Consider the following 57,361-nt stretch of genomic DNA (forward strand, 5'->3'; position numbering starts at 1 on the left):
GGGCGCCTACACGCGCCGCAACCGCGCGGAGATCGACGAGGATCTCGACCGGGCGTTCGGGCTGTTCCCGCGGCTGAAGGAGCGCGAGAAGCAGTCCGGCGGCACCCTGTCGGGCGGCGAGCAGCAGATGCTGGCGGTGGGCCGGGCGTTGATGAGCCGGCCGAAGCTGCTGCTGCTCGACGAGCCGTCGATGGGCCTCGCGCCGATGCTGATCCAGCAGATCTTCGACATCATCGTCGAGATCAACCAGCAGGGCACGACGATCCTGCTGGTGGAGCAGAACGCCCAGCAGGCTCTTTCCCGGGCACACCGGGCGTACGTTCTGGAGACCGGACGGATCGTGAAGGAAGGCACCGGAGCCGAGCTGCTGCACGACCCGGCGGTCAAGGACGCCTACCTGGGCGTTGCATAACTGATTTTTCTCTCGCTTCAGAGGAGACCCTAATGTTCCGCACCTCTCCTGGCCGTCGGGCGATCCTCGGGCTGGCCCTCGCGGCGGCGCTGACGACCTCGATGGCCGCCTGCGGTTCGGAGTCCGGCGACGACAACGGCGCGGGCTCGGCCCCGGCCGCCAGCGCCTCGGCGGACACGAGCCTGGCCGACAAGGTTCCGGCCGACATCAAGTCGGCGGGCAAACTCATCATCGGGACGGACTCGACGTACGCGCCGAGCGAGTTCCTGGACGCCGACGGCAAGACCGTCATCGGTTTCGACGTGGACCTGTTCAACGCGGTCGCCCAGAAGCTGGGCCTGACCACGGAGTGGCAGTCGGCCACGTTCGACAGCATCATCCCGGGCGTCAAGACCAAGAAGTACAACGTGGGCGTCTCGTCGTTCACGATCAACGCGGACCGTCTGAAGGAGGCCACGATGGTCTCCTACTTCCAGGCGGGCACCCAGTGGGCGGCCAAGGCCGGGGCCACGGTCAACGCCGACGACGTCTGCGGCAAGAAGATCGCGGTGCAGACCGCGACCGTGCAGGTCGACGACCTCACCGCCCGGTCGAAGAAGTGCACCGACGGCGGCAAGGCGAAGATCACCATCGACCAGTACCAGGCCCAGTCGGACGCCACCAACGCCGTGGTGACCGGCAAGGACTTGGCGATGCTCGCCGACTCCCCGGTCTGCGCGTACGCGGTGAAGCAGACCAACGGCCAGCTGGCCCTGGTCGGCGACATCTACGACTCGGCCCCGTACGGCTACGTGCTGCCCCTCGACCAGAAGGACACGATGGGCGTGGCGATCCAGGGCGCGCTGAAGTCGCTGATCGACGACGGCTCCTACAAGACGATCCTGGCCAAGTGGGGCGTTGACGCGGGCGGCATCACCGACCCCGCGGTGAACCCCGCGGTCTGATCCGTCGATGACCGACCTGAAACAGTCCGAGCGGGCACGGCCTGAACCCATCAAGGCCGTGCCCGTGCGGCACCCCGGGCGATGGATCACGATCGCCGTGCTCATCGTGCTCATCGCGATGTTCGTGCACGTGCTCGTCACCAACGACCAGTTCCGGTGGCGCTTCATCTTCCTCGAGTACGCGCCGGGCAAGCGCGGCGTCATGTTCACCGAGCCCGTGCTCGAGGGCCTGCGCGGCACCATCCTGCTGACCATCAGCTCGATGGCGATCGGCATCGTGCTCGGCGTGGTCATCGCGATCATGCGGCTGTCCGACAACCCGATCCTGCGCTGGATCGCGTTCGTCTACACCTGGTTCTTCCGGGCGATCCCGCGGCTCGTGCTCGCGGTGTTGTTCGGCAACCTGAACATCCTGTGGGACCGGATCGGGTTCGGCCTGCCGTTCGACCGGCAGATCGGGCATCTGTTCGGCATCGACAACCTGAACACGCAGTTCTACAGCGTCAAGGCCAGCGACCTGCTGGCTGGGTTCGTGGCCGGCATGCTCGCCCTGGGCCTGTCCGAGGGCGCGTACATGGCCGAGATCGTCCGGGCCGGCATCCAGTCGATCGACCCCGGCCAGGCGGAGGCGGCGACCGCGCTCGGCCTGTCCCGCGGGCAGGTGCTGCGGCGGGTGGTGCTGCCGCAGGCGATGCGGGTGATCGTGCCGCCGACCGGCAACGAGGTCATCGCGATGGTCAAGGACACGTCGCTCGTCGCGTACGTGCCGGTGACCTTCGAATTGTTCTTCCAGCTCAATGCGATCAAGGCGCGAACGTTCGTGGTGCTGCCCGTCCTGGTGGCCGCCGTAATCTGGTACCTGATCCTGTGCACGGTCCTGATGGTCGCCCAGTTCTTCGTGGAGCGGCATTTCGGCCGGGGCTACGGGACCACCGGGCAGGCCCGGCAGAGGTTGCGCGACATCGGCGTAGAGCAGGGAGGCCGGATTCCGGCCGAGGGAGGATCCACATGACCGACGCGACGGCCGAGATGGTGCGCGCCGACAACGTGCACAAGTCGTTCGGCTCGCTCGAGGTGCTCAAGGGCATCGACCTGGTGGTGAAGTCGGGCGAGGTGTGCTGTGTCCTGGGCCCGTCCGGCTCCGGCAAGTCGACGTTCCTGCGCTGCGTCAACCACCTCGAGAAGATCAACGCCGGGAAGATCTTCGTGGACGGCGACCTGGTCGGCTACCACGAGCGCGGCGGCAAGCTGCACGAGATGAAGGACAGCGAGGTCGCCAGGCAGCGCCAGTCGATCGGCATGGTGTTCCAGCGGTTCAACCTCTTCCCCCACATGACGGTCCTGCAGAACGTCATGGAGGCGCCCTGCCGGGTGAAGAAGGAAAACAAATCGGCCGTACGCGACCGCGCGGCGGCCCTGCTCGACCGGGTCGGGCTCGGCGACAAGATCGACAGCTACCCCAGTCAGCTCTCCGGCGGCCAGCAGCAGCGGGTCGCGATCGCCCGGGCGCTGGCGATGCGGCCCAAGCTGATGCTCTTCGACGAGCCGACCAGCGCGCTCGACCCGGAACTGGTCGGCGAGGTCCTCGACGTCATGAAGGACCTGGCCCGCGACGGTATGACCATGGTCGTGGTGACCCACGAGATCGGCTTCGCCCGCGAGGTCGGCGACACCGTCGTGTTCATGGACGGCGGCGTCGTGGTCGAGGCGGGCCCGCCGGCCGAGGTCATCGCGAACCCGCAACAGGAACGAACCAAGGCATTCCTCAGCAAAGTGTTGTAAAGGCGACCGGGGCGGTCGGCGTTTCTGTCGTACCTCGGGTCTAGAGTTCCTGGACGTGAGCGACGACGCCCTGACCCCCCGTTTGCTGCTGCTCGACGGCCACTCACTGGCGTACCGGGCCTACTTCGCGCTGCCGGTGGAAAACTTCAGCACCGTGACCGGCCAGGCGACGAACGCGGTCTTCGGCTTCACGTCCATGCTGATCAATATGCTGCGCGACGAGAAACCGACGCACATCGTGGTCGCGTTCGACGTCTCCCGCAAGTCGTTCCGCACCGAGAAGTACGCGGAGTACAAGGCCGGCCGCTCGGAGACCCCGCAGCCGTTCCAGGGCCAGGTCAGCCTCATCAAGGAAGTGCTCGAGGCGCTGCGCATCCCCGTGGTGGAGAAACCCGGGTACGAAGCGGACGACGTCATCGCCACGCTCGCCACCCAGGCCCGCGAGGCCGGCATGGAGGTGATCATCTCCAGCGGCGACCGGGACGCGTTCCAGCTGGCCGGCGAGCACACCACGATCCTCTACCCGGTGCGCGGCGTCTCCGAGGTGTGGCGGATGACCCCCGACGCCATCGAGGCCAAGTACTTCGTGCGCCCCGAGCGCTACCGCGACAAGGCGGCCCTGGTCGGCGAGACCAGCGACAACCTGACCGGCGTCCCCGGCGTCGGCGACAAGACCGCCGCCAAGTGGCTCAACGAGTACGGCGGCATCGACGGCGTCATCGCCAACGCCGACAAGATCAAGGGCAAGGCCGGCGACAACCTGCGCGCCCACCTCGCCGAGGTGATGCGCAACTACGACCTGAACGCGCTGGTCACCGACCTCGAGCTGCCCCTCGGCCCGCAGGACGTGCTCTGGCACGGGTGGGACCGTGAGGCCGTCCACCAGGTCTTCGACGCGCTCGAGTTCCGGGTGCTGCGCGAGCGGCTCTACTCCTACCTCGAGGCCGTCGAGCCCGAGGCCGAGTCCGGCTTCGACCTCTCCGGCGAGGTGCTGCGCTCCGGCCAGATCGCCGGCTGGCTGTCCCGGCACGCCGCCGAGGCGCCCGTCGGCGTCGCGGTCACCGGCACCTTCGGCCGCGGCACCGGCACGCTCACCGGCATCGCGGTCGCGACCGGCGCCGGGCCGGCCGCCTGGTTCGACCCGGCCGCGCTCGACCAGGCCGACGAGACCGCCGTCGCGATCTGGCTCGCCAACCCCGACCGGCCCAAGGTCGTGCACGACGCCAAGCCCGCGTCGCTGGCCATGCGCGCCCACGGCTGGCGCCTCGACGGCGTCCGCGTCGACACCGCCCTCGCGGCGTACCTCGCCAAGCCCGACCAGCGCGCCTACGACCTGACCGACCTCGCCCTGCGCTACCTCAAGCGCGAGCTGCGCGTCGAGGAACCGGAAAATGGCCAGCTCACGCTGGACGGTCTCCTCGGTGACGAGGGCGCCGCCGAGGAGGGCCTGATGCTGCGGGCCCGCGCCACGCTCGACCTGGCCGACGTGCTCACCGAGGAGCTGTCCCGCGACGGAGGCGCGTCCCAGGCCCTGCTCACCGAGGTCGAGCAGCCGCTGTCGCGGGTGCTGGCCGAGATGGAGCACCTCGGCATCGCCGCCGACACGGAGTACCTCTCCGAGCTCGAGGCGCACTTCGCGGCCGAGGTCAAGGCCGCCCAGCAGGCCGCGCACGAGATCGTCGGCCGCGAGTTCAACCTCGGCTCGCCCAAGCAGCTGCAGGAGATCCTGTTCACCGAGCGGGGCCTGCCCAAGACCAAGAAGATCAAGTCCGGGTACACCACCGACGCCGACGCGCTGCAGAGCCTGTTCGCGCAGACCGGCGACCCTCTGCTGGCCCATCTGCTGCGCCACCGCGACGTGGCCAAGCTCAAGTCCACGGTCGACGGTCTGCTCAAGTCCGTCTCCGACGACGGCCGCATCCACACGACGTTCAACCAGACCGTCGCCGCGACCGGCCGCCTGTCGTCGACCGACCCCAACCTGCAGAACATCCCGATCCGCACGGAGGAAGGCCGGCGCATCCGCCGCGCGTTCGTCGTCGGCGAGGGCTTCGAGCAGTTGATGACCGCCGACTACAGCCAGATCGAGATGCGCATCATGGCGCACCTGTCACGCGACGAGGCGCTGATCGCGGCGTTCAACTCGGCGTTCGACTTCCACGCCGCCACCGCTTCCTCGGTCTTCCACGTCCCGGTCGAGGAGGTGATCCCCGACCAACGGCGCAAGATCAAAGCCATGAACTACGGCCTGGCGTACGGGTTGAGCGCCTTCGGCCTCTCCAATCAGCTCAGCGTCCCGGTCGACGAGGCCCGCGCGCTGATGGACGAGTACTTCGAGCGCTTCGGCGGCGTCCGGCAGTACCTGGACTCGGTGGTGCGGCAGGCGGGCAAGGACGGCTACACGGCCACCATCCGCGGCCGCCGCCGGTACCTGCCCGATCTGAACAGCGACAACCGGCAGCGCCGCGAGATGGCCGAGCGGATGGCTCTCAACGCGCCGATCCAGGGCTCCGCCGCCGACATCATCAAGGTCGCCATGCTCCGGGTCGACGCCGCCATCAGGGATTCCGGCCTGCGCTCGCGCATGCTCCTGCAGGTGCACGACGAGCTCGTCTTCGACGTGGCCCCCGGCGAGCGCGAGCCCCTGGAGGAACTGGTCCGCCGCGAGATGGGCGGCGCGCACCCGCTCTCCGTGCCGCTCGAGGTCTCCGTCGGCTCCGGCCGGGACTGGGCCGGCGCCGACCACTGACCCGCTCGTCCCGGTGAGCCCGGCCTGGGTCTTCAAGCGGCTGGTGGCAGGTGCGGTGACGACCTACAGGTTGTAGATGTAGGGTCTGCGCTGCTGTTCGGAGAGTGGAGGTGTCGTGGTCGGCGAAAGGTGCCGGTTCGGGAACACGACTGACCGGCGTGTGCGATGTGTTGTGCTGCGGCCCGATGCGAGGCGGGGCCGATGCTGAGGAAATCGACCGGGGAGCCCGCCGCCGCGGCGCTCGACGGCGCGCCGCTCGCCCATGGTCCGATGGACCCTGCGCAGGCGGGCAGGTTCGCCCCCATGTTCAAGGCACTCGGCGACCCGGTGCGGCTGCGGCTGCTCTCGATGATCGCCTCGGCGGGCGGCGGTGAGGTCTGCGTCTGCGACCTGACCGGCGCCTTCCACCTGACCGGGCCGACGATCTCGCACCATCTGCGGGTGCTGCGCGAGGCCGGGCTGGTCGACAGCGACCGGCGCGGCACGTGGGTCTACTACCGGCTGATCCCGGCCGGCCTGACCGTCCTGGCCGCCCTCCTCGACGCCGGAACCTTCATCACCGGCGGCTGACGACCGGGCCGCTGCTCTCCGCTGCCGGCGCCCTCCATCGGGCGGCCGGCAGCTTGGGGCGGCTGGGCCGCTTGCCGGCTGGGCCGCTTTGCCGGTCGGGCCGCTTTGCCGGTCGGGCCGCTTTGCCGGTCGGGCCGCTTTGCCGGTCGGGCCGCTTTGCCGGCCGGGCGGCGATCCCGGTCGCGCCGCGACCCCGGGCCGGCGGCGCAGTCGCGCTGTGACCCTGCCCCGGGCGCCGAGGTAGGTCAGTGGCGGGGTGCGTTGGTCGGCGGGGGAGCGGGCAGGTCCGAGACGAAGATCGCGGTGCCGGGGAACAGCCGTCCGCGCAGCGGGCTCCACTGGCCCCAGATCTGCTCGTTGCCGGCGGGCCACTCCGGCTCGATCAGGTCGCGCAGCACGAAACCGGCCGCGACCAGCTCGCGGATGCGGTCGCCGAGCGTGCGGTGCTGCTCGACGTAGGTGGGACGGCCCTGCTCGTCGGTCTCCACGTACGGCCGGCGGTCGAAGTAGGAGTTCCGGGCGATCAGGCCACTCTCATCCGGTTCGTCCCAGAAAATCCACCGCATCGGGTGAGTGATGGAGAACACCCAGGCGCCGCCGGGGCGCAGGACGCGGGCCACTTCCAGCATCGCGGCGCCCGAGTCGGCCACGAAAGGGATCGCCCCGAAGGCGGTGCAGACAATGTCGAATACGCTGTCCGCGAACGGCAGGGACAGCGCGTCGGCTTGCACGAGCGGCACGCGTACGCCCGAACGCTCGGCCCCGGCCAGCGCCTGGCGCAACATGCCCGCCGAGAGATCCATGGCGACCACCTCGGCGCCCTGCCCGTCGAGCCAGCGGGCGCCGGCGGCGGCACCGGCGCCCAGCTCCAGCACCCGCTTGCCGCGCACGTCGCCGAGCAGCCGGGCGTCGGCCTCGCGCAGGCCCTCGGGACCCCACACGAAGTCGGCGTCGCCCAGGAAAGAGCCGTGTTCTGCCTGGTAGTCGTCGGCGTCAAGATCCCACCAGGCGCGGCTGGCGTGGCGGCTCTCGTCGTCGGTCACGAGCCGGCGCAGCACCGCTGTCTCGGTCTCCGGGACAGGCGTCCCGGGACTCGGAATTTCGATCACGAAACCCACGGTACGGCAACGCTCGTCACGGTCCTGATTCGGCACATTACGGGCATGCTGCGGGGTTTACCCCGAACATTGTGCCGCCGTCGTCAGGAGGGCTTGCAACCTGTGGTAATGCGCACGGTAAGCTAGTCGATGCGCTCGCGGATCGTGTGCCTCGGCAGGGAGCAGGCTCCGTGGCCGTCGGTCTCGGCATGATCGACTGCGTTGATCCTGACTCATCGTTGGTGATCGTCTCGCTCGGTCGTACCGTGCCCGGTGGCAGCTCCGTGGAGCGCGCGCGAGACACCACAAAACCCATCCGTTCGGAGCAACTGTCCACATGACGAGCAGCATCGAGGCCACCTCGAGCGCCAACAAGGTCACCGTCGACGATCTCGGGTCCGAGGAAGCATTCCTCGCCGCCATCGACGAGACCATCAAGTACTTCAACGACGGCGACATTGTCGAAGGCACCGTCGTCAAGGTCGATCGGGACGAGGTCCTGCTCGACATCGGCTACAAGACCGAGGGTGTCATCCCCTCGCGCGAGTTGTCGATCAAGCATGACGTGGACCCCGCGGAAGTGGTGTCGGTCGGTGACCACATCGAGGCTCTTGTTCTCACCAAGGAGGACAAAGAAGGCCGCCTGATCCTGTCCAAGAAGCGCGCTCAGTACGAGCGGGCCTGGGGCACGATCGAGAAGATCAAGGAAGACGACGGCGTCGTCCGTGGCTCCGTTATCGAGGTCGTCAAGGGTGGCCTCATCCTCGACATCGGTCTCCGCGGCTTCCTGCCGGCCTCCCTCGTCGAGATGCGCCGCGTGCGCGACCTGCAGCCGTACGTCGGCCGGGAGCTCGAGGCGAAGATCATCGAGCTGGACAAGAACCGCAACAACGTGGTCCTGTCCCGCCGCGCGTGGCTGGAGCAGACGCAGTCCGAGGTGCGCACCGAGTTCCTCAACAAGCTGCAGAAGGGCCAGGTCCGCAAGGGCGTCGTCTCTTCGATCGTCAACTTCGGCGCGTTCGTCGACCTCGGCGGGGTCGACGGCCTGGTGCACGTCTCCGAGCTCTCCTGGAAGCACATCGACCACCCGTCCGAGGTCGTCGAGGTCGGCCAGGAGGTCGAGGTCGAGGTGCTCGACGTCGATCTGGACCGCGAGCGCGTCTCGCTGTCGCTGAAGGCGACCCAGGAAGACCCGTGGCGCCAGTTCGCGCGCACCCACGCGATCAACCAGATCGTCCCGGGCAAGGTCACCAAGCTGGTCCCGTTCGGCGCGTTCGTCCGCGTCGACGACGGCATCGAGGGCCTGGTGCACATCTCCGAGCTGGCCGAGCGGCACGTGGAGCTGCCCGAGCAGGTCGTCCAGGTGGGCTCCGACGTCCTGGTCAAGGTCATCGACATCGACCTGGAGCGCCGGCGCATCTCGCTGTCGCTCAAGCAGGCCAACGAGGGCTTCGTCGAGGGCGAGGAGCACTTCGACCCGACCCTCTACGGCATGGCCGCGACCTACGACGCCGAGGGCAACTACATCTACCCGGAGGGCTTCGACCCGGAGACCGGCGAGTGGCTCGAGGGCTTCGAGAAGCAGCGCGAGACGTGGGAGAAGCAGTACGCCGACGCCCGCGAGCGCTGGGAGGCCCACACCAAGCAGGTGCAGGCGTCCCGCGACGCCGACGCCGAGGCCGCGCTCAACCCGGCTCCGGCCGCGGCGGCCGGCGTTCCGTCCGCGTCCACCTCGTCGAGCTCGCCGGCCCCGGCGCGCGCCGCCGAGGAGCCGGCCGGCACCCTGGCCACCGATGAGGCTCTCGCCGCCCTGCGCGAGAAGCTCGCCGGCGGCAAGAACTGAGGTAACCGCGAGCACCACCGAAAGGCCGTCCCGACTCCGGTCGGGGCGGCCTTTCGCCGTTGTGTCACACCCATGACGCAATCCGTGCATCACGGGTGATACTTAGCCCCGTGTTGAGGGTCGGGTTGACGGGTGGCATCGGGGCGGGCAAGAGCGCGGTCGCGCGGCGGCTCGCACACCACGGCGCGGTGATCATCGACGCGGACGTGCTGGCCCGCGAGGTGGTGGCGATCGGCACTCCCGGGCTCGCCGAGATCGTCGAGACGTTCGGCGCGGGCGTGCTCACCCCCGACGGCGACCTCGATCGGCCGGCCCTGGGCGCCAAGGTCTTCGGCGACGAGACGGCCCGCCGCCGCCTCGAGAAGATCATTCATCCACGCGTACGGGCGAGAACCGCCGAACTGACGCAGGCCGCCCCGCCCGGTTCGGTGGTCGTGAACGACGTGCCGCTGCTCGTGGAGGGTGGCCTGACCTCCGCGTACCACCTCGTCTTGGTCGTGGAAACCAAGCGTGACCTGCGGATTCGCCGTCTCGAAGAGACGCGCGGGATGTCCGCCGGCGAGGCGGCCGCGCGGATGAGCGCGCAGGCCGACGATGCCCGGCGCCGCGCAGCCTGCGACGTCGTGATCGAGAACAACGGAACTGTCGACCAGCTGAACGGCCAGGTCGACCTGCTCTTCCGGGAGCGGCTGCGGCCGTTCGAGGAGCACCTGCGGCACGGCACGAGCGCGCCGGTCGGCCACGAGCTGCACATCGCCGAACCCGACCCGACGTGGCCCGAGCAGGCCGCGCGGCTGATCGGCCGGATCCGGCACGCGATCGGCGCGGAGGCGAAGGTGGAGCACATCGGCTCGACCGCCGTGCCCGGGCTGCCGGCCAAGGACGTGATCGACCTGATGGTGGCCGTGCACACGCTGGACGAGGCCGACGCGCTCGCCCCGCGGCTGGCCGAGGCCGGCTTCCCGCGGCGGGAGGGGGAGTGGGCCGACAACGCGCGCGGCATCCCCGGCGAGACCTGGCCCAAGCGGCTGCACGGCAACGCCGACCCGGGCCGCCCGGTCAACCTGCACGTCCGGGTGACCGGCTCGCCCGGCTGGCGCTTCGCGCTGCTCATGCGCGACCACCTGCGCGCCGTGCCGGCCGCCCGCGACGAGTACGCGGCGGCGAAGGCGGCGTGGGCCGTCGAGCACGCGGACCGTTTCGCCTACGGCGAAGCCAAGGAGCCCTGGTTCGACGCGGAGGCCCTCGCGGCGGACGACTGGGCCGAAGCGACCGGCTGGCAACCCGGCGCATAACGCCGGCGGCCGACCGGACTGGCAGCGCCGCGGGCAGGCCGGGTGGCCGCGTGCGGGCTTGGCGAGCGCGTGCGTGGGCGGATCGCCGCTTGCGGGCGGGCTTCGCGGCCACGTGCCCGGGCGGGCGCGCAACGCTTCTGGCGGCGGCGCGCGGGCAGACGTGGGCAGACGAGAAGGGCGCTCGCGGCGGCCGGTCTGCGCTCAGCGCGACCACCATGGGTGCGCACGCCCGGAGAACCGGGGCGCATCGACCACGGGCCGGTCGGACGGACCGTGTGGTGATCCGTCAGCGAGCCGGGCGGCCGCCGCGAGCGGCCTACCCGAACAGGCTAGGCGAGCCCCGCAAGGCCGTACAACACGGCGAATGTGCACCCTCAGCACAGCCAGCCGCGGAGCGGTTCGCCGAGAGCGTCACGCGACGGGGAGAACTTGTCATACCCCCGACGTACCGTGGTCCCCATGGCGCTCGACATCCCACTTCTCGACGGCCGATTCGAGGTCGTCAGTGAGTTTCAGCCCGCCGGCGACCAGCCGGCGGCCATCGACGAGCTGGAGCGGCGCGTCCGGCGCGGCGACCGGCACACGGTGCTGCTCGGCGCCACCGGCACCGGCAAGAGCGCGACGACCGCGTGGCTGATCGAGCGGATGCAGCGGCCGGCGCTCGTCATGGCGCCCAACAAGACGCTCTGCGCGCAGCTGGCCAAGGAGTTCCGTGAGCTCCTGCCCAACAACGCGGTCGAATACTTCGTCAGTTACTACGACTACTACCAGCCCGAGGCGTACATCGCTCAGACCGACACCTACATCGAGAAGGACTCCTCGGTGAACGAGGAGGTCGAGCGACTGCGCCACTCGACCACGATGTCGCTGCTGACCCGGCGCGACGTCATCGTGGTCGCCACCGTGAGCGCCATCTACGGCCTCGGCACTCCCGAGGAGTACATCGACCGGGCCGTCAAGCTCAAGGTCGGCCAGGAGACCGACCGTGACAAGCTGCTGCGCCGCCTGGTCGACATTCAGTACTCGCGCAACGACATGGCCTTCCAGCGGGGCACCTTCCGGGTGCGGGGCGACACGCTGGAGATCATCCCGGCGTACGAGGAGCTGGCCATCCGCGTCGAGCTGTTCGGCGACGAGGTGGAGAAGCTGTTCTACCTGCACCCGCTCACCGGCGAGGTGATCCGTGAGGTGGACGAGCTGATCATCTTCCCGGCCACGCACTACGTCGCCGGCCCGGAGCGGATGGAGCGGGCGATCCGCGGCATCGAGGCCGAGCTCGCGGATCGGCTGGCCGAGCTCGAGCGGCAGGGCAAGCTGCTAGAGGCGCAGCGGCTGCGCATGCGCACGACGTATGACGTGGAGATGATGCGGCAGGTCGGCTTCTGCAATGGCATCGAGAACTACTCGATGCACATGGACGGCCGCACCTACGGCGAGCCCTCGTTCACCCTGCTCGACTACTTCCCCGACGACTTCATCACGGTCATCGACGAGTCGCACCAGACGATCCCGCAGATCGGCGGCATGTACGAGGGGGACGCGTCCCGCAAGCGCATCCTCATCGAGCACGGCTTCCGGCTGCCCAGTGCCGCCGACAACCGGCCGCTGCGGTGGGACGAGTTCCTCGAGCGGGTCGGCCAGATGGTGTTCCTGTCGGCCACCCCCGGTCCGTGGGAGATGCAGCAGGCGCAGGGCGAGTTCGTCGAGCAGGTGATCCGGCCGACCGGCCTGGTCGACCCGCAGGTGGTGGTCAAGCCGACCAAGGGCCAGATCGACGACCTGATGCACGAGATCCGGCTGCGCACCGACCGCAACGAGCGAGTCCTGGTGACGACCCTGACCAAGAAGATGGCCGAGGACCTGACCGACTATCTCCTGGAGAACGGCATCCGGGTGCGCTACCTGCACTCCGAGGTGGACACGCTGCGCCGGGTCGAGCTGCTGAAAGAGCTGCGCAAGGGCGACTACGACGTGCTCGTCGGCATCAACCTGCTGCGCGAGGGCCTCGACCTGCCCGAGGTGTCGCTGGTGGCGATCCTCGACGCCGACAAGGAGGGCTTCCTGCGCAGCGGGCGGTCGCTGATCCAGACCATCGGCCGGGCCGCGCGTAACGTCTCCGGCGAGGTCCACATGTACGCCGACAAGGTCACCCCGTCGATGCGGGACGCGATCGACGAGACCGACCGGCGGCGCGCCAAGCAGATCGCGCACAACGAGGCCAACGGCATCACCCCGACGGCGCTCCGCAAGAAGATTCACGACATCCTGGACGACATCTACCGCGAGGCGGAAGACACGGATGCCGCGGTCAGCAACCCGATGATCGGCGGTGGCGGCCGGCAGATCTCGCGCGGCAAGGCTCCGGTGCCCGAGACCCGATCCAAGGCGCGCGCCTCGACCGGCACCGCCCGCGAGGGCATGGCCCGCGCCGAGCTGGCCCAGCTCATCCAGGACCTCAACGACCAGATGCTGGCCGCCGCGCGCGAGCTGCAGTTCGAGCTGGCCGCCCGCATCCGCGACGAGATGAAAGAGCTGAAAAAGGAGCTCCGAGGCATGGACATGGCCGGCGTGAAGTAGCCCGCGCGGGGCTCGGCCGGGCGCGGGGCTCGGCTGGGCGCGCGGGTTCGGCTGGGTGCGGGGTTCGGCTGGGCGCATGGCTCGGCTGGGCGCGCGGCTCGGCTGGGCGCGCGGCTCGGCTGGGCGCGGGGTTCGGTTGTCCGCATGGCTCGGCTGGGCGCGTGGCTCGGCTGGGCGCGGGGTTCGGTTGTCCGCATGGCTCGGCTGGGCGCGTGGCTCGGCTGGGCGCGCGGGCTCGGCTGGGTGCGCGGGCTCGGCTGAGTGCGTGGCTCGGCTGGGCGCAGACTCGCCGGAGCCCGGCTGGACGCGCTGTCTGGCCTCCCCGACGAGCGGGTGCGGCTGCGCTGTTGTCCAGCGATTGGGCTTCGTTTCTCGGGCGGCGGGCGCGGGATCGAACTGAGCTAGCCTCCTAGGACGCCTGCGAGGGGTGACATGATCACCCGGGTGGGATGAACTCGGTGTGTCGGGGGCGGGCTACGCTGGTGAGCGGAACGTAGCTGGATGGGCGGTTTCGGCCGAGAGGCTGGACACGCTTTTCCGGGTGCCCTGCCATTGGGTCTCCTGATGAGACACAATGGCTGCCGTAGGAGGGGAGTATTCCCTCGCACCGGTCTCGTCAACACGGAACGCCCTGATAGGCGGTCCCGGGGCCGGTGGTCGCTTAGGCGGCGGAAGAGACCTCCGACAGCCGCACGTCGCTGTGCTCGCTCGACTTCGAGCGGACACGGCGATGAACCGTGTCTGCCGGAGGTCCCTGTTGATCGTGTCCCCGTGGGTGTGGATCGCCACCCTCATCGCCCTCGTCGCCGTTCTGGCCGTCGATCTTTTGATCATCGGCCGGCGACCGCACGAACCTTCGATGAAGGAGTCGGGCGGGTGGGTCGCGTTCTACGTGGGGCTGGCGGTTCTCTTCGGCGCCGGGGTCTGGATCGCGGCCGGTGGGCGGTACGCGGGTGAGTTCTACACCGGGTGGCTCACCGAATATTCATTGAGCGTCGACAATCTTTTCGTCTTCGTCATCATCATGGCCCGGTTCGCGGTGCCGCGGCAGTTCCAGCAGAAGGTGCTGCTCATCGGCATCGTGCTGGCGCTGGTGATGCGCGGCCTGTTCATCGCGGCGGGCGCCGCGCTGATCGCCCAGTTCTCGTGGGTGTTCTACATCTTCGGCGCGTTCCTGGTCTACACGGCGATCTCGCTGCTCAAGGAGGGCGAGAACGACGAGGATGACTTCAAGGAGAACATCCTGATCCGCTGGGCGAAGCGGGCTTTCCCGGTCTCGTCGTCGTTCGGCGACGGACGGATGATGGTCGCGTCGTCGGCCGGCAAGCGCCTGTTCACGCCGATGCTGATCGTGATGATCGCGATCGGGACGACGGATCTGCTGTTCGCGCTCGACTCGATCCCGGCGATTTTCGGCATCACGAAAGAGCCGTACCTGGTCTTCACCGCCAACGTCTTCGCGCTCATGGGCCTGCGCCAGCTCTACTTCCTGCTGGGCGGCCTGCTGGAGCGCCTGGTCTTCCTCAACTACGGCCTCGCCGCGGTTCTCGCGTTCATCGGCGTGAAGCTGTTCCTCGAGGCGCTGCACACCAACACTCTGCCGTTCATCAACGGCGGCGAGGGCGTGCACTGGGCGCCGGAGATTCCTATCTGGCTGAGCCTGCTGGTCATCATCGGCACGCTGGGCATCGCCACGGGCGCCAGCCTCGCCAAATCGAGCCGCGACCGGAAAAGGGAGTTACTGAACGCGAAGGCGTGAGCTGCGGAGCCCGGCCCGGCAGCTCAGCCCGGTGGTCGCGGCAAAGGCGCGACCACCGGGGAAGCTCGCGGTGGAACTCGGGTTCGCCATCGTGCTTGTGGGAACCCGCTGGGGCGTACGGGAAGAAATTGATTTATGCCTGGTGCTTGCGGCGGGCGGCGGCGCGACCGCGGGTCTGCTGGTCGAGGACGACCTTGCGGATGCGGACGGCGGCCGGGGTGACCTCGACGCACTCGTCCTCGCGGCAGAACTCGAGAGCCTGCTCGAGGGAGAGCTTGCGCGGCGGGATCAGCTTCTCCGTCTCGTCGGAGGTCGACTGCCGCATGTTGGTGAGCTTCTTCTCCTTGGTGATGTTGACGTCCATGTCGTCCTGGCGGGAGTTCTCGCCGACGATCATGCCTTCGTAGACCTCCGTGGTGGGCTCGACGAAGAGCTGGCCGCGCTCCTGGAGGTTGGTCATGGCGAACGCCGTGACGACGCCGGCCCGGTCGGCCACGAGCGAGCCGTTGCTGCGGGTGCGCAGCTCGCCGAACCAGGGCTCGTAGTCCTCGAAGAGGTGGTGCATGATGCCGGTGCCGCGGGTCTCGGTGAGGAACTCGGTGCGGAAGCCGATCAGGCCGCGCGCCGGGACCAGCCACTCCATGCGCAGCCAGCCGGTGCCGTGGTTGGTGAGCTGCTCCATGCGGCCCTTGCGGAGGGACAGCAGGGTGGTGATCGCGCCCATGAACTCGTCGGGCGCGTCGATCGTCAGGCGCTCGACCGGCTCGTGGATCTTGCCGTCGACGGTCTTGGTGACCACCTGGGGCTTGCCGACGGTGAGCTCGTAGGACTCGCGGCGCATCTGCTCGACCAGGATGGCCAGGGCGAGCTCGCCGCGGCCCTGCACCTCCCACGCGTCGGGGCGGTCGGTGGGGAGCACGCGCAGCGAGACGTTGCCGACCAGCTCGCGGTCGAGGCGGTCCTTGACCATGCGGGCCGTGACCTTGCCGCCCTTGACCCGGCCGACCATCGGCGACGTGTTCGTGCCCAGAACCATGGAGATGGCCGGCTCGTCGACGGTGATCAGGGGGAGGGGCTGCGGGTTCTCCGCGTCGGCCAGCGTCTCGCCGATCATGATCTCGGGGATGCCGGCGACGGCCATGATGTCGCCGGGGCCGGCGCTCTCGGCGGGCTTGCGCTCGAGGCCCTCGGTGATCAGCAGCTCGGAGATGCGGACGTTGCTGATGGTGCCGTCGGTGCGGCACCAGGCGACCGTCTGGCCCTTGCGGATCGTGCCCTCGTGCACCCGGCACAGCGCGAGCCGGCCGAGGAACGGCGACGCGTCGAGGTTGACCACGTGGGCCTGGAGCGGCGCGCCCTCGTGGTAGGTCGGCGCGGGGATGGTCTCGAGGATCGTGGTGAACAGCGGCTCGAGGTTGTCGCTGTCCTGCGGGACGGTGCCGTCGGCGGGCTGGGCGAGCGAGGCGATGCCGTCGCGCGCGCAAGCGTAGACGATCGGGAAGTCGATCTGCGCCTCGTCGGCGTCCAGGTCGAAGAAGAGGGCGTACGTGTCGTCGACGACCTCCTTGATCCGGGCGTCGGGGCGGTCCACCTTGTTGATCACCAGGATGATCGGGAGCCGGGCCTGCAGGGCCTTGCGCAGCACGAAGCGGGTCTGCGGCAGGGGTCCCTCGGACGCGTCGACCAGCAGGACGACGCCGTCGACCATGGTGAGGCCGCGCTCGACCTCGCCGCCGAAGTCGGCGTGGCCGGGGGTGTCGATGATGTTGATGGTTACCGGGTCGCCGTCGACCGGCTGGTAGCTGATGGCCGTGTTCTTGGCGAGAATGGTGATGCCCTTTTCCCGCTCCAGGTCCATGGAGTCCATCGCGCGGTCGGTCATCTCGCCGCGGGCATGGGACTGTCCGCCCTGCCGGAGCATGGCGTCGACCAGGGTGGTTTTGCCATGGTCGACGTGAGCGATGATGGCGACATTGCGGAGGTCGGTGCGGGTCTGCATGTCAACCATTGTCCCCGGTCTCGGTTGCCGCCACGGGTGCGGGGTCAATCGACGGATCTTACGCGTTTTGCCCGTTTCGTGGGGCAGCGCCACATAGCCGAGGCCTGTTAGCGTTCGCCTTCGACGATTCACGGGGAGGTTCTTCGTCGATGGCTCATCGGTGGAAAGTGCTCGCGGCGGTGGTCGCGCTGGTGGTCGCGGCCGGGTGTGGCCTGACCGGCAAGGACCGTGACGTGGCCGCGACCCAGCCGTCGGGCCCGGTCTGGGACACGGCGACGCCCTCCGACGAGCCGACGCTGAACGACCTGGCAGCGAGCGAGCCACCGACCTCCTCGCCGACGCCGTCGAAGAAGCCCAAGCCGACGAAACCGACTCCGACCGGGCCGGTCAACAACTTCCAGCACGCCGGCTGCTTCCATTACCAGGGCAAGGCGGTGTCGAAGACGTCGGCCAAGTCGGCGCTGAACGCGGCGGCCGCGAAACACTACTGGCCGACGAGCGCGCCGACCCTGACCGTGCCCTCCGATGTGGTGCGGGCGGTCGCGTGGAACGAGAGCGGCTGGCAGTCGAACGTCGTGAACTGCGACGGCGGATTCGGGCTGATGCAGTTGATGCCCGACACGGTCAGCATGATCAATACCAGGTTCGAGCAGTCGTACAACGTCAAGGACTACAAGCAGAACGCGATCCTGGGCGCGAATTACCTGGCCTGGCTGACCAAGTACATCGGCGACAACTACTTCAAAGGCAACTACAGCTTGAGTACGTCGAAGTGCTCGTCGACAAGCTCATGGTGCCTGCTCAACCTGGTGATCGCGGGCTATCACGCCGGGGTCGGCGCGGTGGAGTCGGCGGCCTCCAGCAAGACGGTGCCCAGCAGCGACTATGTGTACGTGGTGCGCTCGCTGATGAAGTCCTGCTTCTGCGACACCTACTGACGGGGGCGCCGGGGCGCCGCGCTACACTTGCCGGTGGAACCCGGGACCTCCGTTTTGACCCGTCCGGCGACGCGGTTGTAAGGTCCCGGGGTTGTCGTGTGTTGATTTAAGCTGGCGAGCTGCGATTCTCGGCTTGCAGCTCACCCAAAGGAGCCCTACGCAATGCCGCCCAAGAAAAAGACTCATGAGGTAACCCTCGCGCTTGAGGCGGGTAACGCCGCGATGGTCGACCTCGGCAAGATGCTTGGTCCGACCGGGGCCAACATGCGTGCCGTGAAGGTGGAGTACGACGAGGCGACGGCGAAGAACCGTGGCGAGATCATCCCGGTGATCGTGTCGGTCTACGAGGACCGCAGCCACACACTGGTCTACAAGACCCCGCCGACCAGCTTCCTGATCCGCAAGGCCCTGGGCATCCAGTCGGGCGCGTCGAACCCGTTGACGCAGACCGTCGGCACGCTCAACGCGCAGCAGATCAAGGAGATCGCCGAGCGGAAGCTCCCCGACCTCAACGCGAACGACCTCGACGCGGCGATCAAGGTCGTCGCCGGTACGGCCCGCTCGATGGGCGTCAAGGTCGCCTGATCTCCTTGCGAAAAGGGCCCCTCGGGGGGCCCTTTTTTCATGCCTATGCCTTCCCGACTATCTCGTCGATCAGGCCGTACTCGACGGCCTCCTGCGCGGTGAGCGAGCGGCCGGCGGACAGGTCGTCCTCGATGCGGCTGCGGGACTGGCCGGTCACCTCGACCAGGCGCAGCACCACCTCTTCCAGCTCGCGCAGGTGCTGCCCGGCGGCGCGGGTCACCTCGTCGGCCGTGCCGGTCACCCCGGCCGCGCGGGGCTCGGTGAGCTTGAACCGGGCGTGGCGGTAGGCGGCCCGCTTGTCGGCGGCGGCGAGCACCGCGACCACGGCCCCGCCGGCCTGGGCGGTGACCAGCGCGTGCACGGGCGCGGTCATCGCGTCGATCACGTCGATGACGGCCAGCGCGGCGTTCAGCTCGCCGCCGTCGCTGGACACGTGCAGCTGCACCGGGGCGGGGCCGGCCGCGTCGAGGGTGAGCAGGGCGGCGGCGACGCCGGTGGCGCCCTCGGTGGTGAGCGGGCCGCGCACCATGACGATGCGCTGGTCGAACAGGCGTTCCTCGAGCCAGCCGGGCAGGGCCGGGCCGGCGCCGGGGTGGCTGGGCGGCCAGGGCTCGGGGGAGTGGTGCGGGGGCTGGCCCCAGCGCATCGGGTCGTGTCGCAGGTCCACCGATACTCCCTCTTTCTTCCACTTTTTCTTTAGTAAGCCTAGCCACCGGGGTTGCCCGGGCGTCTCCTGCGTGTTTGCTTTGGGGGGAGTGACCAGGGCCACAGGAGGTAGGGCATGTCGGAGACGCTGCAGTTGGACCCGGCGAAGACCGCGGTCGTGCTGATCGAGTACCAGAACGAGTTCACCACCGAGGGCGGCGTGCTGCACGGCGCCGTGGCCCCGGTCATGGACAAGACCGGGATGCTGGACAAGACCGTGGCGCTGGTCGAGGCGGCGCGGGCCGCGGGCGTGACGATCATGCACGCGCCGATCACTTTCGCTCCCGGCTACGGAGAGCTCTCCCGGCATCCGTACGGGATCCTGAAGGGTGTGGTCGACGGGAACGCGTTCGTGAAGGGGACGTGGGGCGCGGCGATCGTCGACCGGCTGACCCCGGCCGACGGGGACATCGTGATCGAGGGCAAGCGGGGCCTGGACACGTTCGCGAGCACCAACCTCGACTTCATCCTGCGCAGCAAGGGCATCGAGACGGTGATCATCGGCGGCTTCCTGACCAACTGCTGTGTCGAGTCGACGATGCGCAGCGCGTACGAGAACGGCTACCGGGTGATCACGCTGACCGACTGCACGGCGGCGACCTCGCCCGAGGAGCACGACAACGCCATCGCGTACGACTTCCCGATGTTCTCGATCCCTGTCGAGTCGGCGCAGGTGGTCGCCGCTTTGTGAGCCTTTCGTTCCCCCGCCGTGGGCAGGTACTGGCCGCGGCGGGGTTTGCTCTACATTGCAGGAATGACGTATATCATCGCCGAGCCCTGCGTTGATGTGCTCGACCGCGCGTGTGTCGAGGAGTGTCCCGTCGACTGCATCTACGAGGGCAATCGGATGCTGTACATACACCCCGACGAGTGCGTCGACTGCGGTGCGTGCGAGCCGGTCTGCCCGGTGGAAGCGATCTTCTACGAGGACGACGTCCCCGAGCAGTGGAAGGACTACGCGAACGCGAACTACGAGTTCTTCGAGGACCTCGGTTCGCCCGGCGGCGCCGCCAAGATCGGCAAGATCGACAAGGACACCGCGTTCGTGGCGGCCCAGCCACCGGGCGGCGAGTAGGCTCGGCGTCCCATGACCGGGACGACCATCGAGCACACCGACACGCTGGTCCATTTCGGCGACGACTCGTTCGTGTACGCCGGGCACCACTACCACCCGACGGGCCACCCCGTGCACACGCACAGCTTCATCGAAGTGGCGATCGGGTACGCGGGCGACGGCGTGCACCGCAGCCTGGCCGGACGGCAGCCGATGCGGCCCGGCGACGTCGTACTGCTGCGCCCCGGCGTCTGGCACGGGTACGAGGACTGCCACGACCTGGATCTGTACAACTGCTGTTTCTCGGCCGGGCTGCTGCGCCAGGAGCTGGCCTGGACCCGCGACGACCCGCTGCTCGGCGAGTTGCTGTGGACCGGCCCGTACGCCACCGGCGGGCGCGGGATGCTGACCACCCGCCTGGCGCCCGACGACTTCGCCGAGTGCGTCGAGCACCTGGACGCGCTGAGCAAGCTGAGGCTGCTACCCCCGGAGTTGCATCGGGGCGACCTGATCGCCCGGCTCACCCTGGTGCTGGGCTGCCTGGCCCGTACCCTGCCCGGCGCCGGCCAGTCCCGTCCCGAGCCGGCCCACCCCGCCGTCGCCGAGGCGATCCGGTGGATGGAGGAGCGTCCCGCGCACCCGTGGACGCTGACCGAGCTGGCGACGGCGCTCCACCTGGCCCCCGGTTACCTGGTGCGGCTGTTCAAGTCGGTCACCGGCCTGCCGCCGATGGCGTACCTGACCCGGTACCGCGTGGAGCTGGCCGCCGAGCGACTGCTGCACACCGACGAGCAGGTGAACGCGATCGGCGAGTCGGTGGGCTGGGCCGACCCGAACTACTTCGCCCGCCGCTTCAAGGCCCACTTCGGCCTGAGCGCGTCGGCCTACCGCTCCCGCTTCGCCGCGAACTCGATGCGGCTGGGAGCCACGGGCCGGCCGACGATCTGACCGGTTTTTTAGAGCCAGTGGTTGTCGTGTTCCAGGTAGAACGCGACCCGCTCCTCCTCGCTCATCTCCGACAGATGCATGAGGCCCTCGAAATAGCCCTCCCGAGGCGCCCCCGGCGAGAAGTGCAGCAGCATCGAAGCAGGCTCCCCGGACTCGTTCTTGAACCCGTGAACCCCACCCGCCGGAACGTGCACCCAATCGCCGGGCTCGGTGTCGAGCCACTGCTTCCCGTCATAGATGCGCATACTTCCGGACAAAATGTAGAAAGACTCGGCGAGGCTGCGGTGGAAATGCGGGTCGGGCCCGGTCACGCCCGGTCCGCACTCCCAGCGGTAGATGCCGAAGAGACCACCCGTGGACGGGCCGGTCGACAGGTAGTGGACCTTCGTCCCGCTGCGGTAGATGAGCTCGGGTTCCGTGGCGGCCGGCCGGTACGTCGCGCTGATCTCGCCCGATTCCCCGTGGTAAAGCGGCGGCGGATACGTCATGCCCCCATCATGCGTGAAACGGGTGAATTGCGCTGTGCCGCGCCGGCGATCATGTTCAGCGGGCTGAGACCGGGGTAACCAAGGGGCTTCCGTACAGCCAGGAAGGAGGAGAGATGAGCAGCCTGAGGATCGATCCCGACCGCTACCCGCCGCTGGACCCGACCGCGCCCATTCCGGACGATCCGGGCGAACTCTCCCCGGAAGCGCCGGATCCACTGCCGCCGGCCCCGGTCGAGCCGGAGCCCGAACCCGCCCCGCCCGGCGGAGTGCCCGAACCCGCCTGACAAGCCCGTATAGCGTGGCCGCCGACGATCTCGAAGTCGGCGGCCATTTTTCTGTGCCGCATGCAACCTCGAGGGGGCCGTGAATCGTCAGGGGACCGTGAGAGCGAAGGAGGGCACGTGAAGACAGAGCGAGACGAGCAGTTCCACAGCTTCGTGCTCAGCCACCGCGCCGCCCTGGTGCGCACGGCGACACTGCTGACGGCCGGGGACGGACACCTGGCCGAGGATCTGGTGCAGTCCACCCTGACCAAGCTCTACGTCGCCTGGCCGTCGTTCCGGCGGGCCGACAACCCGGAGGGATACCTACGCCGCACGCTGGTGAACGCGCTGACCGACGAACGCCGTCGGTGGTGGCGCCGCCACGAGCGGACGGTCGCGGATCTCCCGGAGCGGCCGCACGCCGGCGACGGCGGAGGGGACGACCAGAACGACGGGTTACGGGCGGCGCTGCGGGAGCTGCCTCCGAAGATGCGGGCCGCTCTGGTGTTCCGCTACTTCTACGACCTTGACGTCGCCGACACCGCCGACGCCCTCGGGTGCACTGAGGGAACGGTGAAGAGCCAGACCGCCCGGGCCCTCGACCGGCTCCGGGACGTGCTGGGCGAGTACCCGATTCCCCTGACAGGAGTGACCCGATAATGGATCTGCACGACCGACTTTCCACCATCGCCGGCCCGGCCGGCGCCACCTCGGCCGAGCAGGCGGACGCCGACGTCGCGCGCGGGCGGCGGGCGCTGCGGAGGCGCCGGGCGTTCCGCTCGGCCGGCGCTTCGGCCTTCGCGGTCGCGGCGCTCGCGGCCGCCGTCACCTACGGCGCCCGGGGCGATTCGGCGCCCCCGGCCCCGCCCACGAACGCCGCGCCGGCGACGGCCGACACGAAGGCCGGCCCCGCCGGGGCCGCCACCCGGCTGGTCGCCTACCAGGGCGAGCAGCCGAAGGGCTTCACCATCGACAAGGTGCCGGCCGGCTGGGAGATCCAGGGCGTGAACCAGGCGGTGCTCACCATCGCCCCGACGAACGCCAAGGACAAGAACCCGGACAGCTTCGTCGACAAGATCGCGATCATGCTGCAGTCGAAGGACGACACCTCGACCCCGACGGGCACCGCCGTGAAGGTCGGCGACAAGCCCGGCGTGATCAACGTGGGCCTCGGCACCGACCACGGCAAGAACCTGTGGGTCAAGGAGCCGAACGGCATCTGGCTGCTGGTCCAGATCTGGGACGCCAGCGGCTGGTCCGACGCCGCCATGGTCGAGTTCGGCGACGGCATCCACGTCCTCCCGGGCGCCGTCCAGGGCCGCGGCTGACGGTTCAACGAAACGCCCTCACCAGCCATTTCGGCGGGTGAGGGCGTTTTCGTTCACGGCGCGATACGCCACAGCGCATCAAGTGGAACGGCCGCGCCACGTCCTGACCCATCCAGCAGCCGAACGGTCGTGCCGAGGGTGCAAGCTGCGCGGTAGGGTAAAGTCTAGACTGTCTAGACATGGAGGGTTTCGATGCGGTGGCAGATGCAAGAGGCCAAGCAACGCTTCAGTGAGGTGCTGCGGGCTGCCGAGGCCGGCGAGCCGCAGATCGTCACGAAGCACGGCACTGAGGTCGCGGTTGTCATCGACATCGCCGAGTATCGACGGCTCCGGGGCGAGCAGGTCGGGCTGATGGAGTACCTGCGCGTCGATCCCCTCGGTGACGTCGACCTGGATGCCGAGATCGACCGTCGGCGTGAGCAGCCCCGTGACATCGACCTTGCCGGCTGACCATGGCGTACCTGCTCGACACGAATGTCGTCTCAGAGCTACGCAAAGCCGCGCCGCACGCACGAGTCGCGCAATGGCACGCCGAGCACTCGCATGCCGACGTCTACCTCAGCACCTTGGTGATCGGTGAGATCAGGCGCGGTATCGACCGGCTGCGTCCGCGCGACGCCAAGCAGGCCGACATCCTGGAACGCTGGCTTTCCGGGCTGACGGCCTCGTATCGAGAACGCCTCCTGCCCGTGACGGTGCAGGTCGCCGAGGAGTGGGGCCGGATGAGCGCCACGACTCAACCGCCGCCCGTCATCGACGGTCTGATGGCGGCAACGGCAAGCGTTCACCGACTGACTTTGGTTACCCGCAACGTCGCTGACGTCGCCCGAACCGGCGTCCCCCTGGTCAACCCCTTCGAGTGAGACCGGACCAGTCTCGCACTCACCAGCCGCGGGTTCGCCACTCCTGGAGGTGGGGGCGCTCGGCGCCGAGGGTCGAGTCCTTGCCGTGGCCGGGGTAGAACCAGGTGTCGTCGGGGAGGCGGTCGAAGAGCTTGCGCTCGACGTCGTCGATCAGGGAGGCGAAGTTCTCCTTGTTGCCGTGCGTGTTACCCACTCCGCCCGGGAAGAGGCTGTCGCCGGTCCAGAGGTGGCCGTGGCCGTTCGGGTCGCGGTAGAGCAGGGCGATCGAGCCCGGTGTGTGGCCGACCAGGTGGATCACCTCGAGCGGGCAGTCGCCGACCGTGACCGTGTCGCCCTCGGCGAGCGTGGCGGTGACCACGGGGATCTCGGCGGCGTCGTCAGAGTGGGCCAGGGAGCGGGCGCCGGTCGCCGAGACCACGTCCTCGAGGGCCTGCCAATGGTCGCCGTGCCGGTGGGTCGTGACGACGGTGCTCAGGCCGGCCGGGCCGATCAGCGCGAGCAGCGTGTCGTCGTCGTTCGCGGCGTCGATCAGCAGCTGGTCGTCGCCGCAGCGCAGCAGGTAGGCGTTGTTGTCCATCGGGCCGACCGAGACCTTCGTGATGGTCAGGTGGTCGAGCGTGCGGACGGCGGGCGCGCTGCCGCGGCTGACGTCTCCGGTGTAGTCCATGGTCATTTCCACCTCGCTGGGGTCGGTAGCTCGCCGTCCGGCGAGACGGTCAGGTCGGAGCCGTCGCCACGGCCGGACAGCCAGGCGGCGAGGGACTTGGTGGGCCCGCCGACGACCGGCGGCTCGTCCGCCTCGCCGATGGTCAGCGGGTGGTCGATGCCGTGCGGGCGCAGGATCATCGGCGGGTAGTCGGTACTCGCCGTGGTGACGATCTCGCGGAGCAGACGCAGCGCGAACGCGTCCGACCAGTCGGCCGGCGTGTAGCCCCGGCCGAGGTCGACGTGGTGCACCTCGACCTCGCGCAGCCGGGCCCACGGAATGCCGGCGGCCGGCAGCTTGATGAAGTCGAGCTGGAAGGTCCAGGCCTGGGCCGGCATCGCGGCGCCCGCGTCGGCGAAGCGCTCGTGTGCCGCGCGGATGTCCTCGATCTGGTCGCGCAGCGGCCGGCCGGCGCCCGCGGTGATCGCCTCCTCGCGTGCCTCCGGCGACGCGTAGGCCGGTGTCTCCACCCCGGTGCGGGCCCAGGTCAGCAGATTTGTGTACGCGTCGGCGTTGCGCGCGACGTGGGTCAGCACATGCCCGACCGTCCAGCCGGGCAGCAGCGACGGCGCGGACACGACCGCCGGGTCGAGGTCGGCCGCGGTGCTCAAGAGGTTCTCGGTGGCGCGGTCGACGTCGGTCAACATCACGAGCGGATCCATCGTCACGCCGCTCACCCTAGCGGGCCAGAAATGACTTTCGCTGAGGTAGTCGCGACCGTACCGTCAGTGCAGACGCGCCGATCCGACCAGCGGAGGGGGTGGGGAACGTGCCGTTAGCAGTCATCGCGTCCCTTCACCTGGAGGGCGACGCCTGACCACCCCGGTCCGGCGCCCTCCCGTCCCGCAAAGGGTTCTCATGTCGTACGACCTGTCCCGGCTCGGCTGGGACGAATTCTTCGCATCCGCGTATGGCCATTTCGACCGTTCCGACGCCGCTCCCGCCCGGGTGCTGCGCGCCGACCGTGGCGTCTGCACCGTGCTCGGCGAGGCCGGCGTCACCCGGGCCAGCCTGTCCGGCAGCGTGCTGCTCTCCGCCGCGCACGACCCGGTCAAGCTGCCCTGCGCCGGCGACTGGGTGGTGACCCGCCGCTGGCCCGACCGCCGGATCACGCTCGAGGCGGTGCTGCCCCGCCGCACCGCGCTGATCCGGCGCACCTCCGACAAGGACTCGACCGGCCAGCTGCTGGCAGCCAACATGGACACCGTCGCCGTGGTCGAGCCGATCCACCCCGAGCCCGACGACGCCCGGGTGGAGCGCCTACTCGCCCTGGCCTGGGAGTCCGGGGCGCAGCCGCTGCTGATCCTGAGCAAGAGCGACACGTCGTCCGATCCGGAGGCGGTGGCCCGGCAGCTCGCCGAGCTCGCGCCGGGCATTCCGGTGGTTCCGGTGAGCGTGCGGGGCACGCAGGGCGTCGAGCAGATTCGCGCGTACGCCGAGGGCGGGCGCACGCTGGCGCTGTTGGGCAGATCCGGCGCGGGCAAGTCGACGCTGGTCAACGCCCTGGCCGGGGCGGCCGTGATGCCGGTGCAGGCGATCCGTGACGCGGACGGCAAGGGGCGGCACACCACCGCGTACCGCAATCTCGTGCCGTTGCCGGGCGGCGGCGCGGTGCTCGACACCCCGGGCATCCGCGGTGTCGGCCTGCTGGACACGGCGGAGGGGCTCGACCGGGCGTTCGCCGACATCGCCGAGCTCGCGGCGCACTGTCGCTTCGGTGACTGCCGGCACGGCGCCGAACCGGGCTGCGCGGTCGCCGCGGCCCTGGCCAACGGCTCGCTGTCGCCGCGCCGGCTGGCGAGCTGGCGCAAGCTGTGGCACGAGGTGGAGATCCAGACGGCCCGGCAGCAGGCCCGGCAGGCGGGGGCCGCCGGTCACCGTCGCCGGCGGGGATAGAGCCTTTAGTCCGGTCAAGGGCGGTGGCGGGGTGGTTGGACGGGCTGTCAGAATGCACCGATGCGCGCGGTGGACGAGGTGGTCGAGCAGCCGGCGACCCCCGAGGCCGAAACGCCGCCGGTCGCCGCTCGGTGGCGCCGTGCCGATCTCTGGGCGCCGCTGAGCTATCTGGCCATCGCGGTGGTCGTCATGATCCAGCTGTGGATCTCGCCGAGCGGGCGCGTGCTTTCCAGCAACAAGGACGACCACGGCTTCTTCCTGTACGTCTTCGCGCACGGCGAACGGGTGCTGTTCCACGGGGCGAACCCGCTGTTCGACGACCGGATGAACGTGCCGGACGGCGTGAACATGATGGCCAACACCACGGTGCTGGCGATCACGATCCCGCTCGCGCCGATCACCCACTTCTTCGGCCCCGGCCTCTCGATGGTGCTGGCGCTCACGCTGGGCCTGTTCGGCACCGCCACGGCCTGGTACTGGGTGCTCTCCCGGCACCTGGTGACGAGCCGGGTCGCGGCCTGGATCGGCGGCCTGTGGTGCGGTTTCGCGCCCTCGCTGGTCTCGCACGCGAACGCGCACGTCAACTTCGTGAGCCAGTACGTGACGCCGTTCATCGTCTGGCAGGTGCTGCGGCTGCGCGAGCCCGGGCGGGCCGTGCGCGGCGGGATCATCCTGGGACTGCTGGTCACGCTGCAGGTCTTCATCAACGAGGAGACGCTGCTGTTCACCGCGCTCGCCCTGGGCGCCTTCGTCGTCGCGTACGCGGCAATGGCACCCCGGAACGCGAAGCGTGACGCGCGGCACTTCCTGGCCGGCCTCGGCGTCGCGGGGGTGACCGCCGGCGTGCTGCTGGCCTACCCGCTGTACTTCCAGTTCACCGGCCCGGGCAGCTATCACGGGCAGCCGTTCCTGCCCGACAAGTACTCGACCGACCTGCTCTCGATCGGCGCGTTCGCCCGCCAGTCGCTGGCCGGCAACGCCGCCCTGACCCGGCACCTGAGCGTGAGCGGCACCGAGGACAACACGTTCTTCGGGCCGGTCGGCCTCGCGATGATCGTCGTGTCGGTGGTGGTGCTGTGGCGCAGCGTCGCGGCCCGCGCCGCCGCGATCGCCGGGCTGGTGCTGCTGGTCGTCTCGATGGGCCCGGCGCTGAAGGTGTTCGGCTGGAACTCCGGCATCCCGCTGCCGTTCGGCCTGGTCAGCAAGCTGCCGATCATCGACCTGGTGAGCGTGACCCGGTTCGGGATGGTGGCCGCGACGATCTCCGGGGTGCTGCTCGCGCTGGCCACCGACCGGATCGGTGGCTGGCCGGCCAGGCGGCGGCGGTGGTTCCAGGTCGGCCTGGTGCTCGCGCTGGTGCCGCTCGCGCCGAAACCGCTGCCGGTGATCGCCGCCGATCCGCTCCCGGCCTTCCTCACCGAGGGCACCTGGCGGCAGTACGTGGCGGCCGACCGCACCCTGGTGACGGTGCCGCTGCCCGAGGTCACCACCGGCCGGGGTGGGATGCGCTGGGCCGCGCTGACGACGCTCGAGTACAAGTCGCCGCGCGGCTACTTCATGGGTCCGGTCGACCCGCCCGAGGACGAGACCGGCTCCTGGAACGCGCCGCGCCGCTTCACCTCCGACCTGCTGTGGCGGGTCCGCGAGTACGGAGTGCCGGCCGCCCTGACCGACGCCGACCGCGCGAAGATCCGCAACGACCTGATCTTCTGGCGAGCCGGGGTCGTCGTGCTCATCCCGGACAGCCGCAACGGCGACGCCCTGCTCACCACGCTGAGGGACGCGCTCGGGGAACCACGGATGGTCGGCGGGGTGGAAGTATGGGACATGCGGTCGTTGCCGGTTCCCCCCGAGGAGTGATGGTGCCCGCGCGAAGTGCGGGAATGTGCAGCATGTGACAGGCGCTGCACCTGAGCGGCCCGGTTCCGGCGAAAACTTGTCGTACCCCTTGGCTAGAGTGGCCGCGGCTTTGCTCGTATCAAACATATGTACGGAGAGGCTGGCTGGTGGCCGACCGTTTGATCATTCGAGGCGCGCGCGAGCACAACCTGCGCGACGTCAACCTCGACCTGCCCCGCGACGCGATGATCGTCTTCACCGGGCTGTCCGGCTCGGGCAAGTCCAGCCTCGCGTTCGACACGATCTTCGCGGAAGGTCAGAGGCGCTACGTCGAGTCCCTCTCGTCGTACGCGCGGCAGTTCCTCGGGCAGATGGACAAGCCCGACGTCGACTTCATCGAGGGCCTGTCCCCGGCGGTGTCGATCGACCAGAAATCGACCTCGCGCAACCCGCGCTCGACGGTCGGCACCATCACCGAGGTCTACGACTACCTGCGCCTGCTATTCGCCCGCACCGGCATCCCGCATTGCCCGGTCTGCGGCGAGCGGATCAGCAAGCAGACGCCGCAGCAGATCGTCGACCGGGTCCTCGCCATGGACGAGGGCACCCGCTTCATGGTCCTGGCCCCGGTCATCCGCGGCCGCAAGGGTGAGTACGTCGATCTCTTCGCCGAGCTGCAGTCCAAGGGCTACGCGCGGGCCCGGGTCGACGGCGTGGTGCACCCGCTCACCGAGCCGCCGAAACTGAAGAAGCAGGAGAAGCACACCATCGAGGTGGTGGTCGACCGCCTCAGCGTCAAGTCCGCCAGCAAGCAGCGCCTGACCGACTCGGTCGAGGCGGCGCTGGGCCTGGCCGGCGGCATCGTGCTGCTCGACTTCGTCGACCTGCCGGAGGACGACCCCGGTCGCGAGCGCCGCTTCTCCGAGCACCTGGCCTGCCCCAACGACCACCCGCTGGCGATCGAGGACCTCGAGCCCCGGGTCTTCTCCTTCAACGCGCCGTACGGCGCCTGCCCCGAGTGCACCGGCCTCGGGACGAAGAAGGAGGTCGACCCCGACCTGATCATTCCCGACGTGGAGCGCTCGATCCGCGAGGGCGCGATCCAGCCCTGGTCCGGCGGCCAGACCATGGAGTACTTCCTGCGCCTGCTCGAAGCCCTGGCCGAGGCCGAGAAATTCTCGATCGACACCCCGTGGCGAGCGCTGCCGGCCCGCGCCCAGAAGACGATCCTGTACGGCGCGGAGGACCAGGTCCACGTCCGCTACCGGAACAAGTACGGCCGCGAGCGCTCCTACTACACCGGCTTCGAGGGCGTGGTGCAGTGGATCGAGCGCCGGCACAACGACACCGACAGCGACTGGTCCCGCGACAAGTACGAGGGCTACATGCGCGACGTGCCCTGCCCGGTCTGCGGCGGCACCCGGCTCAAGCCCGAGGTGTTGGCGGTGACCATCGCCGGCAAGAGCATCGCCGAGGTCTGCAACCTGTCGATCGGCGACTGCGCCGAACTGCTGTCGACGATCGAGCTCGACGACCGGCAGGCGATGATCGCCGAGCGGGTGCTCAAGGAGATCAACGCCCGGCTGCGGTTCCTGGTCGACGTCGGTCTGGAATACCTGTCGCTGGACCGCGGCGCCGGTACCCTCTCCGGCGGCGAGGCGCAGCGCATCCGGCTCGCCACCCAGATCGGCTCCGGCCTGGTCGGCGTGCTGTACGTGCTGGACGAGCCGTCGATCGGCCTGCACCAGCGTGACAACCACCGCTTGATCGAGACTCTGGTGCGGCTCAAGAAGCTGGGCAACACGCTGATCGTGGTCGAGCACGACGAGGACACGATCCGCACGGCCGACTGGATCGTCGACATCGGGCCGGGCGCCGGCGAGCACGGTGGGCACATCGTGCACAGCGGCTCGGTCGAGGGCCTGCTGGCCAACCAGAAATCGCCGACCGGGGCGTACCTGTCCGGCCGCAAGTCGATCCCGACCCCGCGGACCCGGCGGCCGCAGGTCGCCGGCCGCGAGCTGGTGGTGCAGGGCGCCCGCGAGCACAACCTGCGCAACCTGACGGTCGACTTCCCGCTCGGGCAGTTCATCGCGGTCACCGGGGTCAGCGGCTCCGGCAAGTCGACGCTGGTCAACGACATCCTCTACACGGTGCTGGCCAACCAGGTGAACGGCGCCCGGATGGTGCCCGGCCGGCACACCCGCATCACCGGCCTCGAGCACGTCGACAAGGTGGTCGGCGTCGACCAGTCGCCGATCGGGCGCACCCCGCGGTCCAACCCCGCGACCTACACGGGCGTGTTCGACAGCATCCGCAAGCTGTTCGCCGAGACCACCGAGGCCAAGGTCCGCGGGTACGGCCCGGGGCGGTTCTCGTTCAACGTCAAGGGCGGCCGCTGCGAGAACTGCGCAGGCGACGGCACGATCAAGATCGAGATGAACTTCCTTCCCGACGTGTACGTCCCGTGCGAGGTGTGCAAGGGCGCCCGGTACAACCGGGAGACCCTCGAGGTGCACTACAAGGGCAAGACCATCTCCGAGGTGCTGGAGATGCCGATCGAGGAGGCGTCCGGCTTCTTCGAGGCGATCCCGGCGATCTACCGCCACCTCAAGACGCTGGTCGACGTCGGCCTGGGCTACGTCCGTCTCGGCCAGCCCGCGCCGACCCTGTCCGGCGGCGAGGCGCAGCGCGTCAAGCTCGCCTCCGAGCTGCAGAAGAGGTCGACCGGCCGCACGGTCTACGTGCTCGACGAGCCGACCACCGGCCTGCACTTCGAGGACATCCGCAAGCTGCTGCTGGTGCTCAACGGCCTGGTCGACAAGGGCAACACGGTGATCACCATCGAGCACAACCTCGACGTGATCAAGACGGCCGACTGGATCATCGACATGGGTCCCGAGGGCGGCAGCAAGGGCGGGCTCGTGCTCGCCACCGGCCGGCCCGAAGAGATCGCCGAGGTGGCCGAGAGCCACACCGGGCAGTTCCTGCGGCACACGCTCGGTCTGACCGGCGAGCCCACCGGGGCGCCCAAGGCGACCGACCGCGCGGCCAAGGCGAACGGCACGACGGCATCGGGCAAAACCGCCGCTAAACCGCGCTCGACTCGGTCCCGGGCGAAAGCTACGGTCTGAGGGTCTCCACCAGCTAAGTCACAGGTAACTCATAGCAACGGCACTCGTCCGAGATCCTAGTCTCGGACGGGTGCCGCGCCGCGTGTTAACAACGGGCAAAGGCACCGGGCAAAGGTGCCCAAAGGCGGGGGAAAGGGCGCGTCAGGGGCGGACAATTTCGCGAAATCCCTGAACCGGCTCGCCCGAGACCCCGTACATAACTGCGACGCCGCGTGACCACCTTTCGCGGACCATGCACTGGAGGGCAACCGATGACAGACGTGCAGACGACGACCGAGACCGAGCACAACGCCGAGGAGCCGGGCCGTCCGGGCCCCGGCGGCTCGCCGCGCCGGCTCGTCCTGCTCGGTGCCGGTGCCGTCGGCGCCACGGCAGTCCTGGCCGCCTGCGGCACCAGCACCAACACGAACACCACCGGCACCGGCTTCACCAACAACCCCGCGCCGGCCGGTAGCGGGCCGGCGAACGCGAACCCCGGGGACACCGGCGGCGACACCGGCGGGTCGACCGGCGGCAGCGCCCTCGCCGCCGTGGCGGACGTGCCGCAGGGCGGCGGCATCATCACCGACAAGTACGTGATCACGCAGCCGACCGCGGGCACGTTCAAGGCGTTCACCAAGGTGTGCACGCACGCCGGCTGCGACGTGAGCAAGGTGGACGGCGGCGTGATCAGCTGCCCGTGCCACGGCAGCAAGTTCTCGATCGAGACCGGCGAGCCGACCACCGGGCCGGCCACCAAGCCGCTCACTCAGACCCAGGTCAAGGTGGACGGCGACAACATCGTCCAGGCCTGACGGAAAGACCGGGCCGGAGGTCCGACGCCGTGGCGGCGGCAACGGACCTCCGGTCGGGTAATCATGTCAGTCCCTCGCACTACTGTTGAGCCCGTGCCAGACCCGTCCACCTACCGCCCGGCGCCCGGGACCATTCCGGAGTCACCCGGCGTCTACCGCTTCCGCGACCAGGCCGGCCGCGTCATCTACGTCGGCAAGGCCAAGAACCTGCGGAATCGTCTGAACTCCTACTTTGCCGACACCTGGTCGCTGCACGCCCGCACGCAGCAAATGGTGACCACCGCGGCGAGTGTGGACTGGGTCACCGTCGGGACGGAGGTGGAAGCCCTCCAGCTGGAGTACTCCTGGATCAAGGAGTTCGACCCGCGCTTCAACGTGAAATATCGCGACGACAAGTCGTACCCGTTCCTCGCGGTCACCCTCAACGAGGAGTTCCCCCGCCTGCAGGTGATGCGCGGCGCCAAACGCAAGGGCGTGCGCTACTTCGGGCCGTACTCGCACGCGTGGGCCATCCGCGAGACGCTCGACCTGTTGCTGCGGGTCTTCCCGGCGCGCACCTGCTCGTCCGGCGTCTTCAAGCGGGCCGGCCAGATCGGCCGTCCCTGCCTGCTGGGGTACATCGGGAAGTGCTCCGCCCCCTGCGTCGGCCGGGTCAGCGCCGACGAGCACCGCGAGATCGTCGACGACTTCTGCGACTTCATGGCCGGGCGTACCGACACGTTCGTGAAACGGCTCGAGCGCGAGATGATGCAGGCCTCCGAGGAGCTCGAGTTCGAGCGGGCGGCCCGGCTGCGCGACGACATCGCCGCCCTGCGCCGCGCGATGGAAAAGCAGACCGTCGTGCTGGGCGACGGCACCGACGCCGACGTGGTGGCCTTCGCCGAGGACCCGCTCGAGGCCGCCGTCCAGGTCTTCCACGTACGCGACGGCCGGGTCCGCGGCCAGCGCGGCTGGGTGGTGGAAAAGGTGGAGGACCTGACCACCGGCGATCTGGTCCACCACTTCTGCACGCAGGTGTACGGCGACGTGCAGGGGGAGGGCGACGTGCCGCGCGAGCTGCTCGTGCCGGCCCTGCCCGACGACGCGGACGCGCTGGCCGACTGGCTCTCCGACCACCGCGGCAGCCGGGTGCACCTGCGGGTGCCGCAGCGCGGCGACAAGCGGGCGCTGCTCGAGACGGTGGCGCGCAACGCGGGCGAGTCGCTGCAGCGGCACAAGCTGCGCCGGGCCGGCGACCTGACCACCCGCAGCAAGGCGCTCGACGAGATCGCCGAGGCGCTCGGGATGGAGACGTCGCCGCTGCGCATCGAGTGCTTCGACGTGTCGCAGATCCAGGGCACCGACGTGGTGGCGTCCATGGTGGTCTTCGAGGACGGCCTGGCCCGGAAAAGCGAGTACCGCCGCTTCGCCGTGCGGGGCAACGCGGACGGCAGCGGCATGGACGACCTGTCGGCGATGAGCGAGGTCATGCGGCGGCGGTTCGCCCGCTACAAGGCCTCGGAGCAACCGCCGGAGCCGGAGGCCGCGGAGCCTTCGGAGCCCGCGGACGGGGATGCCGACGAGATCGCCACCAACGACCTCCCCGGCATCGACCCGCTGACCGGCCGGCCGCGCCGGTTCGCCTATCCGCCGCAGCTGGTGGTTGTGGACGGTGGCCAGCCACAGGTCAACGCGGTGGCGGCCGTGCTGTCCGACCTCGGCATCACCGACGTGGCGCTGTGCGGCCTGGCCAAGCGGCTCGAGGAGGTGTGGCTGCCCGGCGACGACTTCCCGGTGATCCTGCCGCGCACCTCCGAGGCGCTCTACCTTCTGCAGCGCGTCCGGGACGAGGCGCACCGGTTCGCCATCACCTATCACCGGCAGCGTCGTTCCAAGCGGATGACCGCGTCCGCCCTCGACAGCGTGCCCGGGCTCGGCGAGACCCGGCGCAAGGCGCTGCTGCGCCACTTCGGGTCGCTCAAGCGGCTGGCCGCGGCCACCGCCGAGGAGATCGCCGAGGTGCCCGGCATCGGCCGGCGCACCGCGGAGACGGTGCTGGCCGCGCTCAACCCGCCGAAACCCGGGGCCGAGGCGGGGCCCGCGGTCACTCTCAGCCCACCGGCGAGCGGAACCGAACAGAGTGAATAGCATGGTGTGTCCGCCCGATGAGGTGCGGGCGGAGCGACGCGGGAGGCGTGCGTGACGGAGTCGTTGCCCGAGTTCCCCAACGACGTGGCGGATGGCGACGTGGTGGATCCGGACGAGTTGGCCACCGATCTGGTGGTCGTGACCGGCCTTTCCGGCGGCGGCCGCAGCACCGTGGCCCGCGCCCTGGAGAACGTCGGCTTCTACGTGGTGGACAACCTGCCCCAGGCGCTCATGCTCGACATGGCCCAGCTCGCTTTCCAGGCCGGCGGCGCCGCCCGCCGCACGGCAATGGTGCTGGACGTGCGCAGCCGGGCCTTCTCCACCGACCTGGCCGGGGCGGTGCGCGCGCTCAAGGAGCGCGGGTTCTCGCCGCGGGTCGTGTTCGTCGACGCCGACGACGAGGTGCTGATCCGCCGGTTCGAGTCGGTGCGCCGGTCGCACCCGCTGCAGGGCGACGGCCGCCTCGCCGACGGCATCGCGGCCGAGCGCAAGCTGCTCGAGGAGGCGCGCGAGCAGGCCGACGTGATCATCGACACCAGCCACCTGAACGTGAACCAGCTGCGCCGCCGGGTCGAGGAGCTGTTCGGCGGCGAGGACGTGCGCCGGCTGCGGATCACGGTGCTGTCGTTCGGCTTCAAGTACGGCCTGCCGCCGGACGCCGACTACGTGCTCGACGCCCGGTTCCTGCCCAATCCGTTCTGGGTGCCCGAGTTGCGCGACCACACCGGCCTAGAGGAAGCGGTCAGCAAGTACGTGCTCGACCAGGAGGGCGCCGACCGCTTCGTCAGCACGTACGCGGGACTGGTCGCGTCGACCGCGCCGGGTTTCGAGCGGGAGGGCAAGCGCTACCTCACCGTGGCCGTCGGCTGCACCGGCGGCAAGCACCGCAGCGTCGCGATCGCCGAGGAGCTGACCGCCCAGCTGCGCGACATGCGGCTCGCGGCCCACGCCTCGCACCGCGACCTGGGGCGGGAGTGACGGCCATCCGCGTGGTCGCGTTCGGGGGCGGGCACGGCCTGGCCGCCTCCCTGCGCGGTCTGCGGCACGCCGCAGGCGACCTCGACCTGGACATCACGGCGATCGTCACGGTCGGCGACGACGGCGGCTCCAGCGGCCGGCTGCTGCTCGAGCGCGACGCTCTGCTGCCGGTGGGCGACCTGCGCAAGGCGCTCGCGGCGCTGGCCTGCGACGACCCGGTCGAGCAGCGCACCGCCGAGCTGCTGCAGTACCGCTTCGCCGGCGACGACCCGCTGGCCGGGCACGCGGTGGGCAACCTCCTGCTGCTCGGGCTCATGGAGATGCTCGGCGACCCGGTCGAGGCGCTCGACCACGTGGCCGCGATGGTCGGCGCGCAGGGCCGGGTGCTGCCGATGGCCCGGCACGCCGTGGGCATCGAGGCCGAGGTGCTCGGCGCCGACCCGTCGCGGCCCGGCGAGGTGGTGACCGTGCGCGGTCAGCACGCGGTCGCGGTGGCACTCGGGCACGTCGAGGCCGTCCGGATAGAGCCGGTCGACCCGCCCACCCCGCCGCAGGCGATCGACGCGATCCGGGACGCCGATTGGCTGATCTTCGGCCCGGGCAGCTGGTACACCAGCGTGCTGCCGCACCTGCTGGTGCCCGGCCTGGCCGAGGCGATCGTGGCGAGCCCGGCCCGCCGGCTGGTCACGCTCAACCTGGCCGCCGACAACGAGACCTCCGGCCTGTCGGTGGCCGACCATCTGGCCGCCCTGCGGTGGTACCTTCCCGGCCTCCGTGTCGATACGGTCCTGGCCGACGCGAAGTGGGTCGGCGAGCCGGAACCGGTGCACCGGGCCGCGGAATCGTTGGGCGCGCGACTGGTGTTGGCACCACTGGCCGTTGCGGACGGCAGCCCGAGGCATGATCCTGAGTCGTTGGGCGTTGCACTGGTGCCAGTATTGGGCGCCGCTCGTTAAGCAGCAGGGCGTAGTGCGGCACAGACAGATCAGATCCGGCGCATGAGGTGACAACACGATGGCTATGACGGCAGCGGTCAAGGACGAGCTGAGCCGGGTCGACGTGCCCAAGCCGTGCTGCCGCCGCGCGGAGATGGCGGCCCTGCTGAGGTTCGCCGGCGGCCTGCACATCGTCTCGGGCCGGGTGGTCGTGGAGGCCGAGCTCGACACCGGCGCCGTGGCCCGGCGCCTGCGCCGCGAGATCGCCGACGTGTACGGCTACCCCAGCGAGGTGCACGTGCTGGCGAGCGGCGGTCTGCGCAAGGGCAGCCACTACATCGTGCGGATCGTCAAGGACGGCGAGGCGCTGGCCCGCCAGACCGGGCTGCTGGACGTGCGCGGGCGCCCGGTGCGTGGCCTGCCGCCGCACGTCGTCTCGGCCAACGTCTGCTGCGCGGTGGCCGCCTGGCGGGGTGCCTTCATGGCGCACGGCTCGCTGACCGAGCCGGGCCGCTCCAGCGCGCTGGAGATCACCTGCCCGGGGCCGGAGGCCGCGCTCGCGTTGCGTGGCGCCGCCCGCCGGATCGGGATCACCGCGAAGGAGCGCGAGGTCCGCGGCGTCGACCGTGTGGTGATCAAGGACGGGGACGCGATCGCCGCGCTGCTGACCCGCATAGGAGCACACGCCTCGGTGCTGGCCTGGGAGGAGCGCCGGGTCCGCCGCGAGGTGCGGGCCACCGCGAACCGGCTGGCCAACTTCGACGACGCCAACCTGCGCCGCTCGGCGCGCGCCGCCGTGGCCGCGGCGGCCCGGGTGACCCGCGCGCTGGAGATCCTGGCCGACGAGGCGCCCAACCACCTGACCTCGGCCGGGCAGCTGCGGCTGGAGCACCGGCAGGCCTCCCTGGAGGAGCTGGGGGCGCTGGCCGATCCGCCGTTGACCAAGGACGCGATCGCCGGCCGTATAAGGCGTCTGCTGGCGCTGGCCGACAAGCGGGCCCGCGACCTGGGCATCCCCGACACCGAGGCGGCCGTCACGCCCGAGATGCTGGCCTGCTGACGTCTGTCCGGAAGTTTGTGCCGGACCACAACTACACGCGAGAGACGCGCTGCGGCCTTGCGTGGCAGCGAGGCCGCGGTGTCGACCGTGTGCTTGTGCTCCCCCGTACGATAAATGGTGTTTTGGTGAATTTCTGAGTCACCCACCCGCTGCTGGCAGGGACAAGGGGCTCGGATAGGGTCTGGTTGACGGCGACGGTGCCGGCAGCTCGGCCACACGCGCCGTGACGCCGCCAGTCAGGCGCGGCGCCACCTTTTTGAGCCCTTCATGGGGAGCGCGGCGGCCGGACGCATTCGCCGGCCGAAGCACAAGGTCGGCGTAAACCCTCCGCCGGTCGACGAAACCCGGCGGACCGAAACGAGGAGATCCACCTGTGACCATCCGGGTTGGCATCAACGGCTTCGGCCGTATCGGACGCAACTTCTTCCGGGCGGTGCTCGCCTCCGGCGCGGACATCGAGATCGTCGGCGTGAACGACCTGACCGACAACGCGACGCTGGCCCACCTGCTCAAGTACGACTCGATCCTGGGCCGCCTGCCGTACGAGGTCAAGGCGACCGCCGACGAGATCACCGTGGGTGGCAAGACGTTCAAGGCGTTCGCCGACCGCGACCCGGCCAACCTCGCGTGGGGTGACGTCGGCGCCGATGTGGTCATCGAGTCGACCGGCTTCTTCACCGACGCCACCAAGGCGAAGGTGCACGTCGACAACGGCGCCAAGAAGGTCATCATCTCGGCCCCGGCCAAGAACGAGGACATCACGATCGTGATGGGCGTCAACGACAACCTGTACGACGCCGCCAAGCACACCGTGATCTCGAACGCGTCCTGCACCACGAACTGCCTCGCGCCGATGGCCAAGGTCCTGAACGACACGATCGGCATCGAGCGTGGCCTCATGACCACGATCCACGCCTACACGCAGGACCAGAACCTGCAGGACGGCCCGCACAAGGACCTGCGCCGCGCCCGCGCCGCCGCCCTCAACGTGGTGCCGACCTCGACCGGCGCCGCCAAGGCGGTCAGCCTGGTGCTGCCGGAGCTCAAGGGCAAGCTGGACGGCTTCGCGATGCGCGTGCCGATCCCGACCGGCTCGGCCACCGACCTGACCTTCCAGGCCGCCAAGGAGACCTCGGTCGACGAGGTCAACGCCGCGATCAAGGCGGCCGCGGACGGCCCGCTCAAGGGCATCCTCACCTACACCGAGGACCAGATCGTTTCGTCCGACATCGTCACCGACCCGGCGTCCTGCATCTTCGACGCCGGCCTCACCAAGGTGATCGGCAACCAGGTCAAGGTCGTCGGCTGGTACGACAACGAGTGGGGTTACTCGAACCGCCTCGTCGACCTGGTCAAGCTCGTCGGGGCCTGATCTTGAAGACTCTCGACGACCTGCTCGGCGAGGGTGTCTCGGGTCGGCGCGTGCTGGTGCGCGCCGACCTGAACGTCCCGTTCGACAAGAATCAACCCGGTGTCATCACCGACGACGGGCGGGCACGCGCTGTGCTGCCGACGCTGGTCGCTCTGCGTGATGCCGGGGCGCGCGTTATCGTGATGTCGCACCTGGGCCGCCCGAAGGGCGCGCCGGACCCGAAGTACACGCTGGCGCCCGTGGCGACCCGTCTCGGTGAGCTGCTCGGCACGCCGGTGATCTTCGCTTCCGACACGGTCGGCGAGGATGCCTCGGCCAAGGTGGCGGCGCTCGGCGACGGCGACGTGCTCCTGCTGGAGAACCTTCGCTTCAACGCGGGGGAGACGGCGAAGGACGATGCCTCCCGTGCCGCTTTCGCCGGAGAATTGGCGAAATTTGCGGACTTCTACGTGGATGACGCCTTTGGGGCTGTGCACCGGAAGCACGCGTCGGTCTACGACGTGCCGGCGATCCTGCCGCACTACGCCGGCGGGCTCGTGCTGCGCGAGGTGGAGGTGCTCAAGCGCGTCTCCGAGAGCCCGGAGGAGCCGTACGTGGTCGTGCTCGGCGGCTCGAAGGTCTCCGACAAGCTCGCGGTGATCCAGGCGCTGCTGCCGAAGGTCGACAAGCTGCTCGTCGGCGGGGGCATGTGCTTCACGTTCCTCAAGGCGCAGGGGCACGAGGTCGGCAAGTCGCTCCTCGAGGAGGAGATGATCTCGACCTGCGCATCGCTCCTGGAGCAGGCCGGTGGGCGAATTGTCCTCCCGGTGGACGTGGTGGCGGCGACCGAGTTCTCCGCCGACGCCGATCACAATATTGTTGATATTTCGGATATTCCGGCTGATCGGCTCGGGCTGGACATCGGGCCGAAGTCGGTGGCGCTGTTCTCGGAGGCCATCGCGCCCGCCAAGACGGTGTTCTGGAACGGCCCGATGGGCGTCTTCGAGCTGGCGCCGTTCGCGGCCGGCACCCTGGGCGTCGCCGAGGCGATCACCAAGATCGACGGCTTCTCGGTCGTCGGCGGCGGCGACTCGGCCGCGGCCGTGCGCACGCTCGGCCTCGACGAGTCGGCGTTCGGGCACATCTCCACCGGCGGCGGCGCTTCCCTCGAGTACCTCGAGGGCAAGAAGCTGCCCGGCGTCGAAGCGCTGGAGAAGTGATGAGCGACCGTCGCCCGATCATCGCCGGCAACTGGAAGATGACCGTCAACCACCTCGAGGCCATCCTCCTGGTGCAGAAGCTGGCCGCCAGCCTCAACGAGCAGCAGCTCACCGACGTCGAGGTGGTCGTGGTACCGCCGTTCACGGCCCTGCGCAGCGTGCAGACCGCGATCGACGGCGACAAGCTGCTGATCGGCCTGGGCGCGCAGGACCTGTCGCCGCACGACAAGGGCGCCTACACCGGCGACATCTCGGGCAGCATGCTCGCCAAGCTCAACTGCTCGTACGTGCTCGCCGGGCACTCCGAGCGGCGGCAGTACCACCACGAGGACGACGTGCTGGTCAACGCGAAGGTGCGCGCCGCCTTCCGCAACGGGCTCACGCCGATCCTGTGCGTGGGCGAGGGCCTGGAGGTCCGTGACGCCGACGGCCACGTCGGGCACTGCACCGAGCAGGTCATCGCGGGTCTCGAAGGCCTCACCGCCGAGCAGGTCAAGAAGGTCGTCGTCGCGTACGAGCCGGTCTGGGCGATCGGCACCGGCAAGACCGCGACCCCCGACGACGCCCAGGAGGTGTGCGGCGCGATCCGGTCGTGCATCGCCGAGGCGTACGGGAAAGAGGTCGCCGAGGCCGTACGCATCCAGTACGGCGGCTCGGTGAAGGCCGCCAACATCGCCTCGATCATGGCCCAGCCGGACATCGACGGCGCCCTGGTCGGCGGCGCGTCGCTGGACGCGGAGGAGTTCGCCTCCATCGCGCGTTTCCGGGATCACGTCGGGCGCTGAGTTTCGTGTGAAAAGGTGCCCGGTCGCCGGCGGCGGCCGGGCACCCGCTATTGTTGGACCGCAATTTGTCCTTCGAGAGGAATGAACCCGATCATGCCGATGTGGTTCGCGTACACGATGATCGTGTTGCTGGTGATCACCAGCCTTGTGCTGACCCTGCTGATCCTGCTGCACCGCGGCAAGGGCGGCGGCATGTCGAGCATGTTCGGCGGCGGCGTGACCTCGAGCCTCGCCGGCTCCTCGGTGGCGGAGAAAAACCTCGACCGCTACACCGTGCTGGTCGGCATCGTCTGGTTCGCCTGCATCGTCGGACTCGGTCTCTGGCTGCGTACCGTCCTGCCTGCTTCCTGACCGAGCGTAATAGTCGTAGAATCTGCCGCGCGTCCGGTTCGCCCGGACGCGCGGCGTTTCATTTGCCCTGCTTTGTGACTCTCTCACCAACGCCCTCGAGACAGGAGTGACGTCCGTGTCCAGTGGCAGTGCGATCCGCGGCAGTCGCGTCGGGTCCAGCCCGATGCGCCCCGACGAGCGCAGCGAACCAGCCCCGCGCCGGGAGGTGGTCTACTTCTGCGCGGCCGGGCACGCGAGCGAGATCAAGTTCGCCGCCGAGGCTCCCGCGCCCGAGACGTGGGACTGCCCGCGCTGCGGCCAGCCGGCGGGCCTCGACGGGGAGAACCCGCCGGGGCGGCTGCGCGTCGAGCCGTACAAGTCGCATCTGGCCTATGTGAAGGAGCGCCGCTCCGAGGAGGACGGCGCCAAGATCCTCGCCGAGGCGCTGGCCAAGGTGCGCCAGCGCCGGGGCGAGTAACTACCGCTTGGCGGCCGCCGCCTCGTCGAGCAGCCAGTACGTGCGTGACTGGCCGGTGGCGTGGGCGGCGGGCCGGGTCTTGTCGCCGTTGAGGGCCGCGCCCACCGCATCCGTCTTGTCCGGGCCGGCGGCGATCAGCCACACCTCGTCGGCGGTCTGGATCGTCGGCATGGTCAGCGTGATCCGGGTGGGCGGCGGCTTCGGGCTGTTGTGCACGGCCGCCGTGAGACCCGTCGCGTTGAGTTCCGGGTACTCCGGGAAGAGCGACGCCACGTGCCCGTCCTCGCCGACGCCGAGCATGAGTACGTCGAACCGGGGTGCCGGGCCTAGCTCGGCCGCATACTGAGCCGCCGCCGACTCGGCGTCCACCCCGTTCGCCGCCGGCATGGGGTGCACCCGCGCCGGATCCAGGGGCAGCGCGTCCAGCAGCGCCGCGCGTGCCTGGGTCTCGTTGCGGTCGGGATCGCCGGCCGGCAGGAACCGCTCGTCGCCCCACCACAGGTCCACGTGGGACCAGTCGATCGCCCGCGCCGCCGGCAGGTCCTTCACCGTGCGCAGCACCTTGGCGGCGATCCGGCCGCCGGTCAGCACCACGCTCGCCGAGCCGCGCTCGGCCTGCGCGTCCACGATCTTGGCGACGAGACGGGACGCGACCGTGTCGGCGAGGACGTCCGCGTCCGGTACCACCACGACCAGGGTCTTGCTCACGTGTGCCTCCTCAAGGCGGAAGGGCCGCCCACCGTGCACGGTGGGCGGCCCTGCTGATGTGTCGAAACTAGGCGGCCGAGCCACCGGGGCCGGCCATCGCGCCCGCCGCCTCGTCGGCACGGGCGGCGAGCGCCGGGTCCCGCCAGACGTGCACCCGCATCGGGGGCTTCTTGTCGAGGTCGCTGAGGCCGGCCATCGCGCCCAGCGCCTCCGAGTAGATCTGGTCGGCGTCGAGCCGGCGCAGTTCCTCGGCGAGCTCGTCGCCGACGGGCCGCCTCGGCAGCGGCATGTAGCGGTCCTCCTGGCCGGTGCGGCTGAACAGCGCCGTATTCTCCTCGCGGGTGACCCGGACGCAGTCGCCGTTGGCACACTGCAGCTCGACCGAGTGCATCCGCGGGGAGCGGTCGGTGAATTCCCACTTCGGGACGATGCCGAGGCGGGACTGCAGCCAGCCCTTCATGAGCGCGGCGGTCGGATCTTTCTCCGGCGCCACGATGGTGGCGCCGACGACCCGCTCGTCGGTGGTGTCGAAGGCGCCGGCCACGAGCGTGCGCCACAGGGTGATCCGGGTCCAGGTGAGGTCGGTGTCGCCCGGGGCGTAGTCGGCCGCGCGCCGGCGCAGGGCGGCCACTGGATCGGCGGCCTGCGCGCAGTCGGTGATCCGGCGGTCGGCGACGACGCCCAGGAAATCGTTGGCGATCACCTCGGGCGGGTCCTCGTGCCACCAGGTGACCACCGGGACGTCCGGGGCGAGCAGCGGCATGACAACCGACTCGGCGTGCAGGGCGAGCCGCCCGTACATCCGCATGACGACCGCCTCGGCGGGGCCCAGCCGGCCGCCGACGACGATCTCGGCGTCCAGCCGGCTGCGTCCGTCCAGATCGGAGCGGACCACGATGAGCAGGCGGCACGGGTGCGCCGCCGCCGCGATCGTGGCGGCCGCCTCGGCCTCGCGGACCTTCTTCTCCTCCACCACGGCGACCAGCGTCAGGGCGAGGCCGGAGGCGACGCCCCCGGCGCTGCGCCGCTCGGCGGCCAGGGCCTTGACGACCTCGTTGCCGGTGGTGTCCCAAAGCCCGATCATGCTCGCCTCCACGCCCGGCCCTCGCGGGCCAGCATCTCGTCGGACGCCCGCGGGCCCCACTCACCGGCCCGGTAGGGTTCCGGCTTGGTGTCCGCCCAGGCGGCCTCGAGCGGGTCGATGACCCGCCAGGACTGCTCGACCTCGGCGGCGTCCGGGAACAGGGTGCGGTCGCCGACCAGCACGTCGAGCACGAGCCGCTCGTACGCCTCGGGGCTGGACTCGGTGAACGCCTCGCCGTACTGGAAGTCCATCGCGATGTCGCGGACCTCCATCGTGGTGCCGGGCACCTTGGAGCCGAATTTCAGGACCACGCCCTCGTCGGGCTGGACCCGGATCACCAGCTGGTTGTGGCCCAGCATCTCGACGTCGGCCGGGTCGAACGGCAGGTGCGGCGCGCGCTTGAAGAGGATCGCGATCTCGGTGACCCGGCGCGGCATCCGCTTGCCGACCCGGACGAAGAACGGGACCTCGGCCCAGCGCCTGTTCTGGATGCCGAGGCGAACCGCGACGTACGTCTCGGTGGTGGAGTCCGAAGGAATGTTCTTCTCCTCCAGGTACCCCACCGCGCGCTCGCCGGCCACCCAGCCCTGGAGGTACTGGCCGCGGACCGAGCCCTTGGAGATGTCCTTGGGCAGGCTGATCGCCTTGAGCACCTTGAGCTTCTCGGCCCGCACCTCCTGCGGATCGAAGCTCGTGGGCTCCTCCATGCCGACCAGGGCGAGCAGCTGCAGCAGGTGGTTCTGCAGGACGTCGCGGGCGGCGCCGGAGGCGTCGTAGAACGCGGCGCGGGTGCCGATGCCGACGTCCTCGGCCATGGTGATCTGCACGCTGTCGACGTACTTGGAGTTCCACACGGGCTCGAACAGGCTGTTCGCGAAGCGGAGGGCCAGGATGTTCTGGACCGTCTCCTTGCCCAGGTAGTGGTCGATGCGGTAGACGTCCTGCGGGGTGAAGACCTCGTCGACGAGCTGGTTCAGCGCGATCGCGGTCTGCAGGTCGTTGCCGAACGGCTTTTCCACCACGACCCGGCGCCAGCCGCCGGACTTGGCGTTGTCGGCCATGCCGGTGCGGGCGAGCTGGTTGAGCACCAGCGGGAACGCGGCCGGCGGGATGGAGAAGTAGAACGCGGCGTTGCCGGGGATGCCGTTGCGCTCGCGCAGGTCGTCGAGCGTGGCCGCCAGGTGGTCGAACGCGGCGTCGTCGTCGAACGAGCCGGGCACGAACTGGAACTGGCTGGCCAGGCGCTGCCAGACGTCCTCGCGCCACGGGGTCCGGGCGCCCTTCTTCGCCGCCTCGAGGGCCAGGGACTCGAAATCGCCGTCGCCCCAGTCGCGGCGGGCGAAGCCCAGGACCACGAAACCGGGCGGCAGCAGACCGCGGTTGGCCAAGTCGTAGACGGCCGGGATGAGCTTCTTTCGGGACAGGTCACCGGTGACTCCGAAGATCACCAGAGCGCAGGGCTCCGGGATGCGCGGGAGCCTGCGGTCCTGTGCGGTACGCAGCGGATTGCCCACGTGGTCCATCCTGCCAGTTCTCGGTGTCGTGCAGGTGAAGTACGCAGGGGCCCGCCCGACGAACGAGCGGACCCCTGCACAGAGAATCAGACGCCGGTGCCGGCCTGAAGCGACTTGTGAACGCTCTCGAGCAGTTCCTTCCAGCTGACCTCGAACTTGTCGACGCCCTCGTCCTCGAGGACCTTGACGACGTCGTCGAAGTCGACGCCGACCGCCTTGAGGTCGGCCATCACCTGGTGGGCCTGCGCGTACGCGCCGGTCACCGTGTCGCCGCGGACCTCGCCGTGGTCGGCGAAGGCGTGGATCACGGACTCGGGCATCGTGTTGACCACGCCGGGGGCGATGAGCTCCTCGACGTAGATCGTGTCCTTGTAGTCCGGGTTCTTGGTCGACGTGGACGCCCACAGCGGCCGCTGCGGGTGCGCGCCGGCCGCCGCGAGGGCCTTCCACCGGTCGGTGCCGAAGACCTCCTCGTAGGCCTCGTACGCCAGCTGCGCGTTGGCGATCGCGGCCTTGCCCATCAGGGCCTTCGCCTCGTCGCTGCCGATCTTTTCGAGGCGCTTGTCCACCTCGGTGTCGACGCGGGAGACGAAGAAGGACGCCACCGAGCCGATCTTGGTGATGTCGTGGCCGTTCGCCTTGGCCTGCTCGACGCCGGCCAGGAACGCGTCCATGACCGCGCGGTAGCGCTCGAGCGAGAAGATCAGCGTCACGTTGACGCTGATGCCCTCGGCCAGGGTGGCGGTGATCGCGGGCAGGCCCTCGAGGGTCGCCGGGATCTTGATGTAGAGGTTTTCCCGGCCGACGAGCCACCAGAGCGTCTTCGCCTCGGCGACGGTGCTCTCGGTCTCGTGCGCCTTGCGCGGGTCGACCTCGATCGACACCCGGCCGTCCACACCGTTCGACGCGTCGTACGCGGGCCGCTCGACGTCGCAGGCGCCGCGGACGTCCCGCGCGGTCATCAGGCGTACCGCCTCCTCGACCGTGACCCGCATGACGGACAGGTCCTTGACCTGGGCGTCGTACGCGTCGGCGTCGGAGAGCGCCTTCTGGAAGATGCTGGGGTTGGTGGTCACACCGACGACGTGCTGCTCGTTGAGCATCTTCTTCAGCGAGCCGCTGGTCAGTCGGACACGGGAGAGATCGTCGAGCCAGACCGCCACACCCTGGGCGGAGAGCTCGGCAAGCCGATCAGTCATGCTCCTACACTCCCTCAATTTCCGGTCGTGTGACCGGTGATCTCGCCGACCTTGGCCAGGGCGGCGTTGGCCTTTGCCACCACGTTGTCCGCGGTGAATCCGAACTGCTCAAAGAGGATCTTGGCCGGTGCGCTGGCACCGTAGTGCTCGATGCTGACCGGCTCGCCCGCTTCTCCAAGAATGCGGTCCCAGCTCATCCGGATGCCAGCCTCGACCGTTACACGTGCCTTGACCCCTCGCGGGATCACTTCCTGCTGGTACGCGGTCGACTGCGCGTAGAACCATTCCTGGCACGGCATCGACACGACCCGGGTCGGCGTTCCCTCCGCCTCGAGCCGCTCCTGGGCGGTCAGGCAGTACTGCACCTCGGAGCCGGTGCCGATGAGGATCACCTTCGGCTCGCCGTTGGAGGCGTCGGACAGCACGTAGCCGCCCTTGAGGACGCCCTCGGCCGACGCGTACTTCGAACGGTCGATCGTCGGGAGTGCCTGCCGGGTCAGCGCCAGCGCGGTCGGGGCGTCGGTGTGCTCGAGGGCGCCGCGCCAGGCCCACGCGGTCTCGTTGGCGTCCGCCGGGCGGACCACGTTGAGGCCGACGATGGCGCGCAGCGCGGAGAGGGTCTCGATCGGCTGGTGCGTCGGGCCGTCCTCGCCCAGGCCGATGGAGTCGTGCGTCCACACGTAGATCACCGGCAGCTTCATCAGCGCGGAGAGCCGGACGGCGCCGCGCATGTAGTCGCTGAAGACCAGGAAGGTGCCGCCGTACGGCCGGGTGGCGCCGTGCACGGTGATGCCGTTGAGGATCGAGCCCATGCCGTGCTCGCGGATGCCGAAGTGCAGCGTGCGGCCGTACTCGTTGCCGGGGAACTCCTTGGTGGCGTACTCGGCCGGGATGAAGGACGGCTCGCCCTTCATCGTCGTGTTGTTGCTCTCGGCGAGGTCGGCCGAACCGCCCCACAGCTCCGGCAGCACCGGCGCGAGGGCGTTGAGGATCTGCTGCGACGCGGCGCGGGTGGCGATGCCCTTGGCGTCGGCCGGGAACTCGGGGAGCGACTTCTCCCAGCCGTCCGGCAGCTTGCGGGCGGTGACGCGGTCGAACAGCGCCTTGCCGTCGGCGTTGCCCGCGGCCCAGGCGTCGAACGACTTCTGCCACTCGGCGTGGGCGGCGCGGCCCCGCTCGGCGGCCTTGCGCGCGTGCTCGAGCACGGCCGGGTCGACGGCGAACGACTCGTTCGGGTCGAAGCCGAGGATCTCCTTGGTCGCCTTGACCTCGTCGGCGCCCAGTGCCGAGCCGTGGATCTTGCCGGTGTTCTGCTTGTTCGGCGCGGGCCAGCCGATGATCGTCTTGAGCACGATGAACGACGGCTTGTCGGTCACCGCCTTCGCGGCCTGGATCGCGTCCCAGAGCGTCTCGACGTCCTCGTGGTAATCGCCCTTGGCCGGGTCGCCCTTGCGCCACGAGACCGTCTGCACGTGCCAGCCGTACGCCTCGTAGCGGGCGCCGACATCCTCGCTCTTGGCGATGCGGGTGTCGTCCTCGATGGAGATCTCGTTGTCGTCGTAGATCAGCGTGAGGTTGCCGAGTTTCTGCACCGCGGCGATCGCGCTCGACTCGTGGCTGACGCCCTCCTCGATGTCACCGTCCGAACAGATCGCGTAGATGTTGTGGTCGAACGGCGACGTGCCCGCGTCGGCCGACTGGTCGAACAGGCCGCGCTCGCGCCGGGTGGCCATGGCCATGCCGATCGCGTTGCCGATGCCCTGGCCCAGCGGGCCGGTGGTGACCTCGACGCCCGGAGTGTGGCCGTACTCCGGGTGACCCGGGGTCAGCGAGTCCCACTGCCGCAGCGAGGCCAGGTCGTCCAGCTTCAGGCTGTAACCACTGAGGAAGAGCTGAATGTAGAGGGTGAGGCTGGAGTGGCCCGCGGAGAGCACGAACCGGTCGCGGCCCGGCCAGTTCGGGTCGGTCGGGTCGTGCCGCATGACGCGGTTGAACAGCAGATAGGCGGCCGGCGCGAGGCTCATGGCCGTTCCGGGGTGGCCGTTGCCGGCCTTCTCGACGGCGTCCATGGCCAGCACCCGGACGGTGTCCACCGCTTTGCGGTCGAGGTCGGACCAATTGAGAGCAGGATCTGTGGCAGCCACGTCGGTTGTGCTCCTCGGGGCATGGATTAGGAACCCTTTTGAGGTTGACCCTATCCACTTGCCCTAAACCCGTGCCCCGGGAACGCCCGAGGCCCATACGCTGAGAGCGGACACGCCACGTGTGTGACGGCCTGCACCCGCCCCGGGTCGCGGGAGCAGCGCATTCGGCTGCGCGTAGGCTGTCCGAGCGTGCCGCCGGCTGGCGCCGGTAACGGTCGTGATGTGGCTAGGTGCCGATGCCGGAAGGTGGCTGTCCGTGAGCATGATCACCGAGCGTCCCGTCCCCGGACGGGCGCCGGGCGTCCCTTCGCGCGCTGACCGGCCGGTCGCCGCCGAAACGCGCCGCGATCTGATTGCCGTGTTCCGCGCCTACCTGGCGCTGACCAAGCCGCAGATCGTCGAGCTGCTCCTGGTGACCGCGGTTCCGACCCTGATGCTCGCCTCCGGCGGCTGGCCCGACCTGCGCACTCTCGCCGTGGTCCTGGTCGGCGGCGGTCTCGCCGGCGGCGCGGCCAGCGCGCTCAACTGCTACATCGACCGCGACATCGACGAGCTCATGCGGCGCACCAAGCGGCGCCCGCTGCCGGCGCACAGCGTGACCCCGCGGGCCGTGCTGATCTTCGGCCTGACCCTCGCCGTGATCTCCGTCGCGCTGATGGCCGTCTTCACCAACTGGCTGGCCACGGCGCTGACCGCGGGCGCGATCTTCTACTACGACGTGGTCTACACGCTGTGGCTCAAGCGCCGGACCCCGGCCAACACGTTCTGGGGCGGCGTCTGCGGCGCGGCTCCGGTGATCATCGGATGGGCCGCGGTGACCGGCTCGGTGTCGCCACTCGGATGGGCGCTTTTCGCGGTTGTTTTCTTTTGGCAGATGCCGCACTTCTACGCGCTCGCCATCAAGTACAAGGACGACTACGCGCGGGCCGGCGTCCCGATGCTCCCGGTGGTGCGCTCCGCGGCCCGGGTGAACGGCGAGATCGCGCTCTACACGGTGCTCACCGTGGTGGCCTCGCTGGCCGCCTGGCCGCTCGGGCTCGGCCCGATCTACGGCATTACCGCGATCATCACGGGTGCTTTGTTCCTCGGCGAGGCGTTTCTGCTGGTCCAGCGCACCCGCAAGGGGGAGCCGGCCAAGCCGATGCGCCTGTTCCACTGGAGCATCACGTACCTCACCATCCTCTTCATCGCGGTGGCGGTCGACGCCCTCGTTTGAGCGTAAATGTCCGGCTCTCGGGTTACGGGTGATCACCCCGAAGATGGAAACTTGTTGATGCGGGCATTTCGGGCACAATTGGTCCATACCAATGCCGCGAAATCGCATACCCGCAGGTAATAGGCATCACAAAATGGCACTGTTGATGCTTGCTCCGGGGTCGGATCTGCTTAGGCTGCCGGTCATGGCTCAAGGTTCCGATACGACACTGACCGCGGGGATCAAGCTTTTCGCTGCCGGCCACGGCGGCGCGAAGGCGGTCATCGAGTACGTCGGCAAGCGTGGTGCCCGCATTGTCCTCGTCGGCCAGGACGGCGAGTGGTCCGACCAGTTCGCCGACGACACCGACGTCGCGCGCCAGGCGTGTGAGAGCGCCGGCGTCGAAGTGGAGAACGAGTGGGAGCGCGAGCTCCTGGAGCAGATGCGACCCAGCAATGACCTCTGGCGCTCCATGTCGCGCCGGGCCATGGCCCGCTGATTTTGTCCGAGTCCACCATCGACGCGACCCGGGCCCAGGCCCGGGTCGCCCTCGTTACCTGTGATCTCTTTCCGTCCCTCTGGGACGACGACTTCCCCCTTCGCGACGAGCTGCGGTCGCGCGGCGTCGCGGTCGATGCCGTCAGCTGGGACGACCCGTCCGCGGACTGGGATGCTTACGGCCTGTCGATCCTGCGCTCCCCGTGGGACTACGTCCCGCGCCGCGACGCCTTCCTGGCCTGGGCCCGAAGCGTGCCGCGCCTGCTCAACCCGGCCGACGTCCTGGTGTGGAACACCGACAAGCGCTATCTGAGCGATCTCGCCGCGGCCGGCGTGCCGATCACCCCCACGACCTATGTGGCGCCCGGCGAGACGTGGACACCGCCGTTCGAGGGCGAGTGGGTGGTCAAGCCCACCATCAGCGCCGGCAGCCAGGACACCGGCCGCTACACCCTGCCCGGGCACCGTTCGAAGGCCGCCGCGCACGTCACCCGCCTGACCGAGGCCGGCCGCACCGCGATGGTCCAGCCGTACCTCAAGGCCGTCGACACCGCCGGCGAGACGGCCCTGCTCTTCTTCCCCGACGCCACCGGCCGCCTCACCTTCAGTCATGCCGCCCGCAAGGGCCCCATGCTCACCGGCCCCGACGAGGGCAAGATCGACCCCGGCAGCGAGCAGATCGACGCGCGCGACCCGTCACCCGCCGAGCTGACCACCGCCGAGCAGGTGCTCTCCGCGATCCCCGGCGGCGTCGACGGCCTCCTCTACGCCCGGGTGGATCTGATCCCCGGCCCCGACGGCGCCCCCATGCTGCTCGAACTCGAGCTCACCGAGCCGTCGCTGTTCTTCCGCACGGCCCCGCTGTCGGCCGCCCGCTTGGCCGACGCGATCATCTCCCGCCTTTAAAAACCCCTTTGCCCGTACGAGATACAGGCCGCTCACGCCGGAAGATGACCTCCCCGGCCGTCCAAGCGCGACCCGCCCGCGCCCTCGCGGCCGCAGCGCGTCTCTCGCGTGAGGCGTGCCCTCGCGCCACTTACGAAACGCGCTGACCTGGGCTTTTCGGCAGCGCCCCTGTGGACAACACGGCGTGTCGTCCACAGGCCACGGATTCGTCCATCGTTGATCGCCCCGACCGGCCACGCTGCTTCCCATGCGCAACCGCAGCACGACCGCCAGGCCCCCTCGGCCCCCTCGGCCCCTTCGGTTCCTTCGGTTCCTTCGGTTCCTTCGGTTCCTTCGGTTCCTTCGGTTCCTTCGGTTCCTGAGCCTGACCGGCGGCCGATCCCCGACCGCAGGCCGGCTCCCGGGCTGAGCCCGCCGGCGACCGGTTCCCGTCCGGTCGCAGTCTCAGCCCGGTCCCACCGCGGCCGGGGTCCCCATTCCGCCGGCTCCCGCCCGAGGGGTCGTCAGCCGGAGCGGCGGCACCAAAGGGGACCCCGGCCGCGCCCGAGCCCGCCAACCCACCGGCAGCCCGCCGTGGCGCTCCCTCTCCGGCGCCACGGCGGGCCTCCAGAACGGAGGTGAGCCTCAAGACCACCTGAATGCGCGCGCAGCAGCCGCCGACTGTCTCCCTAGGCGGCCGCCGCAGTCCACCGTCACCGTCCACGTGCGCCTACCGGACGGTGCCGCTGGACCCACCCCACCCAGCCGGCCGAGCAAGCCGCCGCCGCACCGATCCGGCCAGACGCGCGGCAGCGGCGCTCCCTGCTCCGGTCCGGCTGGGTGCGGGTGGAGAACACCCCCCGCCCGCCGCCCGCTGCCCGTCGCCGTCGCCCGTCGCCCGTCGCCCGTCGCCCGTCGCCCGTCGCCCGTCGCCCGTCGCCCGTCGCAGGACAATGCTGAATACGGCGCAGCTGCCGCAACGCCGTCCGCGAGCGGCCGCACCCAGTGCAACCACCCAGCGGCCCGGGCCATGGCACGCCCCCAGCCCAACCATCCACCCACCCGGGCGGGTCGCACCCGCGCAACCACCCAGCGGCCCTGGCCATGACGCGCCCGGCCCAACCATCCACCCACCCGGGCGGGTCGCACCCGCGCAACCACCCAGCGGCCCGAGCCATGGCACGCCCAGCCCAACCATCCACCCACCCGGGCGGGTCGCACCCGCGCAACCAGGCAGCGACCCGGCCATGGCGCGCCCGGCCCAACCATTCACCCACCCGGGCGGGTCGCACCCGCGCAACCAGGCAGTGGCCCGGCCATGGCGCGCCCGGCCCAGCCACCCGCCAGTGCGCGACCGGCGCGGAACGGCGGTTCAGCAGATGGGACGGCGGCCGGACGCCAGCCGCTGTGCGGAAGATCTAGAGAGAAACCGGGGTGTTGGCCGGTGTGGAGACGGCCTGCTCCGGGGAGGGGGAGACGGCGGTGAGGGCGGCCCGGGTCCGGATGGCCAGGAGGACGGCGACCGTACCGGTCCAGACCAGGCTGGCACCGAGCATGTGGGCCGCCACCAGCGCCACCGGCAGATGAGTGAAGTACTGAACGAAGCCGATCAGGCCCTGGGAGAGCTCGATGACAAGGAGCGTCAGGGCTGCTCGGGCGGGAACGGGGGCGTTGACCGCGCGGAAGGCCAGCCACAGGCCCAGGGTCAGCCCTAGTAGCAGGAAGACCAGGTCGGCGTGGGCCTGGGCGATGGCGGCCGGGTCCAGGCCGTTGCGCTTGGCGCCGTTGTCGCCGGAGTGGGGGCCGCTGCCGGTCACGACCACGCCCAGGACGATCACGGCGGAGCTGGCGAGGGCGGTGGCGGCGGTCAGGTGGCGCAGGGGGCGCGGGACCACGTAGATCGGCTCGGCGTCGCCCTCGGTGGTGGAGTGCCAGAGGGCGTACGCGGCGGCGATCAAGGCCATGGAGAGCAGGAAGTGGAGGCCGACCACCCACGGGTTCAGGTCGGTCAGGACCGTGATGCCGCCGACCACGCCCTGGCCGGGGATGCCCAGCAGGACCAGGAGGCTGAGGCGCACCTGGCGGGGCCGGCGGGGGCGCTGCCGCCAGGCGGAGATGAAGCAGGCCAGGGCCACGACGAACAGGACCACGCCCAGCAGGCGGTTGCCGAACTCGATGACGCCGTGCACGCCCATCGCTGACGTCGTCGTGTAGGACGCACCGGTACATTTGGGCCAGGTAGGGCAGCCGAGCCCGGAATCGGTGAGACGAACGGCCGCACCGGTGACGACCAGCGCGATGTTCGCGATCAGGGACGCCAGGGCCATCGGGCGCAGGGCGGGGAGCTTCACCTCTGCGATCGTACGCAGGGGGTCCGACGGCTTTTCGGCGGCTCCGGAAGCACGGTGGCCTGGATCACCGGAGAGCCGGTTTGCAGGCTTCGCCGGAAATACGTAACGTTGGCGTAGTGAAAACAGAGGTGCTGATCCAGACCGGTGCGGTGGCTTCTGCCAGCGCGTCGGACGGGCGCACCCGTGATCGCGTCGCTCAATTGTTGCTCGAGCGTGGCGCGGCCACCGCGGCCGAGCTCGGGGCGCAGCTGGGGCTCAGCCCGGCCGCGATCCGCAAGCACCTCGACGCGATGCTCGCCGAGCAGCTGGTCGAGACCCGCGAGGTCCGTCACCAGGGGCGCCGGGGGCGTGGACGGCCGGCCAAGGCATTCGTGCTCACCGCGGCCGGGCGTGAGGCATTTCCGCACTTCTACGACGGAATCGCCACCGCCGCCCTGCGGTGGATCGCCGAGCGTGGCGGGCCGGAGGCGGTCAGCGAGTTCGCGGCCGCTCAGGTCGCGGCGCTCGAGGAGCGTTGCCGCCAGGCGATCTGCGAGGCCGGCGACGATCCGATCAAGAGGGCGGAGGCGCTCGCCGAGGCGCTGACCGCCGAGGGCTACGCTGCGAACGCGACCACGATCGCGACCGGCGGGCAGCTGTGCCAGCACCACTGTCCGGTGGCCCACGTGGCTGCCGAGTTTCCCCAGCTGTGCGACGCCGAGACCGCGGTCATCTCGCGGCTCATCGGCACCCACGTGCAGCGTCTAGCCACCATCGCGCACGGTGACGGAGTGTGCACGACGCACATCCCGGGCCCGGCGCGTGTAAACGACGTACCCACGGTTAGGACAGATACATGACCGACCAAATCGTCACTCAGGAAGAGCATCTCGCCGCCCTGGGCAAGTACGAGTACGGCTGGGCCGACGCCGACGTCGCGGGCTCCACCGCGCAGCGCGGGCTGTCCGAGGCTGTGGTGCGCAACATCTCCGCGCTGAAGAGCGAACCCGAGTGGATGCTCAACCTCCGGCTCAAGGGCCTGCGGCTGTTCGACCGCAAGCCGATGCCGTCGTGGGGCGCCGACCTCACCGGGATCGACTTCCAGAACATCAAGTACTTCGTGCGCTCGACCGAGAAGCAGGCGGCGTCCTGGGACGACCTGCCCGATGACATCAAGTCGACGTACGACAAGCTGGGCATCCCCGAGGCCGAGAAGCAGCGCCTCGTCTCCGGCGTCGCGGCTCAGTACGAGTCCGAGGTGGTCTACCACAAGATCCGTGAGGACCTCGAGGAGCAGGGTGTCATCTTCCTCGACACCGACACCGCTCTGAAGCAGCACGAGGACATCTTCAAGGAGTACTTCGGCACCGTGATCCCGGTCGGCGACAACAAGTTCGCCGCGCTGAACACGAGCGTGTGGTCCGGCGGGTCGTTCATCTACGTGCCGAAGGGCGTGCACGTGGAGATCCCGCTGCAGGCGTACTTCCGGATCAACACGGAGAACATGGGCCAGTTCGAGCGGACCCTGATCATCGTGGACGAGGGCGCCTACGTGCACTACGTCGAGGGCTGCACGGCGCCGATCTACTCTTCGGACTCGCTGCACTCCGCAGTCGTCGAGATCATCGTGAAGAAGAACGCCCGCTGCCGGTACACGACCATCCAGAACTGGTCGAACAACGTCTACAACCTGGTCACCAAGCGCGCCACCTGCGAGGAGGGCGCGACCATGGAGTGGATCGACGGCAACATCGGCTCCAAGGTCACGATGAAGTACCCGGCCGTCTACATGACCGGCCCGCACGCCAAGGGCGAGGTGCTCAGCGTCGCGATGGCCGGCGAGGGCCAGCACCAGGACGCCGGCGCCAAGATGGTGCACCTCGCGCCGTACACGTCCTCGACGATCATCTCGAAGTCGATCGCCCGGGGCGGCGGCCGTACGTCGTACCGCGGCCTCGTGCAGGTCATGGAGGGCTCCTCGCACTCGAGGAGCACGGTCAAGTGCGACGCACTCCTGGTCGACACGATCTCCCGCTCGGACACCTACCCTTACGTCGACATCCGCGAGGACGACGTGTCGATGGGGCACGAGGCGACCGTCTCCAAGGTCAGCGAGGACCAGCTCTTCTACCTGATGAGCCGGGGCCTGACCGAGGACGAGGCGATGGCGATGATCGTGCGCGGCTTCATCGAGCCGATCGCCAAGGAACTGCCGATGGAGTACGCCCTCGAACTGAACCGTCTTATCGAGCTCCAGATGGAAGGCGCTGTCGGTTAAACCATGACCACGGAAACTTTTGCCCCGCCCCGCACCAAGTCGCAGGTGCTGCGGTCGTTCGACGTTGCCGACTTCCCGGCCCTCAAGGGGCTGGAGGAGGAGTGGCGTTTCACCCCGCTCAAGCGACTCGGCGAGCTGGCCACCGCCACGACGCTGACCGGGGTCGCGCCGGTCGTCGAGCACGGTGAGCTGCCGGTCGGCGTCGCGGTCAAGCACGTCGAGCAGGCCGATGCGGTGCTCACGCCGTTCGACCGGATCTCCGCGCTGGCCTACGGCTCCGCCGACGGCGTCACGCTGATCGAGGTGGCGCCGGAGACGTCGACCGACGAGGCGATCGTCGTGCGCGTGGTGGGCAAGGGCGGCGACGCCGCCGCGGCCAGGACCAGGGTCGCGGTGGGTGCGTTCGCCAAGGTCACCGTTGTTCTGGAGCAGACGGGTACGGCGGTGCTCGCCGACAACATCGAGGTCGTCATCGGCGACTCCGCACAGCTGACGTTCGTCACCCTGGCCGAGTGGGACGCCGGCGCGGTGCAGGCGCAGCACGTGAAGTTCCGGGTCGGCAAGGACGCCCGCGTGCAGCACGTGCAGGTGGCGCTCGGCGGCGACCTGGTACGCCAGTACACCAGCGTGGAGTACGCCGGCCGCGGCGGCGACGCCGAGTTGTGGGGCCTCTACTTCGCGGACGCCGGACAGCACTTCGAGCACCGCCAGCTGGTCGACCACTCCGTGCCCGACTGCCGCAGCTACGTGGGCTACCGCGGGGCGCTGCAGGGCTCCTCGGCGAAGACCGTCTGGGTCGGTGACGTGCTGATCCGCGCCACGGCCACCGGCACCGACACGTACGAGATCAATCGCAACCTGATCCTCACCGACGGCGCGATCGCCCACTCCGTGCCGAACCTGGAGATCGAGACCGGCGAGATCGTCGGCGCCGGGCACGCGAGCGCGACCGGCCGCTTCGACGACGAGCAGCTGTTCTACCTGATGGCTCGCGGCATCCCCGAGGAGGAGGCGCGCAAGCTGGTCGTCCGCGGCTTCTTCGTCGAGCTGATCAACAAGATCCCGGTGGACTCGCTCCGCGAGCGGCTGGGGGACGCGATCGAAGCACGACTGGCGGGGGCATGACTTTCGAGTACGTCGGACCGGCCGACGACCTCGCCAAGGGCACCGCTCTCACGACGGAGATCAACGGCATCGACGTCGCGGTCGTGCATGCGGACGACGACAACTTCTATGCCGTACGCGATGAGTGCAGTCACGCCGCGGTGCCCCTCTCCGAGGGTGAGATCGACGGCTGCACGCTCGAGTGCTGGCTGCACGGCTCCCGCTTCGACCTGCGTACCGGTGAGCCCACCGGCCTGCCCGCCACCGAGCCGGTGGCGATCTTCCCCGTCGAGATCCGCGACGGCGACATCTACGTTTCGAATACACCGAGCAATGGAGTTAACCCGTGAGCACCCTGGAGATCCACGACCTGCAGGTGTCGGTGAAGCTGCCCGAGGGCGACCTGAAGCCGATCCTGGCGGGAGTCGACCTCACCGTGAAGTCGGGCGAGACCCACGCGATCATGGGTCCGAACGGGTCGGGCAAGTCGACGCTGGCGTACTCGATCGCCGGTCACCCGAAATACCAGATCACCGGCGGCTCGGTGACGCTGGACGGCGACGACGTGCTGGCCATGACGGTGGACGAGC

At 69.6% G+C, this 57,361-nt stretch carries 53 protein-coding genes (2 of these 53 only partly in view); 41 read left to right on the forward strand and 12 right to left on the reverse strand.

Annotated elements, in window-relative coordinates:
- From A3CQ_RS0123775 to A3CQ_RS0123800, 6 genes are all read left to right on the forward strand, one after another.
- Positions 1-412, forward strand: partial view of an ABC transporter ATP-binding protein gene (locus A3CQ_RS0123775; protein ID WP_020513460.1) — the 3' portion only. Its footprint begins 299 nt before the window's first position; the window shows 412 of its 711 coding nt (coding positions 300-711); its start codon lies beyond the left edge, outside the window; the stop codon is at positions 410-412.
- A gap of 32 nt (positions 413-444) precedes the next feature.
- On the forward strand, positions 445-1,356 hold the full coding sequence (locus A3CQ_RS0123780; protein WP_020513461.1) for an ABC transporter substrate-binding protein: 912 nt from the start codon (positions 445-447) through the stop codon (positions 1,354-1,356).
- A gap of 7 nt (positions 1,357-1,363) precedes the next feature.
- Entirely contained in the window at positions 1,364-2,368 is a 1,005-nt protein-coding gene (locus A3CQ_RS0123785) for an amino acid ABC transporter permease (protein WP_020513462.1), read from the forward strand.
- The gene (locus tag A3CQ_RS0123790; RefSeq protein ID WP_020513463.1) at positions 2,365-3,138 is read left to right on the forward strand and encodes an amino acid ABC transporter ATP-binding protein; all 774 of its coding nucleotides are present in this window, start codon (positions 2,365-2,367) and stop codon (positions 3,136-3,138) included. Before A3CQ_RS0123785 ends, A3CQ_RS0123790 begins: the two co-directional genes overlap by 4 nt.
- Positions 3,139-3,193: 55 nt before the next feature.
- Entirely contained in the window at positions 3,194-5,887 is a 2,694-nt protein-coding gene (gene polA / locus A3CQ_RS0123795) for a DNA polymerase I (protein ID WP_020513464.1), read from the forward strand.
- A gap of 201 nt (positions 5,888-6,088) precedes the next feature.
- Positions 6,089-6,457, forward strand: a complete 369-nt coding sequence (locus tag A3CQ_RS0123800) for an ArsR/SmtB family transcription factor (protein ID WP_084699189.1) — start codon at positions 6,089-6,091, stop codon at positions 6,455-6,457.
- 245 nt (positions 6,458-6,702) lie between these two features.
- Here A3CQ_RS0123800 and A3CQ_RS0123805 read toward each other — a convergent pair whose 3' ends face one another.
- Positions 6,703-7,575 carry a class I SAM-dependent methyltransferase gene (locus A3CQ_RS0123805; protein ID WP_370657620.1) on the reverse strand — a complete coding sequence of 291 codons (873 nt, stop codon included), beginning with the start codon at positions 7,573-7,575 and terminating at the stop codon, positions 6,703-6,705.
- Positions 7,576-7,891: 316 nt separating this feature from the next.
- Between A3CQ_RS0123805 and rpsA the strand changes: the two genes are divergently transcribed.
- The 4 genes from rpsA to A3CQ_RS0123825 all read left to right on the forward strand — a co-directional run bounded on the left by rpsA (position 7,892) and on the right by A3CQ_RS0123825 (position 15,028).
- The gene (gene rpsA / locus A3CQ_RS0123810; RefSeq protein WP_020513467.1) at positions 7,892-9,397 is read left to right on the forward strand and encodes a 30S ribosomal protein S1; all 1,506 of its coding nucleotides are present in this window, start codon (positions 7,892-7,894) and stop codon (positions 9,395-9,397) included.
- Positions 9,398-9,507: 110 nt separating this feature from the next.
- Entirely contained in the window at positions 9,508-10,692 is a 1,185-nt protein-coding gene (coaE, locus tag A3CQ_RS0123815; protein WP_026206108.1) for a dephospho-CoA kinase, read from the forward strand.
- Between the two features lie 459 nt (positions 10,693-11,151).
- Entirely contained in the window at positions 11,152-13,269 is a 2,118-nt protein-coding gene (gene uvrB / locus A3CQ_RS0123820; protein ID WP_020513469.1) for an excinuclease ABC subunit UvrB, read from the forward strand.
- Positions 13,270-13,999: 730 nt separating this feature from the next.
- A complete protein-coding gene (locus A3CQ_RS0123825) occupies positions 14,000-15,028 on the forward strand; it encodes a TerC family protein (protein WP_370657621.1) in 1,029 nt (342 codons plus the stop codon).
- Between the two features lie 133 nt (positions 15,029-15,161).
- Here A3CQ_RS0123825 and typA read toward each other — a convergent pair whose 3' ends face one another.
- Entirely contained in the window at positions 15,162-17,027 is a 1,866-nt protein-coding gene (typA, locus tag A3CQ_RS0123830) for a translational GTPase TypA (protein WP_020513471.1), read from the reverse strand.
- A 149-nt stretch (positions 17,028-17,176) separates the two neighbouring features.
- Between typA and A3CQ_RS0123835 the strand changes: the two genes are divergently transcribed.
- Both A3CQ_RS0123835 and A3CQ_RS0123840 read left to right on the forward strand, forming a co-directional pair.
- A complete protein-coding gene (locus A3CQ_RS0123835; RefSeq protein ID WP_026206110.1) occupies positions 17,177-17,965 on the forward strand; it encodes a transglycosylase SLT domain-containing protein in 789 nt (262 codons plus the stop codon).
- Positions 17,966-18,127: 162 nt separating this feature from the next.
- Positions 18,128-18,550: an uL11 family ribosomal protein gene (locus A3CQ_RS0123840; RefSeq protein WP_020513473.1), complete on the forward strand. Its 423-nt coding sequence runs from the start codon at positions 18,128-18,130 to the stop codon at positions 18,548-18,550.
- A gap of 43 nt (positions 18,551-18,593) precedes the next feature.
- Here the strand turns inward: A3CQ_RS0123840 and A3CQ_RS0123845 are convergent, their stop codons facing one another.
- The gene (locus A3CQ_RS0123845) at positions 18,594-19,217 is read right to left on the reverse strand and encodes an ATP-dependent Clp protease proteolytic subunit (RefSeq protein ID WP_020513474.1); all 624 of its coding nucleotides are present in this window, start codon (positions 19,215-19,217) and stop codon (positions 18,594-18,596) included.
- A 114-nt stretch (positions 19,218-19,331) separates the two neighbouring features.
- On the opposite strand from A3CQ_RS0123845, the gene A3CQ_RS0123850 reads away from it, so the two are divergent.
- The 3 genes from A3CQ_RS0123850 to A3CQ_RS0123860 all read left to right on the forward strand — a co-directional run bounded on the left by A3CQ_RS0123850 (position 19,332) and on the right by A3CQ_RS0123860 (position 21,257).
- Positions 19,332-19,946 carry a cysteine hydrolase family protein gene (locus A3CQ_RS0123850; RefSeq protein ID WP_020513475.1) on the forward strand — a complete coding sequence of 205 codons (615 nt, stop codon included), beginning with the start codon at positions 19,332-19,334 and terminating at the stop codon, positions 19,944-19,946.
- A 63-nt stretch (positions 19,947-20,009) separates the two neighbouring features.
- Positions 20,010-20,330, forward strand: a complete 321-nt coding sequence (gene fdxA / locus A3CQ_RS0123855) for a ferredoxin (protein WP_026206111.1) — start codon at positions 20,010-20,012, stop codon at positions 20,328-20,330.
- Positions 20,331-20,342: 12 nt separating this feature from the next.
- The gene (locus A3CQ_RS0123860; protein WP_020513477.1) at positions 20,343-21,257 is read left to right on the forward strand and encodes an AraC family transcriptional regulator; all 915 of its coding nucleotides are present in this window, start codon (positions 20,343-20,345) and stop codon (positions 21,255-21,257) included.
- Positions 21,258-21,265: 8 nt separating this feature from the next.
- Here the strand turns inward: A3CQ_RS0123860 and A3CQ_RS0123865 are convergent, their stop codons facing one another.
- Positions 21,266-21,745, reverse strand: a complete 480-nt coding sequence (locus A3CQ_RS0123865) for a cupin domain-containing protein (RefSeq protein WP_020513478.1) — start codon at positions 21,743-21,745, stop codon at positions 21,266-21,268.
- Between the two features lie 113 nt (positions 21,746-21,858).
- Here A3CQ_RS0123865 and A3CQ_RS61720 point away from each other — a divergent pair, with 113 nt between their 5' ends.
- From A3CQ_RS61720 to A3CQ_RS0123890, 5 genes are all read left to right on the forward strand, one after another.
- Complete coding sequence (locus A3CQ_RS61720; protein WP_020513479.1) at positions 21,859-22,029, forward strand: hypothetical protein; 171 nt, start codon at positions 21,859-21,861, stop codon at positions 22,027-22,029.
- Positions 22,030-22,146: 117 nt separating this feature from the next.
- Positions 22,147-22,668 carry a SigE family RNA polymerase sigma factor gene (locus A3CQ_RS0123875; RefSeq protein ID WP_020513480.1) on the forward strand — a complete coding sequence of 174 codons (522 nt, stop codon included), beginning with the start codon at positions 22,147-22,149 and terminating at the stop codon, positions 22,666-22,668.
- On the forward strand, positions 22,668-23,336 hold the full coding sequence (locus tag A3CQ_RS0123880; RefSeq protein WP_020513481.1) for a hypothetical protein: 669 nt from the start codon (positions 22,668-22,670) through the stop codon (positions 23,334-23,336). Before A3CQ_RS0123875 ends, A3CQ_RS0123880 begins: the two co-directional genes overlap by 1 nt.
- A gap of 192 nt (positions 23,337-23,528) precedes the next feature.
- Complete coding sequence (locus A3CQ_RS0123885; RefSeq protein ID WP_020513482.1) at positions 23,529-23,786, forward strand: type II toxin-antitoxin system Phd/YefM family antitoxin; 258 nt, start codon at positions 23,529-23,531, stop codon at positions 23,784-23,786.
- A gap of 2 nt (positions 23,787-23,788) precedes the next feature.
- Positions 23,789-24,199 (forward strand): type II toxin-antitoxin system VapC family toxin, encoded by a 411-nt coding sequence (locus A3CQ_RS0123890; RefSeq protein WP_020513483.1) that lies wholly within the window; start codon positions 23,789-23,791, stop codon positions 24,197-24,199.
- A 19-nt stretch (positions 24,200-24,218) separates the two neighbouring features.
- Here A3CQ_RS0123890 and A3CQ_RS0123895 read toward each other — a convergent pair whose 3' ends face one another.
- Positions 24,219-24,866 (reverse strand): MBL fold metallo-hydrolase, encoded by a 648-nt coding sequence (locus tag A3CQ_RS0123895; protein ID WP_026206112.1) that lies wholly within the window; start codon positions 24,864-24,866, stop codon positions 24,219-24,221.
- Positions 24,867-24,868: 2 nt separating this feature from the next.
- Positions 24,869-25,573 carry a maleylpyruvate isomerase family mycothiol-dependent enzyme gene (locus tag A3CQ_RS0123900; RefSeq protein ID WP_026206113.1) on the reverse strand — a complete coding sequence of 235 codons (705 nt, stop codon included), beginning with the start codon at positions 25,571-25,573 and terminating at the stop codon, positions 24,869-24,871.
- Positions 25,574-25,763: 190 nt separating this feature from the next.
- Here A3CQ_RS0123900 and rsgA point away from each other — a divergent pair, with 190 nt between their 5' ends.
- From rsgA to A3CQ_RS0123965, 13 genes are all read left to right on the forward strand, one after another.
- Entirely contained in the window at positions 25,764-26,801 is a 1,038-nt protein-coding gene (gene rsgA, locus A3CQ_RS0123905) for a ribosome small subunit-dependent GTPase A (RefSeq protein ID WP_020513486.1), read from the forward strand.
- Between the two features lie 60 nt (positions 26,802-26,861).
- Complete coding sequence (locus A3CQ_RS0123910; protein WP_020513487.1) at positions 26,862-28,661, forward strand: hypothetical protein; 1,800 nt, start codon at positions 26,862-26,864, stop codon at positions 28,659-28,661.
- A 146-nt stretch (positions 28,662-28,807) separates the two neighbouring features.
- Positions 28,808-31,774: an excinuclease ABC subunit UvrA gene (gene uvrA / locus A3CQ_RS0123915; protein WP_020513488.1), complete on the forward strand. Its 2,967-nt coding sequence runs from the start codon at positions 28,808-28,810 to the stop codon at positions 31,772-31,774.
- A 251-nt stretch (positions 31,775-32,025) separates the two neighbouring features.
- Positions 32,026-32,568 (forward strand): Rieske (2Fe-2S) protein, encoded by a 543-nt coding sequence (locus A3CQ_RS0123920; RefSeq protein ID WP_026206115.1) that lies wholly within the window; start codon positions 32,026-32,028, stop codon positions 32,566-32,568.
- 93 nt (positions 32,569-32,661) lie between these two features.
- Positions 32,662-34,695 (forward strand): excinuclease ABC subunit UvrC, encoded by a 2,034-nt coding sequence (uvrC, locus tag A3CQ_RS53805; RefSeq protein WP_020513490.1) that lies wholly within the window; start codon positions 32,662-32,664, stop codon positions 34,693-34,695.
- Between the two features lie 84 nt (positions 34,696-34,779).
- Positions 34,780-35,673 carry an RNase adapter RapZ gene (gene rapZ / locus A3CQ_RS0123930; RefSeq protein ID WP_026206116.1) on the forward strand — a complete coding sequence of 298 codons (894 nt, stop codon included), beginning with the start codon at positions 34,780-34,782 and terminating at the stop codon, positions 35,671-35,673.
- Positions 35,670-36,629, forward strand: a complete 960-nt coding sequence (locus A3CQ_RS0123935) for a gluconeogenesis factor YvcK family protein (protein ID WP_020513492.1) — start codon at positions 35,670-35,672, stop codon at positions 36,627-36,629. The genes rapZ and A3CQ_RS0123935 overlap by 4 nt, the downstream gene beginning before the upstream one ends.
- A gap of 58 nt (positions 36,630-36,687) precedes the next feature.
- The gene (gene whiA / locus A3CQ_RS0123940; RefSeq protein ID WP_026206117.1) at positions 36,688-37,668 is read left to right on the forward strand and encodes a DNA-binding protein WhiA; all 981 of its coding nucleotides are present in this window, start codon (positions 36,688-36,690) and stop codon (positions 37,666-37,668) included.
- A gap of 373 nt (positions 37,669-38,041) precedes the next feature.
- Positions 38,042-39,040, forward strand: coding sequence for a type I glyceraldehyde-3-phosphate dehydrogenase (gene gap / locus A3CQ_RS0123945; protein ID WP_020513494.1), 999 nt, complete (start codon positions 38,042-38,044; stop codon positions 39,038-39,040).
- Positions 39,037-40,239, forward strand: a complete 1,203-nt coding sequence (locus A3CQ_RS0123950) for a phosphoglycerate kinase (protein WP_026206118.1) — start codon at positions 39,037-39,039, stop codon at positions 40,237-40,239. The genes gap and A3CQ_RS0123950 overlap by 4 nt, the downstream gene beginning before the upstream one ends.
- A complete protein-coding gene (gene tpiA / locus A3CQ_RS0123955) occupies positions 40,239-41,024 on the forward strand; it encodes a triose-phosphate isomerase (protein WP_020513496.1) in 786 nt (261 codons plus the stop codon). The genes A3CQ_RS0123950 and tpiA overlap by 1 nt, the downstream gene beginning before the upstream one ends.
- 93 nt (positions 41,025-41,117) lie before the next feature.
- A complete protein-coding gene (secG, locus tag A3CQ_RS0123960) occupies positions 41,118-41,375 on the forward strand; it encodes a preprotein translocase subunit SecG (protein WP_026206119.1) in 258 nt (85 codons plus the stop codon).
- 115 nt (positions 41,376-41,490) lie between these two features.
- Positions 41,491-41,832 (forward strand): RNA polymerase-binding protein RbpA, encoded by a 342-nt coding sequence (locus A3CQ_RS0123965; RefSeq protein ID WP_026206120.1) that lies wholly within the window; start codon positions 41,491-41,493, stop codon positions 41,830-41,832.
- Here A3CQ_RS0123965 and pgl read toward each other — a convergent pair whose 3' ends face one another.
- The 5 genes from pgl to tkt form a co-directional block, all read right to left on the reverse strand.
- Complete coding sequence (gene pgl / locus A3CQ_RS0123970; protein ID WP_020513499.1) at positions 41,833-42,540, reverse strand: 6-phosphogluconolactonase; 708 nt, start codon at positions 42,538-42,540, stop codon at positions 41,833-41,835.
- Positions 42,541-42,607: 67 nt separating this feature from the next.
- A complete protein-coding gene (locus A3CQ_RS53810) occupies positions 42,608-43,624 on the reverse strand; it encodes a glucose-6-phosphate dehydrogenase assembly protein OpcA (RefSeq protein WP_040432765.1) in 1,017 nt (338 codons plus the stop codon).
- Positions 43,621-45,138, reverse strand: a complete 1,518-nt coding sequence (zwf, locus tag A3CQ_RS0123980; RefSeq protein ID WP_169516301.1) for a glucose-6-phosphate dehydrogenase — start codon at positions 45,136-45,138, stop codon at positions 43,621-43,623. Before zwf ends, A3CQ_RS53810 begins: the two co-directional genes overlap by 4 nt.
- Positions 45,139-45,224: 86 nt before the next feature.
- Entirely contained in the window at positions 45,225-46,337 is a 1,113-nt protein-coding gene (tal, locus tag A3CQ_RS0123985; protein WP_026206121.1) for a transaldolase, read from the reverse strand.
- A gap of 14 nt (positions 46,338-46,351) precedes the next feature.
- Complete coding sequence (gene tkt, locus A3CQ_RS0123990; RefSeq protein WP_245577315.1) at positions 46,352-48,406, reverse strand: transketolase; 2,055 nt, start codon at positions 48,404-48,406, stop codon at positions 46,352-46,354.
- A gap of 331 nt (positions 48,407-48,737) precedes the next feature.
- On the opposite strand from tkt, the gene A3CQ_RS0123995 reads away from it, so the two are divergent.
- The 3 genes from A3CQ_RS0123995 to A3CQ_RS0124005 all read left to right on the forward strand — a co-directional run bounded on the left by A3CQ_RS0123995 (position 48,738) and on the right by A3CQ_RS0124005 (position 51,080).
- A complete protein-coding gene (locus A3CQ_RS0123995) occupies positions 48,738-49,697 on the forward strand; it encodes a heme o synthase (RefSeq protein ID WP_026206123.1) in 960 nt (319 codons plus the stop codon).
- Between the two features lie 184 nt (positions 49,698-49,881).
- The gene (locus A3CQ_RS0124000; protein ID WP_026206124.1) at positions 49,882-50,175 is read left to right on the forward strand and encodes a hypothetical protein; all 294 of its coding nucleotides are present in this window, start codon (positions 49,882-49,884) and stop codon (positions 50,173-50,175) included.
- A gap of 2 nt (positions 50,176-50,177) precedes the next feature.
- Positions 50,178-51,080, forward strand: a complete 903-nt coding sequence (locus A3CQ_RS0124005; RefSeq protein WP_020513506.1) for an ATP-grasp domain-containing protein — start codon at positions 50,178-50,180, stop codon at positions 51,078-51,080.
- Between the two features lie 1,397 nt (positions 51,081-52,477).
- On the opposite strand, the gene A3CQ_RS0124010 is transcribed toward A3CQ_RS0124005, so the two are convergent.
- The gene (locus A3CQ_RS0124010) at positions 52,478-53,386 is read right to left on the reverse strand and encodes a COX15/CtaA family protein (RefSeq protein WP_020513507.1); all 909 of its coding nucleotides are present in this window, start codon (positions 53,384-53,386) and stop codon (positions 52,478-52,480) included.
- 140 nt (positions 53,387-53,526) lie between these two features.
- Here A3CQ_RS0124010 and A3CQ_RS0124015 point away from each other — a divergent pair, with 140 nt between their 5' ends.
- The 5 genes in view from A3CQ_RS0124015 to sufC are tightly spaced (at most 3 nt apart) and all read left to right on the forward strand, a layout consistent with a single transcriptional unit that may run on beyond the window.
- The gene (locus A3CQ_RS0124015; protein ID WP_051115331.1) at positions 53,527-54,249 is read left to right on the forward strand and encodes a helix-turn-helix transcriptional regulator; all 723 of its coding nucleotides are present in this window, start codon (positions 53,527-53,529) and stop codon (positions 54,247-54,249) included.
- Positions 54,246-55,667 (forward strand): Fe-S cluster assembly protein SufB, encoded by a 1,422-nt coding sequence (sufB, locus tag A3CQ_RS0124020; RefSeq protein WP_020513509.1) that lies wholly within the window; start codon positions 54,246-54,248, stop codon positions 55,665-55,667. The genes A3CQ_RS0124015 and sufB overlap by 4 nt, the downstream gene beginning before the upstream one ends.
- Positions 55,668-55,670: 3 nt before the next feature.
- Positions 55,671-56,792, forward strand: coding sequence for a Fe-S cluster assembly protein SufD (gene sufD, locus A3CQ_RS0124025; protein WP_020513510.1), 1,122 nt, complete (start codon positions 55,671-55,673; stop codon positions 56,790-56,792).
- Positions 56,789-57,121 (forward strand): non-heme iron oxygenase ferredoxin subunit, encoded by a 333-nt coding sequence (locus tag A3CQ_RS0124030; protein ID WP_020513511.1) that lies wholly within the window; start codon positions 56,789-56,791, stop codon positions 57,119-57,121. The genes sufD and A3CQ_RS0124030 overlap by 4 nt, the downstream gene beginning before the upstream one ends.
- Positions 57,118-57,361 carry the 5' end (the start) of a Fe-S cluster assembly ATPase SufC gene (sufC, locus tag A3CQ_RS0124035; RefSeq protein WP_020513512.1) on the forward strand. Its footprint extends 518 nt past the window's final position, so 244 of the gene's 762 nt are visible here — the first part of the coding sequence; the start codon lies at positions 57,118-57,120; its stop codon lies beyond the right edge, outside the window. Before A3CQ_RS0124030 ends, sufC begins: the two co-directional genes overlap by 4 nt.

Source organism: Paractinoplanes globisporus DSM 43857 (genome assembly GCF_000379645.1).
In the GTDB taxonomy this organism is placed as follows: domain Bacteria; phylum Actinomycetota; class Actinomycetes; order Mycobacteriales; family Micromonosporaceae; genus Actinoplanes; species Actinoplanes globisporus.

Bases quoted from the DNA above. Each gene is read 5' to 3' on its own strand.
- secG (WP_026206119.1), top strand. From the start codon at position 41,118: ATGCCGATGTGGTTCGCGTACACGATGATCGTGTTGCTGGTGATCACC.
- A3CQ_RS0123895 (WP_026206112.1), bottom strand. From the start codon at position 24,866: ATGGACTACACCGGAGACGTCAGCCGCGGCAGCGCGCCCGCCGTCCGC.
- A3CQ_RS0123840 (WP_020513473.1), top strand. From the start codon at position 18,128: ATGCCGCCCAAGAAAAAGACTCATGAGGTAACCCTCGCGCTTGAGGCG.
- A3CQ_RS0124010 (WP_020513507.1), bottom strand. From the start codon at position 53,386: ATGGCCCTGGCGTCCCTGATCGCGAACATCGCGCTGGTCGTCACCGGT.
- tal (WP_026206121.1), bottom strand. From the start codon at position 46,337: ATGACTGATCGGCTTGCCGAGCTCTCCGCCCAGGGTGTGGCGGTCTGG.
- tpiA (WP_020513496.1), top strand. From the start codon at position 40,239: ATGAGCGACCGTCGCCCGATCATCGCCGGCAACTGGAAGATGACCGTC.
- rpsA (WP_020513467.1), top strand. From the start codon at position 7,892: ATGACGAGCAGCATCGAGGCCACCTCGAGCGCCAACAAGGTCACCGTC.
- A3CQ_RS0123890 (WP_020513483.1), top strand. From the start codon at position 23,789: ATGGCGTACCTGCTCGACACGAATGTCGTCTCAGAGCTACGCAAAGCC.
- A3CQ_RS61720 (WP_020513479.1), top strand. From the start codon at position 21,859: ATGAGCAGCCTGAGGATCGATCCCGACCGCTACCCGCCGCTGGACCCG.
- A3CQ_RS0123860 (WP_020513477.1), top strand. From the start codon at position 20,343: ATGACCGGGACGACCATCGAGCACACCGACACGCTGGTCCATTTCGGC.
- A3CQ_RS0123880 (WP_020513481.1), top strand. From the start codon at position 22,668: ATGGATCTGCACGACCGACTTTCCACCATCGCCGGCCCGGCCGGCGCC.
- A3CQ_RS0123800 (WP_084699189.1), top strand. From the start codon at position 6,089: ATGCTGAGGAAATCGACCGGGGAGCCCGCCGCCGCGGCGCTCGACGGC.
- rsgA (WP_020513486.1), top strand. From the start codon at position 25,764: ATGTCGTACGACCTGTCCCGGCTCGGCTGGGACGAATTCTTCGCATCC.
- whiA (WP_026206117.1), top strand. From the start codon at position 36,688: ATGGCTATGACGGCAGCGGTCAAGGACGAGCTGAGCCGGGTCGACGTG.
- A3CQ_RS53810 (WP_040432765.1), bottom strand. From the start codon at position 43,624: ATGATCGGGCTTTGGGACACCACCGGCAACGAGGTCGTCAAGGCCCTG.
- A3CQ_RS0124000 (WP_026206124.1), top strand. From the start codon at position 49,882: ATGGCTCAAGGTTCCGATACGACACTGACCGCGGGGATCAAGCTTTTC.
- A3CQ_RS0123885 (WP_020513482.1), top strand. From the start codon at position 23,529: ATGCGGTGGCAGATGCAAGAGGCCAAGCAACGCTTCAGTGAGGTGCTG.
- A3CQ_RS0123850 (WP_020513475.1), top strand. From the start codon at position 19,332: ATGTCGGAGACGCTGCAGTTGGACCCGGCGAAGACCGCGGTCGTGCTG.
- A3CQ_RS0123920 (WP_026206115.1), top strand. From the start codon at position 32,026: ATGACAGACGTGCAGACGACGACCGAGACCGAGCACAACGCCGAGGAG.
- uvrB (WP_020513469.1), top strand. From the start codon at position 11,152: ATGGCGCTCGACATCCCACTTCTCGACGGCCGATTCGAGGTCGTCAGT.
- A3CQ_RS0123780 (WP_020513461.1), top strand. From the start codon at position 445: ATGTTCCGCACCTCTCCTGGCCGTCGGGCGATCCTCGGGCTGGCCCTC.
- sufB (WP_020513509.1), top strand. From the start codon at position 54,246: ATGACCGACCAAATCGTCACTCAGGAAGAGCATCTCGCCGCCCTGGGC.
- typA (WP_020513471.1), bottom strand. From the start codon at position 17,027: ATGCAGACCCGCACCGACCTCCGCAATGTCGCCATCATCGCTCACGTC.
- A3CQ_RS0123835 (WP_026206110.1), top strand. From the start codon at position 17,177: ATGGCTCATCGGTGGAAAGTGCTCGCGGCGGTGGTCGCGCTGGTGGTC.
- tkt (WP_245577315.1), bottom strand. From the start codon at position 48,406: ATGGACGCCGTCGAGAAGGCCGGCAACGGCCACCCCGGAACGGCCATG.
- A3CQ_RS0123785 (WP_020513462.1), top strand. From the start codon at position 1,364: ATGACCGACCTGAAACAGTCCGAGCGGGCACGGCCTGAACCCATCAAG.
- fdxA (WP_026206111.1), top strand. From the start codon at position 20,010: ATGACGTATATCATCGCCGAGCCCTGCGTTGATGTGCTCGACCGCGCG.
- A3CQ_RS0123865 (WP_020513478.1), bottom strand. From the start codon at position 21,745: ATGACGTATCCGCCGCCGCTTTACCACGGGGAATCGGGCGAGATCAGC.
- A3CQ_RS0123825 (WP_370657621.1), top strand. From the start codon at position 14,000: ATGAACCGTGTCTGCCGGAGGTCCCTGTTGATCGTGTCCCCGTGGGTG.
- A3CQ_RS0124030 (WP_020513511.1), top strand. From the start codon at position 56,789: ATGACTTTCGAGTACGTCGGACCGGCCGACGACCTCGCCAAGGGCACC.
- sufD (WP_020513510.1), top strand. From the start codon at position 55,671: ATGACCACGGAAACTTTTGCCCCGCCCCGCACCAAGTCGCAGGTGCTG.
- A3CQ_RS0123790 (WP_020513463.1), top strand. From the start codon at position 2,365: ATGACCGACGCGACGGCCGAGATGGTGCGCGCCGACAACGTGCACAAG.
- A3CQ_RS0123910 (WP_020513487.1), top strand. From the start codon at position 26,862: ATGCGCGCGGTGGACGAGGTGGTCGAGCAGCCGGCGACCCCCGAGGCC.